This is a genomic window from Salinibacter sp. 10B (assembly GCF_002954405.1).
Lineage (GTDB): Bacteria > Bacteroidota > Rhodothermia > Rhodothermales > Salinibacteraceae > Salinibacter.
Window position 1 is genome coordinate 1195972 of the sequence record NZ_MQWC01000004.1, and the last position, 57671, is coordinate 1253642.

Annotated in this window: 49 protein-coding genes and 1 riboswitch (2 of these 50 only partly in view); of the genes, 21 read left to right on the plus strand and 28 right to left on the minus strand. The window is 61.2% G+C overall.

All coding sequences use genetic code 11. From position 1 onward, the window contains the following. From pfkA to aat, 3 genes are all read right to left on the minus strand, one after another. Positions 1-130 carry the 5' end (the start) of a 6-phosphofructokinase gene (pfkA, locus tag BSZ35_RS05245; RefSeq protein WP_181149406.1) on the minus strand. 845 nt of this gene lie to the left of the window's left edge, so only the first 130 of its 975 coding nucleotides appear in the window; its start codon is at positions 128-130; the stop codon falls past the left edge of the window. A gap of 322 nt (positions 131-452) precedes the next feature. Continuing rightward, the gene (locus BSZ35_RS05250; RefSeq protein WP_258096083.1) at positions 453-1373 is read right to left on the minus strand and encodes a DUF1460 domain-containing protein; all 921 of its coding nucleotides are present in this window, start codon (positions 1371-1373) and stop codon (positions 453-455) included. 60 nt (positions 1374-1433) lie between these two features. Beyond that, positions 1434-2117, minus strand: coding sequence for a leucyl/phenylalanyl-tRNA--protein transferase (aat, locus tag BSZ35_RS05255; protein WP_258096084.1), 684 nt, complete (start codon positions 2115-2117; stop codon positions 1434-1436). A 120-nt stretch (positions 2118-2237) separates the two neighbouring features. Between aat and BSZ35_RS05260 the strand changes: the two genes are divergently transcribed. The 7 genes from BSZ35_RS05260 to BSZ35_RS05290 all read left to right on the plus strand — a co-directional run bounded on the left by BSZ35_RS05260 (position 2238) and on the right by BSZ35_RS05290 (position 12707). Then, on the plus strand, positions 2238-2747 hold the full coding sequence (locus BSZ35_RS05260) for a biotin/lipoyl-containing protein (RefSeq protein ID WP_105011461.1): 510 nt from the start codon (positions 2238-2240) through the stop codon (positions 2745-2747). Between the two features lie 69 nt (positions 2748-2816). Beyond that, positions 2817-3821 (plus strand): SDR family oxidoreductase, encoded by a 1005-nt coding sequence (locus BSZ35_RS05265; RefSeq protein ID WP_105011462.1) that lies wholly within the window; start codon positions 2817-2819, stop codon positions 3819-3821. 262 nt (positions 3822-4083) lie between these two features. Next, positions 4084-4773 carry a TetR/AcrR family transcriptional regulator gene (locus BSZ35_RS05270; RefSeq protein WP_105011463.1) on the plus strand — a complete coding sequence of 230 codons (690 nt, stop codon included), beginning with the start codon at positions 4084-4086 and terminating at the stop codon, positions 4771-4773. 68 nt (positions 4774-4841) lie between these two features. Beyond that, entirely contained in the window at positions 4842-6503 is a 1662-nt protein-coding gene (locus tag BSZ35_RS05275) for a TolC family protein (protein ID WP_219846593.1), read from the plus strand. Between the two features lie 53 nt (positions 6504-6556). Continuing rightward, the gene (locus BSZ35_RS05280) at positions 6557-7741 is read left to right on the plus strand and encodes an efflux RND transporter periplasmic adaptor subunit (RefSeq protein WP_105013734.1); all 1185 of its coding nucleotides are present in this window, start codon (positions 6557-6559) and stop codon (positions 7739-7741) included. Positions 7742-7864: 123 nt separating this feature from the next. Continuing rightward, the gene (locus BSZ35_RS05285; protein WP_105011465.1) at positions 7865-11797 is read left to right on the plus strand and encodes an efflux RND transporter permease subunit; all 3933 of its coding nucleotides are present in this window, start codon (positions 7865-7867) and stop codon (positions 11795-11797) included. Positions 11798-11909: 112 nt separating this feature from the next. Beyond that, positions 11910-12707 carry an aspartyl/asparaginyl beta-hydroxylase domain-containing protein gene (locus BSZ35_RS05290; protein ID WP_219846594.1) on the plus strand — a complete coding sequence of 266 codons (798 nt, stop codon included), beginning with the start codon at positions 11910-11912 and terminating at the stop codon, positions 12705-12707. Between the two features lie 84 nt (positions 12708-12791). Here the strand turns inward: BSZ35_RS05290 and sucC are convergent, their stop codons facing one another. Next, a complete protein-coding gene (gene sucC, locus BSZ35_RS05295; protein WP_105011466.1) occupies positions 12792-13973 on the minus strand; it encodes an ADP-forming succinate--CoA ligase subunit beta in 1182 nt (393 codons plus the stop codon). A 290-nt stretch (positions 13974-14263) separates the two neighbouring features. Between sucC and BSZ35_RS05300 the strand changes: the two genes are divergently transcribed. Continuing rightward, positions 14264-15346 (plus strand): LptF/LptG family permease, encoded by a 1083-nt coding sequence (locus tag BSZ35_RS05300; RefSeq protein ID WP_105011467.1) that lies wholly within the window; start codon positions 14264-14266, stop codon positions 15344-15346. Positions 15347-15687: 341 nt separating this feature from the next. Here BSZ35_RS05300 and BSZ35_RS05305 read toward each other — a convergent pair whose 3' ends face one another. Then, entirely contained in the window at positions 15688-16284 is a 597-nt protein-coding gene (locus BSZ35_RS05305) for an EF-hand domain-containing protein (RefSeq protein WP_105011468.1), read from the minus strand. Between the two features lie 440 nt (positions 16285-16724). Between BSZ35_RS05305 and BSZ35_RS05310 the strand changes: the two genes are divergently transcribed. The 4 genes from BSZ35_RS05310 (at position 16725) to BSZ35_RS05325 (ending at position 21871) form a co-directional block, all read left to right on the plus strand. Beyond that, positions 16725-17117, plus strand: a complete 393-nt coding sequence (locus BSZ35_RS05310) for a DUF2294 domain-containing protein (RefSeq protein WP_105011469.1) — start codon at positions 16725-16727, stop codon at positions 17115-17117. Positions 17118-17486: 369 nt separating this feature from the next. Beyond that, positions 17487-18902: a proton-conducting transporter membrane subunit gene (locus BSZ35_RS05315; RefSeq protein WP_105013736.1), complete on the plus strand. Its 1416-nt coding sequence runs from the start codon at positions 17487-17489 to the stop codon at positions 18900-18902. Further along, positions 18892-21348: a DUF2309 domain-containing protein gene (locus tag BSZ35_RS05320; RefSeq protein ID WP_105011470.1), complete on the plus strand. Its 2457-nt coding sequence runs from the start codon at positions 18892-18894 to the stop codon at positions 21346-21348. Before BSZ35_RS05315 ends, BSZ35_RS05320 begins: the two co-directional genes overlap by 11 nt. 166 nt (positions 21349-21514) lie before the next feature. Continuing rightward, positions 21515-21871 (plus strand): P-II family nitrogen regulator, encoded by a 357-nt coding sequence (locus tag BSZ35_RS05325; protein WP_105011471.1) that lies wholly within the window; start codon positions 21515-21517, stop codon positions 21869-21871. Positions 21872-22021: 150 nt separating this feature from the next. Here BSZ35_RS05325 and BSZ35_RS05330 read toward each other — a convergent pair whose 3' ends face one another. From BSZ35_RS05330 to BSZ35_RS05370, 9 genes are all read right to left on the minus strand, one after another. Next, positions 22022-22516: a nuclear transport factor 2 family protein gene (locus tag BSZ35_RS05330; RefSeq protein ID WP_105011472.1), complete on the minus strand. Its 495-nt coding sequence runs from the start codon at positions 22514-22516 to the stop codon at positions 22022-22024. A 174-nt stretch (positions 22517-22690) separates the two neighbouring features. After that, positions 22691-23779: a M20/M25/M40 family metallo-hydrolase gene (locus BSZ35_RS05335; RefSeq protein ID WP_105011473.1), complete on the minus strand. Its 1089-nt coding sequence runs from the start codon at positions 23777-23779 to the stop codon at positions 22691-22693. A 79-nt stretch (positions 23780-23858) separates the two neighbouring features. After that, positions 23859-24656: an acetylglutamate kinase gene (gene argB / locus BSZ35_RS05340; protein ID WP_105011474.1), complete on the minus strand. Its 798-nt coding sequence runs from the start codon at positions 24654-24656 to the stop codon at positions 23859-23861. Positions 24657-24810: 154 nt separating this feature from the next. After that, entirely contained in the window at positions 24811-25833 is a 1023-nt protein-coding gene (locus BSZ35_RS05345; protein WP_105011475.1) for an N-acetylornithine carbamoyltransferase, read from the minus strand. A gap of 160 nt (positions 25834-25993) precedes the next feature. After that, positions 25994-27184: an aspartate aminotransferase family protein gene (locus BSZ35_RS05350; RefSeq protein WP_105011476.1), complete on the minus strand. Its 1191-nt coding sequence runs from the start codon at positions 27182-27184 to the stop codon at positions 25994-25996. Positions 27185-27251: 67 nt separating this feature from the next. Next, complete coding sequence (gene argC, locus BSZ35_RS05355) at positions 27252-28328, minus strand: N-acetyl-gamma-glutamyl-phosphate reductase (RefSeq protein ID WP_105011477.1); 1077 nt, start codon at positions 28326-28328, stop codon at positions 27252-27254. 274 nt (positions 28329-28602) lie between these two features. Beyond that, positions 28603-29757 carry a hypothetical protein gene (locus tag BSZ35_RS05360; protein ID WP_105011478.1) on the minus strand — a complete coding sequence of 385 codons (1155 nt, stop codon included), beginning with the start codon at positions 29755-29757 and terminating at the stop codon, positions 28603-28605. A gap of 47 nt (positions 29758-29804) precedes the next feature. Beyond that, the gene (locus BSZ35_RS05365) at positions 29805-31037 is read right to left on the minus strand and encodes an argininosuccinate synthase (protein WP_105011479.1); all 1233 of its coding nucleotides are present in this window, start codon (positions 31035-31037) and stop codon (positions 29805-29807) included. Positions 31038-31405: 368 nt separating this feature from the next. Beyond that, positions 31406-31918, minus strand: a complete 513-nt coding sequence (locus BSZ35_RS05370; protein WP_105011480.1) for a hypothetical protein — start codon at positions 31916-31918, stop codon at positions 31406-31408. Between the two features lie 134 nt (positions 31919-32052). On the opposite strand from BSZ35_RS05370, the gene BSZ35_RS05375 reads away from it, so the two are divergent. Further along, a complete protein-coding gene (locus BSZ35_RS05375) occupies positions 32053-32913 on the plus strand; it encodes a pseudouridine-5'-phosphate glycosidase (protein ID WP_105011481.1) in 861 nt (286 codons plus the stop codon). A gap of 3 nt (positions 32914-32916) precedes the next feature. Here the strand turns inward: BSZ35_RS05375 and BSZ35_RS05380 are convergent, their stop codons facing one another. From BSZ35_RS05380 to BSZ35_RS05395, 4 genes are all read right to left on the minus strand, one after another. Then, positions 32917-34272, minus strand: coding sequence for an NAD(P)/FAD-dependent oxidoreductase (locus BSZ35_RS05380; protein WP_105011482.1), 1356 nt, complete (start codon positions 34270-34272; stop codon positions 32917-32919). Positions 34273-34668: 396 nt separating this feature from the next. Further along, positions 34669-37389 (minus strand): serine/threonine-protein kinase, encoded by a 2721-nt coding sequence (locus BSZ35_RS05385; RefSeq protein WP_105011483.1) that lies wholly within the window; start codon positions 37387-37389, stop codon positions 34669-34671. A 117-nt stretch (positions 37390-37506) separates the two neighbouring features. Next, positions 37507-38112: a sigma-70 family RNA polymerase sigma factor gene (locus BSZ35_RS05390; RefSeq protein WP_105011484.1), complete on the minus strand. Its 606-nt coding sequence runs from the start codon at positions 38110-38112 to the stop codon at positions 37507-37509. Positions 38113-38607: 495 nt separating this feature from the next. Then, positions 38608-39972 carry an NAD-dependent succinate-semialdehyde dehydrogenase gene (locus BSZ35_RS05395; RefSeq protein WP_105011485.1) on the minus strand — a complete coding sequence of 455 codons (1365 nt, stop codon included), beginning with the start codon at positions 39970-39972 and terminating at the stop codon, positions 38608-38610. Positions 39973-40134: 162 nt separating this feature from the next. On the opposite strand from BSZ35_RS05395, the gene rnc reads away from it, so the two are divergent. From rnc to BSZ35_RS05415, 4 genes are all read left to right on the plus strand, one after another. Further along, positions 40135-40839 carry a ribonuclease III gene (gene rnc, locus BSZ35_RS05400; RefSeq protein WP_105011486.1) on the plus strand — a complete coding sequence of 235 codons (705 nt, stop codon included), beginning with the start codon at positions 40135-40137 and terminating at the stop codon, positions 40837-40839. 809 nt (positions 40840-41648) lie between these two features. Further along, complete coding sequence (locus tag BSZ35_RS05405) at positions 41649-42587, plus strand: sugar phosphate isomerase/epimerase family protein (RefSeq protein ID WP_258096085.1); 939 nt, start codon at positions 41649-41651, stop codon at positions 42585-42587. A 165-nt stretch (positions 42588-42752) separates the two neighbouring features. Beyond that, complete coding sequence (locus tag BSZ35_RS05410; RefSeq protein WP_105011487.1) at positions 42753-43571, plus strand: inositol monophosphatase family protein; 819 nt, start codon at positions 42753-42755, stop codon at positions 43569-43571. 444 nt (positions 43572-44015) lie between these two features. Next, positions 44016-44942 (plus strand): MBL fold metallo-hydrolase, encoded by a 927-nt coding sequence (locus tag BSZ35_RS05415; protein WP_105011488.1) that lies wholly within the window; start codon positions 44016-44018, stop codon positions 44940-44942. Between the two features lie 66 nt (positions 44943-45008). Here BSZ35_RS05415 and BSZ35_RS05420 read toward each other — a convergent pair whose 3' ends face one another. The 4 genes from BSZ35_RS05420 to BSZ35_RS05435 all read right to left on the minus strand — a co-directional run bounded on the left by BSZ35_RS05420 (position 45009) and on the right by BSZ35_RS05435 (position 47733). Then, the gene (locus tag BSZ35_RS05420; protein ID WP_105011489.1) at positions 45009-45326 is read right to left on the minus strand and encodes a YhbY family RNA-binding protein; all 318 of its coding nucleotides are present in this window, start codon (positions 45324-45326) and stop codon (positions 45009-45011) included. 99 nt (positions 45327-45425) lie between these two features. Further along, entirely contained in the window at positions 45426-46643 is a 1218-nt protein-coding gene (locus tag BSZ35_RS05425; RefSeq protein WP_181149187.1) for a damage-control phosphatase ARMT1 family protein, read from the minus strand. Positions 46644-46816: 173 nt separating this feature from the next. Beyond that, entirely contained in the window at positions 46817-47089 is a 273-nt protein-coding gene (locus tag BSZ35_RS05430; protein ID WP_105011491.1) for a hypothetical protein, read from the minus strand. 71 nt (positions 47090-47160) lie between these two features. Further along, positions 47161-47733 carry an EF-hand domain-containing protein gene (locus BSZ35_RS05435; RefSeq protein ID WP_105011492.1) on the minus strand — a complete coding sequence of 191 codons (573 nt, stop codon included), beginning with the start codon at positions 47731-47733 and terminating at the stop codon, positions 47161-47163. A gap of 300 nt (positions 47734-48033) precedes the next feature. On the opposite strand from BSZ35_RS05435, the gene BSZ35_RS19465 reads away from it, so the two are divergent. Beyond that, positions 48034-48204 carry a hypothetical protein gene (locus BSZ35_RS19465; RefSeq protein ID WP_181149188.1) on the plus strand — a complete coding sequence of 57 codons (171 nt, stop codon included), beginning with the start codon at positions 48034-48036 and terminating at the stop codon, positions 48202-48204. Beyond that, on the plus strand, positions 48201-48440 hold the full coding sequence (locus tag BSZ35_RS05440; protein WP_105011493.1) for a hypothetical protein: 240 nt from the start codon (positions 48201-48203) through the stop codon (positions 48438-48440). The genes BSZ35_RS19465 and BSZ35_RS05440 overlap by 4 nt, the downstream gene beginning before the upstream one ends. A 21-nt stretch (positions 48441-48461) precedes the next feature. On the opposite strand, the gene BSZ35_RS19470 is transcribed toward BSZ35_RS05440, so the two are convergent. Next, on the minus strand, positions 48462-48620 hold the full coding sequence (locus tag BSZ35_RS19470) for a hypothetical protein (RefSeq protein WP_181149189.1): 159 nt from the start codon (positions 48618-48620) through the stop codon (positions 48462-48464). Between the two features lie 260 nt (positions 48621-48880). Next, a riboswitch (SAM riboswitch) is annotated at positions 48881-49025 on the plus strand. A gap of 100 nt (positions 49026-49125) precedes the next feature. Between BSZ35_RS19470 and BSZ35_RS05445 the strand changes: the two genes are divergently transcribed. Then, positions 49126-50325 (plus strand): PLP-dependent aspartate aminotransferase family protein, encoded by a 1200-nt coding sequence (locus tag BSZ35_RS05445; RefSeq protein WP_105011494.1) that lies wholly within the window; start codon positions 49126-49128, stop codon positions 50323-50325. Between the two features lie 303 nt (positions 50326-50628). Here BSZ35_RS05445 and uvrB read toward each other — a convergent pair whose 3' ends face one another. Continuing rightward, positions 50629-52734, minus strand: a complete 2106-nt coding sequence (uvrB, locus tag BSZ35_RS05455) for an excinuclease ABC subunit UvrB (protein ID WP_105011496.1) — start codon at positions 52732-52734, stop codon at positions 50629-50631. Positions 52735-53005: 271 nt separating this feature from the next. Then, on the minus strand, positions 53006-53638 hold the full coding sequence (locus BSZ35_RS05460) for a hypothetical protein (RefSeq protein ID WP_105011497.1): 633 nt from the start codon (positions 53636-53638) through the stop codon (positions 53006-53008). Between the two features lie 427 nt (positions 53639-54065). Here BSZ35_RS05460 and BSZ35_RS05470 point away from each other — a divergent pair, with 427 nt between their 5' ends. Then, positions 54066-54455, plus strand: a complete 390-nt coding sequence (locus BSZ35_RS05470; protein WP_146110006.1) for a hypothetical protein — start codon at positions 54066-54068, stop codon at positions 54453-54455. Positions 54456-54459: 4 nt separating this feature from the next. Here BSZ35_RS05470 and BSZ35_RS05475 read toward each other — a convergent pair whose 3' ends face one another. The 3 genes from BSZ35_RS05475 to BSZ35_RS05485 all read right to left on the minus strand — a co-directional run. Beyond that, positions 54460-55533 carry a DR2241 family protein gene (locus BSZ35_RS05475; RefSeq protein ID WP_105013738.1) on the minus strand — a complete coding sequence of 358 codons (1074 nt, stop codon included), beginning with the start codon at positions 55531-55533 and terminating at the stop codon, positions 54460-54462. Between the two features lie 108 nt (positions 55534-55641). Then, entirely contained in the window at positions 55642-56496 is an 855-nt protein-coding gene (locus BSZ35_RS05480; RefSeq protein WP_105011500.1) for a CbiX/SirB N-terminal domain-containing protein, read from the minus strand. A gap of 144 nt (positions 56497-56640) precedes the next feature. Beyond that, positions 56641-57671 carry the 3' portion of a VCBS repeat-containing protein gene (locus tag BSZ35_RS05485; RefSeq protein WP_105011501.1) on the minus strand. It continues 781 nt past the right edge of the window, so 1031 of the gene's 1812 nt are visible here — the last part of the coding sequence; its start codon lies off the right edge, out of view — the gene reads right to left on this strand; its stop codon occupies positions 56641-56643.

The following is a 57671-nucleotide window of genomic DNA, read 5'->3' on the forward strand; positions in this document are numbered from 1 at the left end:
TGCCCTCGTAGCCGCGCCGGATGCCGGTCACGTCGAGGTCATTCGTGAGTGCGGTGCGCACGACGGCCCGGAGACATGCATTCATGCCGGGGGCGTCGCCCCCACTGGTGTACACGCCGAGGCGCTGTATGTCCTGCATAGGGGTAGAATATGACGAGTCGATGAGCGTCCAACGAAAGAGAGGGGCCAAAGCCCCTATGGGACCCTCTCCGCATTACGGCCCCGGAGGCGTCCCGCTTGGTTTGTCCGGAATGGGGGGTCCTTGCGGTCGGTGTGTAGCGCACTTCCGACAGAGCACAAAGCGGAGGAGAACCCGTAACTGAGCACGAATACGTCCCACAATGATCATGACGGGCTGTCCCTTCCTCAAGCGGCTATTTTCGTCCCGGTGGAAGTAGGTCCCGAAAGCGCATTGCACGAGCGTCCCTACCATCCCCTCCTGACGGCGAAGACTAGGGACGGGCTACTACAATACCGATCTGATGATCGATCTTCTGAACGTACCGTTGAAGATCGGGCGAAACTACGACGCCGTCGGAGAGGGAGGCATGCAACAGTCCGCGGCCGCCATCCTCATGGGCGTAGACGAGCCCGGTGTGGGTTACGTCAAGTCCCTGAATGGAGGTCGCGAGGGCGACGATGTCCCCTGCCCGTAACTGGTCGTAAACGGCCCGAATCGAGTCCTGCGGAACGAAGTGAACGGGCCGCTCCTGCTGCCGTGCTTGCACCTCCTGTTCCATCTTCTGCACGCAGGCATAGAGGCTGTCGTTGGTCGCAAACTTCTCATAGTCGGAGCGATGCGTGCTCATAAAGTCGAGCGTGTCGGTCATCCGGCGTCCGCCGAGATCGTCATCGATCCGCTCCACGATGCCCCGGTCTTCATTGTCGGCTAGCCACTCGGTAAAGTAGTGCAGACGACTGCAATACCCTTGCATGCGCCCGTTCCGATAGCGCTGCTCGGCCAGCCGGCGCGCAAAGCCAGCGTAGGTCGAATCGCCCGCCATCGCCCCGCGGGCCATTGCCAGTGCGGTCTCGACAAACGTCACGCAATCAAAGCCGTCGAGCCGTACGACGAGCGTTTCGGTTGCCGGCTCATCCAAGGTCCCGGCGATGTACGGACGACCTCGAAACTGGAGTCCAATCTCCTGCATCAGTGCTCCGACCGATTCGACCTCCGACCGATGGGCCATGGCGTGCTGCATGACGCTCGCAAACTGGGCAGCCGTGGCCGAATCCGGCGGCGTCAGCACACTGTCGGGAAGCGCTCCTACGGTTGAGGAATCGGGCGTAGCAGGATCAGCTGGATCCGCATCCGAAGCGGATTGACAGCCACTTCCCCCCACGAGAAGACCAATCGCAGCAATGAGGATCATGAAACGAGAGCAACGACGCATGGGACCAAAGGCGTGTGAGACGGCAATAGGGCGTGCATTTCACCCATTCGACCCGCCCTCGTTTCTCTTCGCCGGGCGAGACGCGTCGAATTCAGACACAGGTCGATCCAGAAGGGACGCCTCCTCGTCCGCGAGCGGCCACCACGTCGTTTCTCTCCGCAGGGCCTCATCGAGGCGTTGCAGATAGTCGCGTCGCGGGATCTCCACTACGCCAAACTGTTCTAGATGATCGGTGGAGTACTGCGTATCGAGGAGCGTGTACCCCCCCGCCCGAAGCTGGCGCACCAGATGAACGAGCGCTACCTTGGAGGCATTGCTAACCTCAAAAAACATCGATTCCCCGAAGAAGGCCCCACCGAGTGCGACCCCGTAGAGTCCCCCTGCGAGCGTGTCGTCCTGCCAGCATTCGACACTATGGGCCCGCCCTAGTTTGTGCAGGTCGGTGTAGGCCTCGATGATTCGGGGCGTAATCCACGTCCGGTGGCGGTCGGCACAAGCCCGAATCACACGCCCAAAGGCCCGATCACTCGTCACCGCAAACTCGCACTTCCGCACCCGCCGCCGCAAATTATGGGGCACGTGAAACGCGTCGAGCGGCAGATGAGCTCGCGGGTCGGGCGAAAACCACTGGACTGTGCCCGTGCGGTCATCCCCCATTGGAAAAATCCCACTGGCATAGGCACGAATGAGCACACGAGGCGTGAGGCGTATGTCGTCGGGCACGAGGGCGCGTGTGAAATGGGAAGGACACATTCTCGCTGAACCGTCAAACTATGCCGGGAAGCGAGAGTTTAGAAGACGAGTTTCGCTGCCCATTTCCACTCTTTTCCCTCCCCTTCTCCCATGGACACCCCCAGTTACCGCGCGATCGTCGGCGACCGCTCGTTCGACCTCTCGTTTGAGGAGGACCGCGTGCTCGTGGACGGTGAGGCCAAGCCCTACGCCTTTGAGGTCCTGCGAGACGGCTACGTCTCCCTCATCGTCGACGGAGTGAGCATGCCCGTATCGGTAGAACCGATGGGCGACGGCACCATGCGCGTCACAATTGCGGGGCAGCGGACGGAGGTGCAGGTCAAGGATGAGCGGGATCTGCTGGTGGACGAATTCGGCCTAGGGGCCGATGCCGCTGCCGGAGGCGAAGTGCGCGCCCCAATGCCCGGCCTTGTCATCGACATTCTCGTGGACGAGGGCGAGACGGTGGAAGCCGATCAGGGCCTACTCGTACTGGAGGCAATGAAAATGGAAAACGAACTCAAAGCTCCCTCCGGCGGTGTCGTGGGCACAATTCATGTGGCGAGTGACGATGCGGTGGACAAGGACGACCTGCTGGTGGAAATCGAACCGGCGGAGTAATCTCAGACCTAGGGGAAAGAGCCCCACAAACGCCGCACACTGCTTTTTCGCACAAGAGATCGGGATTTTATGGCCGACGGGACGGTTCTCGTGACGGGCGCTACCGGATTCATTGGCTCGGTACTTACCCGTCAACTCGTAGCCGATGACGCCAACGTACGCATCCTTCGCCGGGAGACCTCTTCGCTGGACTTGCTGGGGGCCGTCGCCAACGAGGTAGAGCACGCGGTGGGCGATGTCACCTATGCCCCCAGCTTGTACGACGCAATGCGGGACGTGGACCGCGTCTTTCACGTGGCAGCCAAGGTGAGCTTTTCTCCTGGCGATCGGGCCTCTCTCCGGCGCGTGAACGTGAAGGGCACCGCGAATGTCGTAAACGCGGCGCTCGAAGCCGACGTGGATCGCCTAGTGCACACCTCCAGCATTGCGGCCCTGGGCCGTCCCCGTACGCCCAACTCGACGATCGACGAAGACACGTCCTGGCAGGACGCTCCGCATCGCACTGCCTACGCCCGCTCGAAGCGGCAGGCCGAAATGGAAGTGCATCGCGGCATCGCCGAAGGGCTGGAGGCTGTCTTCGTCAATCCATCGCTGGTCTTCGGCGTCGGCAATGCCCACACCAATACACGGCGCATTGTCGATGCCGTACGCAGCGGCTGGATGGTCGCCGTTCCTCCCGGGGGCACAAACGTCGTGGACGTGCGCGACGTGGCCGCTGGGCATCGTGCCGCCATGGCGAACGGCAAACCGGGCCGACGCTACATCCTCGGGGGCGACAACCGGTCCTGGATGGACATTGCCACGACGCTTGCGGAGGCCTTCGACGTGCCTCGCCCCCACTACACAATTCCCGTTCCGCTCCTTCGTGCCAGCTCGGCCGTGGCCGAGGCCGTCGCCACACTCACCCGATCTCAACCCCTCCTCTCCCGCGAAACAGCTCGCACCGCCTGCCACACCTACCGCTTCGACAATACACGGGCTCGGACCGAACTGGACTGCACCTTTCGTCCGTTTTCCGAGACGGCCGATCGACTCGCACAAGTCCTAAGCACGTCAAGAGCCGCCTCGGCCTAGCCGGACGCCGTCCGGCCGATTCGGCCGGGGCGTTCTGATTTCAATCGATCTTGGTTACCGTCCTCGAACTTCGAACGGATGGCAGTACGTTTGGAAGCCCCCATTTTGACTGACCAGTCAGTCAATACCCATTGAACTGACTTTTCTCGTTGATTCGTCCTGTCTTCGAATTTCACCCTGAACTTTCCGTCAGAATATGACTATATCGTCATTGGCTGACTGGATAGTCACATACTGACGCTTCGTCCACCCTCCCTCTTCTATGTCCTCTTCTTCCGATTCCCTTTCTCGCCGCGAGCGGGAGCGACAGATGCGCCGCGAGGCGATGCTCGATGCTGCCCGCTCCGTCTTTGCGGAAAAGGGGTACGCCGACGCCACCCTTGACGAAATCGCCGATCGTGCCGAGTTCGGCAAGGGGACGCTCTACAACTACTTCGAGGGTGGGAAAGAAGAGTTGCTCTTTGCAGTGTTCGAGGACATCATCGGCGAGATGGAGACGCTCATCCACACGGTGTTTCAGGATAGCCTCGAGGGCCAGAAGCCCCTCCGCGACGCCTTTCACACGTTCGTCGAGCGCCACTTTGAGCTGGTCCGTGACCAGCAGGATCTTTTCCTCATTCTGGTTCGCGAAGCCCACCTGATGGCCTTCAGCGACGACCCGGACCGAACGCAGTTCTTTCGTGAACAGCATGAGCGTCTGCTGAACGCCCTCATGCCGGTGCTGGAGGAAGCTGTGGATCGGGGCGAGATGAAATCGCTCCCGCCCTCGTCCGTTGCCAACCTTCTCCTTGCAAATGTTCGGGGGATGGGGACGCACTGCACCCTTGAGCAGAAGCATTGTCCGTGTGAAGAGCAGGAGTTTCTCAACCATCCGGAAAAGGCAGCGGATCTTCTGACGACCCTGCTCTTCGACGGTCTGGAGACGAATGACGTCCCCTCGTCCGCACCGTAACATTCGCTCTCTTTGCCTCGTCCTTCTGAGAAATCGCACGACCCGTGATTGGACCTGTTATGCGCCGCATGCGCTCCTTCGTCTCCCCTGTCTCGGCCCTTCTACTTTGCTTCGGGCTGTTCGGACTTGCCCCCTCCGCCTCGGTGTGGGCCCAGGAGGTGTCTGAGGACCCTGCCGTCTCCGCCTCGCCGGACGATCCCGTCGTTCTCACCCTTCGGGCAGCTGTGGGCATGGCCTTGAAACAGAACCTCAACCTGAAGGCTGCACAGCTCGATGTGCGCGAGGCCGACGCTCAGGTCCGCGAGGCGTGGGGCAACCTTTACCCGTCGCTCGACCTAACGGGTAGCTATACCCGTAACGTCGTGACTGCCAACCCCTTCGCTGGAAGTGACGTCACGAGCTTTTTTGGCGGCGGCGGAGAAACCGAGTGGCTGGCCTTCAATGAGCGTCGTCGCCTGGACATGGACCCGTCCACGGACCCCATTTCCTACCGCGCCTTCACGCAGCGGCAGCGGGACAGCATCGCTGCGGCTGGGATCTCCCTCGGGGGGGGAGGAGACAACCCCTTCGGCGTCGACAATCAGTTCAACGGGGGACTCCAGCTTACGCAGACGCTCTATAGTAAACAGGCCTTTGCCTCCGTGCGAGGATCCGAGCAGTTCAAGGAGGTGAGCCGACATGCCCGCGATCGGGAGGTACAGAGAACGACCAACGAGGTGGTGACCTCCTTTTACCAGGCCCTGCTGGCCCAAGAGCGTGCCAGCGTTCGCAAACAGCGGGTGAAACGAGCCCAGAAAACCCTCCAGGAAGTGTCGATGCAGGTACAGCGAGGCGTCACTCCGAAGGCCCAGCGGCTTGGTGCCGAAGTGGAATTGTCGAATGCCCGCACACAGATGATCGAAGCCCGCAATGCGGCCGATCTCGCCCAGGACAACCTCAAGCGTACCATCGGGCTCTCTCCGCAGACGCCTATCCGGCTAAAAGGCGATCTGGAAAATCAGCAGGAGGATGGACTACAGCAGGTGTCCCTGGAAACCATTTCGATGTCGAAAGCAGTCGACCAGGCGATCGAAAACCGGCCCGACCTACAGCGCGCCCGCCTCAACGTGGAACTGCGCTCAATCCAAAAGGAAGCCTCTCGCGCCGAGTTTTTTCCCCGCGTCGAGGCGATAGCCAATTTCAACTACTCGGGCCGCGTCCCCGATAACCGCTCCCAGGTGCTCACCACCGATCCCCAGGACCCGACCAACCCGTTCTACTATCGCGAGCGGAGCCGCGGCTTTTTCAGCGACGACTTCTGGAATCCCTCCTTTAGTGTGGGCCTCCAGTTCAGCTGGAATATCTTCAACGGCTTTCAGAGCTCCTCCCGCCTCCAGCAGGCCGAAATTCAGCGACAGCGGGCGCAGACGCAGCTGGAACAGCTGCGGCAGGCCGTGCAGGTGGAGGTCCGCCGGGCCATCCGCAACCTCGAAAATGCCCGTGAGCGCATTCAGGCCCAGGAGGCCAACGTTCGCCGTGCGGAACTGAACTACGACCACATGTCGGAACGGGTTGACGAGGGCGTGGCGCGCCCCATCGAGTTGCGAGAAGCGTCCGACCAGCTCGACCAAAGCCGCCTCAACTACCTCCAAGCCGTGTACGACTACCTCGTGGCCCGCAGCGACCTCGAAACGGCACTCGGCCAACCCCTCACCCCGACATCTGAATCCTACCTGATGACGAGTCGATGACGCCCCTCGTCTCCCTCCGTCGACGCACGCTCTCCGACGATCGCAACGATTTCATGACCGTACCTCGATTGCTCTTTTCCACTCCTTCCTCTTCCGACGTGACGTTTCGCACGCTCGCTACGTTCGTTCTGACGCCCCTCCTCGCCGGTCTGCTCCTCTTCACGAGCGGCTGTAGCGACGGGCAGGCCTCGAAATCGTCATCCACGCAGGCGCGCTCCCAGCCCAAGACCCGGGTGGAGACCCTCCTCTTAGAGCCGACCTCCTTTACCGACGTGATTGAGGTAACCGGAACCGTAGAGGCCATCGACGACGCCACGCTCTCGGCCCAAACCGACGGTCCTGTCACGATGCTACTGGAACTCGGCACGCGGGTCGACAAGGGAACGCCCGTCGCCAAGATCGACGCTGAAGAGGCAGAGTCCGCCGTGGAGCAGGCAAAGGCCCAGTACGAGCTCGCACAGGACCGCTTTGAACGCCAGCAACCGCTCTACCGAGACTCGGTCATCAGCGCTCTCGAATTTGAACAGGTTCGGTCGGAACGCAATCAGGCACGGGCCGCCCTCAACCAGGCGCAGACCCGTCTGGCCGACGCGATCCTTGAGGCCCCGTTCGCCGGCACGATCGAGGACCGCTTTCTCGAGGTCGGGGAGCAAGCGGCCCCTGGCACACGGCTCGCACGCCTCGTCAATACACGGCGGGTGAAGATTACGGCGGGCATTCCCGAGCGCTACGCAAACGACATTGAAATCGGCACCCCGGTCCAGCTCGACTTTCGTCGCTACGGCGCGGGCGTGCGCACCGCTGACGTGACGTTCGTGGGCAATACCATTGATCCGCAGAGCCGCACCTTCACCGTAGAAATTACAGTGTCGAATGAAAACCGCACGCTGAAGCCCGAAATGGGAGTCAATCTCCGGGTCACGCGTGCCGTGCTCGACAGTGCCCTCGTTCTGCCCCGCACTGCCGTACTGCGCGACGAAACTGGGACGCACGTCTACGTGGTCGATCGTTCGGATACGACAGCCGTGGCTCGAAATCGGGAGATCACGCTCGGACCTGAAACCGGCGGAAGTGTCGTAGCCGACTCGGGCCTCGCCGCCGGGGAGGAGGTCATCATCGTGGGACAAAACAATGTATCCCCCGGCGCCCCGCTGGAGGTCACCGACCAGTTCAACCGAACGTCCGCGGCGGGCACTCCCTACGAGGAGAATTCCCTCCCTACCCCCCCAACCGAATAACGGGAACCGTGTCCCTGACGGGATCGTCCCCCGGCCGAGACGTGCGGCCCCCTCTCCCTGCACGTCCGACGCTCCTCTTTACCCGGCTGCCGCTCTGCCTCCTACGAACCGACGATTGTTGCGATGAAGATTACCAACCTTTCGATCAAGTACCGCACTGCGATCGCCGTCTTCACTCTGATCCTGGCGGTCGGCGGACTGACGAGCTACCTCACGATTCCGAAGGAATCTCAGCCCTCTATTGAGTTTCCACAGATCGTGGTGACCTCCATCTACGCGGGGGCCAGCCCAAGCGACGTCGAGTCAACGGTCACGCAGGTCGTCGAGCAGGAAATTAGCTCGATCAACGGCATCGATGAGATGCGCTCCACCTCCTCGGAGGGCGTGTCAACGATCGTCGTCGAATTTACCCCGGACGTGGATACGGACAAGGCCTACCAGGAAGTGAACCGGGCCGTAGACCGGGCCCAGCCCGACCTGCCCGAGGCTGTGGAGGAGCCGATGGTCGACGAGATCAACACGGACGAGTTTCCGATCATGACCGTCAACCTGTCGGGGTCCTACTCTCTGGCCCGCCTCAAAGAGGTGGCCGAAGACCTACAGGATGAGGTCGAAGGCATCTCCAGTGTGCTGGAGGCGAACCTCATCGGCGGCCTTACCCGAGAGGTGCAAATCAATGTCGACCTTTCCGCGCTGAAAAGCCACGGGGTGTCGTTCAACGATCTCGTGAGCACCATTCAGCAGGAAAACACGAACATTCCGGGCGGCTCGATCGACATCGATCGGCTAAACTACCTCGTGCGGGTGAATGGCCAGTTCGACAACCCCTCGCAGCAGATCGAAAATTTGGTCGTTAAGTCGACGCCAAACGGTCGCAACGTCTACGTTCGGGACGTAGCAGACGTGATCTTCGGGTTCAAGGACCGCTCTTCCTACTCCCGCCTGCGTATCTTGAAGCGTGAAAACGACGCCGGCCAAACAGTGTCGGTCCCGGAATCGGAACGGCGAACCGCTCAGGTCATCTCGCTGAACGTGACGAAGCGCCCCGGTGCCAACATTTTGGAAACCTCCGCCGAGGTGAAGTCGACCCTTGAGACCTTTGACTTTCCAAGCGGGACGGAGGTGCTCGTTACGGGAGACCAGAGCGAAAACGTACAGACGCTGGTAACGGATCTGGAGAACAACATTATCAGCGGCCTCATCTTCGTGATTGCCGTGCTGCTCTTCTTCCTAGGGGTGCGCAACGCCACGCTGGTGGGCATTGCCATTCCGCTGTCCATGTTTACCAGCTTCCTCGTCTTCCAGGCCCTCGGACAGACCCTCAACTTCATCATCCTGTTCTCCCTGATCATCGCGCTGGGGATGCTGGTCGACAACGCGGTGGTGGTCATCGAAAACATCTATCGGTTCCGGGAGGAAGGGTATTCGCGCTGGGAATCCGCACGGCTGGGGACGGCCGAAGTCGGCCCGGCTGTCGTCGCTTCGACCGCCACGACCGTATCGGCCTTTGCCCCTATGCTCTTCTGGCCAGGGATTATCGGGGAGTTTATGGGCTATATGCCGCTCACGCTCATCATTACGCTGACGAGTTCGCTGTTTGTGGCCCTCGTCATCAACCCCGTCATCACGGGCTTTTTCGTGCAGGTGAAGGGGAACGAGAACGGACACGCAGACGCGTCCCAGGAATGGCCCGCCATTGCCCGCTACGGAGGAGTGGCCCTCATTCTACTGCTGGGCGTCACGCTCGGCATTGCAAACTGGAAGACGCTGGTGGTCGTCGCGACGGGCATCCCAGTGCTCTACCTCCTTCACGTCTATATCATGTCGCCGATTGGCGACCGCTTCGTAGAGTCGGGACTGCCGAAACTCGTGGCGTGGTACCGGGGCTTTCTGCGACGAATGCTGGACCGCGACTACTCGGTGCCGTACGCCTACCTCCGCAACACCGGCGCGCTCGTCGCCCTCTCAGCCGGAGTGGTCCTGGCAATCGGCGGCGGCCTCATTTCCGCGCTCGCCGGGCAGACGGCCGGAATGCTTCTGCTTGTGCCGGGCGGCGTGCTCGCCGGCCTCGGCGCTCTCGGTGTGGTCGTGCATACGCTCGAAAGTGTGTACCTGGGCGGCTGGACGAGTGCAAAGGTGGGCGGCGGTATTCTCGCCGTCATGTTCGCCGTGCTCGGGCTCAACTACCTGGCCGGCGGCATTGAACCCAACACAATGCTGCGGCTCGCAGCAGTGCCCACGCTCCTCGTCCTCGTCGGCGTCCTGGGCGGACTCTTCAACTCGCGCGATCGCCTCCTGCTCACCGACACCCGGGCGGCCCTCCTAAACGGATCTCTCGGCGGGCTCGTCCTGATCGTGGGGCTCTTCCTCATCGCCCCGACCGGGCAGGCCTTCTTCCCGGACACCGATCCGGGCCGGGTCCAGATCAACGCCGAGGCCCCGCTGGGCACCAACATCGAGGCCTCCAACAGCGTCGCGCAGACGGTGGAGGATCGCATCCTGCAGCTTCTCGATCAGAATCCAAAATCGGAGGGCAACATCGAAAACCTGCTCGTGAACGTGGGTGTGGGGGGCGACGCGATGTTCGGCGGCGGGGCCCAGCAACCCGAGCGCTCGCGCGTCTCGCTCAACATGGTGGACTACGCCGACCGCCTCGAACCGTCCACCAAAACCCTCGAAAAGCTGCGGGCCCAACTGCAAGGCATCCCCGGCACTGAGATTGAATTCACGAAGCAGCAGCAAGGCCCCCCAACCGGGCCGCCGGTCAACATCGAGATCTCAGGCCCCGAGTTTGAGCGGATCGTCCAGATCTCGAAGGAAGTCAAACGCCGACTCAATGACGCGGCCCTGAGTGGAACGCTTCCCGGCCTCGTGGACGTCGCCGACAACCTGAACACTGGACGGCCCGAGGTGCAGGTGGACGTGGACCGCGAACAGGCAGCCAAGTACGGCCTTTCGACGAGCCGCATCGCACAAACGGTCCGCTCGGCCATCCAGGGCATCGAGGCCGATACGTACCGAAGCGGCGAGGATGAGTACGATATCACTGTCCGCCTCCAAAAGGAGGACCGACAGAGCATCGAAAGCCTCGAAAGCCTGACCGTGACCAACCTGCGGGGCCAGCAAATTCCCCTCACGTCCGTCGCGGATATCGTGGAAGGAACGGGCTTCGGTTCCATCACCCGGATCGACCAGAACCGAGTCGTGACCGTGTCCGGCGATGCGGCCCCCGGCTTCAACGGCCCCGACGTGCTTACGCGCGTGCAGAATGAGCTTTCGGAGTACCGGGAGAACCTTCCCTCTGGCTACACGATGGAGTATACCGGCGGCAACGAGGAACAGCAGGAATCCTTCAGCTTCTTGACCACGGCCCTCCTCGTCGGGGCCTCCTTGATTCTACTCATCCTGATTGTCGAGTTCAATTCAATCAGTGCCCCCTTCATCATCATGGTAGCCGTTGGCTTGAGCATGATTGGTGTTCTGCTGGGCCTCATCCTCACGCGCACGCCGTTCAATCTCTTCACCTTCATCGGCATCATTGCGCTGGCCGGCATTGTCGTCAACAATAACATTGTGCTGGTCGACTACATCATGCAGCTGCGCGGGCGGGGCCAAAACAAGCAGGATGCGATTATTGAAGGCGGCGCCACCCGCCTGCGTCCGGTGCTACTGACAGCCCTCACGACCGTGCTCGGCCTCGTGCCGCTCACCTTCGGCATCAACGTGGACTTCGTAGGCCTGCTGGCAGACTTCGCGCCGAACTTCCAAATCGGCAGTGAGAACACCCAGTTCTGGGGCCCGATGGGCACCGCCATCATTTCTGGCCTCACCTTCGCGACGTTCCTCACGTTGGTCATCGTGCCGGTGATGTACTCCACGTTCGACTCGGTGAGCCTCCGCGTAACACAGGCCTTCGGGGGAAGCGTCGAAAATGCGTCGATTGTGAGCGACGCTGTCACGACCGACAGCCTCCTCGACGAGGACGAGGTCGCGGGCAATGGCGCACCGAAGGGGTCTGATCAACCGACCCCGGAGACATCTTCTCCTGAAGCGTAGAGAACATGATCTTATGACGCCCCCGAGATGAACTGGAAACAACAGTTTAGTCCTGTCTTGTTTTTACCTTGAATGATCGCATGTATCTACGATCGTTCTGAAAGCAAGACTTATGCGTAATACTCCCGCTCAAGAACCGTCTGTTCAGGAGCAGTCTTTCCAGGACCGCGACGACTCGGTTCTCAAAACGCTCGGGCACTTGGGCATGCACGCTTTGGATGACGTATACGGGGCCTTTTCGACGGTAGGCGACCGTCCGATCCACGACCCCCGTCGTTTTGAGTGGACCTCGGTGCTGGAAAACAACTGGACCGTGATGCGGGAGGAGCTCGACGAGATCCTCGAATACCGGGAAGCCCTTCCCAGCTTTCACGACATTGCCGAGGACGCCTCCACGATCTCACAGGACGACGACTGGAAGACGTTTTTCCTCTACGGCTACGGCGTAAAGGCAGAAGAGAATTGTGGACGCTGCCCCCGCACCACGGAACTGATCGAACAGGTGCCGGGCATGACGACTGCCTTCTTTTCGATTCTCTCTCCCGGCAAGCACATTCCACCGCATCGCGGTCCCTATAAGGGTGTGCTACGCTACCATCTGGGTCTCAAAGTGCCCGCGCCCGCAGAGAAGTGCCGCATCCGCGTGGCCGACGAGGTCGCCCACTGGGAAGAGGGGGAGAGCATGGTGTTCGACGACACCTACAACCACGAAGTGTGGAACGAAACCAACGAAGAGCGGGCCATCCTCTTTCTGGACGTCAAGCGTCCGATGCGACAGCCCATGGCCGCCGTCAACGATCTACTGCTCGGCCTGCTTCGCTACACGCCAGTCGTGCAAAACGCCCGGGAGAACCAGAGACAGTGGTCCAAACGACTGGAACAGGCCGAAATGACGACGCAGCCTGCATAACGACGACGGACAGACATAGAGACGTGGAGGCATGGATGCGGATTGCCACGCGTCCATGCCTCCGCCCTCTCCATGCGTCAACCGCTAAGCTTCAACGCCCAGCGCCTGCGTTACCTTATCGGCCGCCTCCTTCAATAGAACGGCGGACTTGACCGTAACGTCGCTCTCGTCCAGCAGCTGCTTGCCCTCCTCGGCGTTGGTGCCCTGCAGGCGTACGATGAGCGGCACGTCAATGTCTACGCTCTTGGCCGCCTCGATCACCCCCTGCGCCACGCGGTCGCAGCGCACGATGCCGCCGAAGATGTTCACCAGAATGGCCTCCACGTTCGGATCCTTCAGGATGATGCGGAAGCCGGCCTCCACGGTTTCGGCACTTGCCGAGCCCCCGACATCAAGGAAGTTCGCAGGCTCTCCGCCGGCCAGCTTGATAATGTCCATGGTGGCCATCGCCAGTCCGGCCCCGTTCACCATACAGCCCACGTTGCCGTCGAGCTTAATGTAGCTGAGCCCGTGCTCGCCGGCCTCCACCTCGGTCGGGTCCTCTTCATGGAGGTCACGCATCTCCTCGAGGTCCGGGTGCCGATAGAGGGCATTATCGTCGAGGTTGATCTTGGCGTCGACGGCCTCAATGGTTCCTTGCTCAGTGCGGACGAGCGGGTTGATCTCCGCCAGCGTGCTGTCCGTCTCCTCGAACGCCTCGTAAAGGCCGGTGATGGCGTTGACGGCCTGCTTGAAGGCATCGCCCTCCAGGTCCATCGCAAATGCAAGCTGACGGGCGTGAAACGGACGCAGGCCCAGCGACGGATCAACCCAGACCTTGTGAATCTGATCGGGGGACTCCTCCGCGACCGTCTCAATGTCGACGCCGCCCTCCGTCGACACCATGATCACGTTCATGCTCTTCTCGCGGTCGAGCGTGACGCCGAGGTAATACTCCTGCGCAATGTCGACACCGGCGGTCACGAGAATCTTTCGCACCTTCTGCCCCTCCTCTCCCGTCTGGTGGGTCACCAGATTCATTCCGAGGATGTCGTCGGCGTATTCTCGCACCTCATCAATCGACTCGGCAAGTTTGACCCCACCGCCTTTGCCGCGCCCCCCCGCGTGAATCTGTGCCTTCACAACGAAGAGACTCGCGTCCTCTTCTTCCTGAAGACGCTCGGCGGCCGCGACGGCGTCGTCGACCGTCTCCGCCACGATGCCCTGCGGCACCGGTACGTCGTAGTCTCGAAGAATGCCTTTTGCTTGATATTCGTGGAGCTTCATGAACGTCGGGCGGATTGGGTGAACGGACAGTTCGCGGGTAAGTAAATAATCGAGCGTGAGAAGGTCTAACCGAAATCCCGATTTTGCGGCTTGTTCGAGGGCTGCGACGGCCGCACCACAACCGTGCCGAGCCGTAGCACAATCGGAGACGACCATTTTTGCCTGTTTGGGCGGATGAGGACCCTTCCCCGGAACGGCAGGTCGCCCTCTCTCGCTCCGCACCCCTCCGTAGCCCCGGGTGCCCGCATCGGGTCTCTCGTCAACGCCGCAGCTCGTCCGACGCCTCGTCCATGACGCTCTTTGAACGACACGTTGCGAAGCGCCTCCTCAAGGGATTCGTCCTCTTCATCGGGTCCCTGATCATTTTCTTCATTGTACTGCACTGGGTCGAGTACAGCGACGACTTTCTGGATGGGGGCGCGACGGTCGCGGAAGTCTTCACGGTCTTCTACCCCAGCTACATCCCGGAAATTATCCGGCTCACCTCGCCGCTCGCCCTCTTTCTTTCGTGCATCTACGTTACGGGGACGCTCGCCCAAGAGCTGCAGCTCATCGCCCTGCAGACCTCCGGGGTGTCGTTGTATCGCCTCATGCGTCCCTATGTCCTTGTCGGCACTGCCGTTACAATCTTCATGTTCGGCTTCAACGGATGGGTGGTTCCTCGGACCAACGAGGTGGTGGTGCGATACGAAAACGAGTATCTGCCCCACGGGAATGAATCAACAGACGTGAGCGAGATGCATCGGCAAAACGATCCGCGCACCATTCTTTCCGTTGGGTACTACGACCGGGACCGGAAGCGCGCACACGATGTATCCCTTCAGCGCTTCAATGAACACTCCCACCTCGTGTCTCGCCTCGACGCCGAACGCATGGAATGGATCGATTCCCTGAAGACGTGGCGCATGGAAACCGTGGTGCGCCGCTCATTTCACGATTCTAGGATGACGGAAGAGCCAATCTCCTCCGTCGACACGACGCTGCAAATCTATCCGCGCGACCTGGCTCGCTCTCAGAACGACGTGGCGGCCATGACGATCCCGGTGGCCCGCAACTACCTGGCCGCCCTTCGCCGAGCCGGAGTGGGCAACCTCGAACGTCCCCTCGTGGCGTACTACAACAAATTTGCCTATCCGTTTGCCAATCTCATCCTCATTCTCATCGGCGTGCCGCTTGCCGCCGTTCGGCGTCGGGGAGGACAAGCCATCCGATTTGCTATTGGCCTCCTCACGGCGTTCGTCTATCTCGCCGTGCAGAAGCTCACTGAGCCGTTTGGATACGCCGGAGCCCTTCCCCCCTCCCTTACCGCTTGGCTCCCCCACGTTGCCTTTGCCGTAGTGGCCATCATCATTCTTTGGCGAACGCGGAAGTAATACCATCTCCGAAGGATCGATGAGCATCTGCCCCCCAGTCGAAACGGATGTCCATCCTGAGGCGGGCCTCGCGCCTCTTTCATTCCGAAACGCGTCCAGCAACATGCATAACGATCCTCGGCATCTGGTATAAGAACCTGTTTTAATTTACGCCCGTCTCCACATCCAATGCCGATATTTTCGTAGACCAAAAGCACATCGGAGCGTATACGCCTGCATCCCCGGCGGGGAGGAACGGGTCCGCAGTCGTAGCGTCCTGCGGAACTCACAGCGTGTGAAATTAAAACAGCTTCTAAGGCCGTCGTCTCCACCGCTGGGAACGCGCTCCCCCCGACGGCCCGCTAGTGCTCTCTCCCTGGGCCCTCGGCCTCCCCATCGGGAGACTCATCCGGCAACGGTCCATACAACGCATTCCCCGGCGCCGCCGGATCATCGGACAGATAAAATTCCTGCACGGCCACAACCAGATCCTCCTCGGTCAGAAATCCTTTTCCGCCCCGATCGAGGCTCCGAAAGGCTTGTGCACTTCCCTCGGCCCCCCACGCCTCAAGCCAGTCGGCGTACTCGTCTTCCGTGACCCTCCCCGACCCGGTGCAGTCAATGGCATCGAGCGTGCCCCGAGCCGCCCGCTGCAGTGTACGCAGCGTCCGCGTTTCCCCCTGCGTCACTCCGCGCTGGATCGACCGCCAGTACGCCTTCCATTCCGGCAGCGTCACGCGCGCATCCCCGTCGAAGTCGGCAATCGTGCAGATGTGCTCCCACCACGCGACAACCTGATGGCGAAGGGTCTCTCGCACGCCGTCGTCGGTGACGTTCTGAACGGTGGCCAGCCGCTGTGCTCGGAGTGCAAAGTCACTTGCCTCGACGATCCCGTTGCCGTCCTCATCAATAAGGTCAAAGTAGTAGGTAGCCTTCCGCTCGTGAAGATCGCTCAGCATGACGGACGCAGAATGGTGAGGAGAACCGTTTGAGTGTTCGGGTGGGATGGGCCCGTCTGCCGCTTTCCACAGCTGTCCCCATCCCGGTCGTGCCGACGCAATGTATACGCCCCCCAAATTGACATCCCTACGCAACTGGACGGAAAAATCTGACGGGGGTCTCTGGTTTCTCTACACCGACTCGGCCCCCGAAGGATTCAGGCCGTCAGGACTGTTCCGCCTCAACCCGGCGGTGCTCTTACTCGTCCCCTCTGCAACAACCCTCCTATTCAATACACGGGAAAGGCCTCAATGTCATTTGGAGAGGAGCAACTCCTGTAGTATCTTTTTTTACAGAAGCCCCCCAAAATACAGGACAGAAATACGGTCATCGAATTACTGCCCACGGACCGACCGACTCTGGGGAATCGTCGACTTGTTTCGCATCGAACACTGCCAACATGCCCACGTCTTCCGTTCCGTCCAACAAAACGAAAGGCCAAATTGAGGCTGCGGTCACCAAGGCCATCACGCAACTTGAGCGCGACTATCTCGGACGAGGCCCCAAGGAAGCCAAATCCTTCATCGTCGAAAATCTGGTCGTCGTAAAGCTCCAGGGCATTTTGAGCCCCGCCGAACAACAGCTGAGCCACGAGAACGGGGGCGTCGAGCTGATCAAAAAGATGCGGACCCGTTTGATTGAAAGCTCTAGCACGGATCTCTGTGGACTCGTGGCCGAAGAAACCGGCGTTCAGGTCGTAAGTATGCATACGGACATTAGCGCTCGGACCGGGGAGCGCGTGTTCGTCTTCAGCCTCGAAGACGACCTTGAGACAATATTGGAAGAGCAATAGAATGGGGCGTGAACTTTCGGTAAGAGAAGCGCTTCGGGACTTGCGACCCCCTCCGCCCATTTCTATGTTCGTCTGCGGTTGAGGAAACGGAGCGCCCCTGGCGAGCCGGTTCTTCAACTGTCTACATACAGCTCCGGCACGCAAGCTGCGTACACGCTCTTTCCCCCGTACCCCGCACCACTGCACGCGGTGCGCAGGGGGAAAACCGAGCACTGCTCGGTACGAGCGGGTACAACGATTGAGGCCGACATTCAGCGTCACCTCGGCGCTGCGTGTCGGCCTTTTTTCGTGAACAGCGCTTTTGCTGCGGCGCTTTCGGAAACGACGTTTTGTTCTCTCATCTTACTTGCCGACCGACTCTCTCCCCGCATGCCGCTCCTGCTTACCCGCCTGACGTGGTTGCTCTTCATTCTGAGTCTCGGTGCTCTTGTGTGGTCCCCCGATCCAGAGTGGGCACACGGGACCCTTCTCCACGTGGACGGGCTCACCCGTCTCATGGCCGTCGTGACCACCTTCTTCAGCGGCATCATTCAAAGCTTCTCGCGTCGGTACATGGCAGGCGCCAAGCGCCTGTCCTCCTTCTATGGGCGCCTCTTCTCCCTCACGCTCATCGTGGTGGTGCTTACGGCGGCCAACCATCTCGTTCTGTTCGTCGGTGCCTGGACGGCAATGGGCTGGTTGCTCGCGGACCTGATCGGACACGTGCGGGGCTGGCCCCAAGCACAAGCGGCGTCCCGATTTGCCCGTGGCCATTTTTTGGCGAGCAGCGCACTCGTGGCCGGGGCCCTTGGCCTCTTGGGCGTACAGGCCCACACCGTCACGATCAACGGTGTGCTGGCGGCCGTGCCGTCCCTCCCGACGTCCACGGTTGCGCTTTCTGCCCTCCTCCTCTTGGGAGGCGCCATGATTCAATCTGCCCTCGTACCGTTTCACCGATGGCTACTGTCGTCGATGACGGCCCCGACACCGGTGTCGGGCTTCATGCATGCTGGACTCGTGAATGCGGGCGGCATTCTTCTGGCCCGGTTCGCCCCTGTCGCCTTCGAGCTCTCTTGGGTCATGCTGGGAATTGTGATTGCGGGCGGCGTCAGTGCCCTGCTCGGGCAGGCCTGGATCCTGGTCCAGACCGACGTGAAGCGACAGCTCGGGGCCTCGACGGTAGCTCAAATGGGATTTATGGTGCTGCAGTGCGGCTTGGGGCTCATTCCGGCTGCGATCACTCACCTCCTGTTGCACGGCTTCTACAAGGCCTACCTGTTCCTTGCCACCGGCTCCGCCGTACAGCACACCACTCCGTCCGGAACGTCCCCTGCTCCCTCCTCCATCGCCGGTAGCCTCGTGGCGCTCGCCTCCGCCCTCCTGGGTGGATTCCTGTTTGCGTTCCTCACAGGGAAGTCGCTCACGGCCCTCGGGAGCGGAACCCTACTGACCCTGTTTGTGGTCTTGGCCGTGCTACATGCCACGCGGACGATGGTGCGCCGCTCCGCCCTTCCCGGCACTGCCCGCCTCTGGGCGGTCCCCACGGTTCTGCTGTCGTCGATCGGCCTGTATGCGCTCGTCTACAACGGCGTGTCGGCCCTTCTGGCCCCGCTCCCGATGGCAACGTTCCATGCTCCCCTTACTCCTGTGCATTGGACGCTCGCCGTCCTCTTCATTGCGGCCTACGTGGCCACGGACCGCGGCTGGCACCGCACCAGCACGCGGCTCTACGTGGCCCTCTTGAACACCTCCCAGCCGGCTTCGACCACCCTGCTGCACAATCGCGATCAGTACAATGCCTATTGAACGTTCCGTTCTGCGTGCTCGGATCGAGAATGCGGCCGAGTACATCGGTCCTCTTTGGCCGTTGCAAACCTTTAACGCTGCCAATCCCCTGGTGGGGTTTGAGGACCAGTCCTTCGATCAGGCGGTCCAGCAGGCCCGCCAACTGCTCGGGGGACGCGGATACCCCCACCCTTCGGTGTTTCGCCAGGCCTGGGAAAATGATGAGATCGACCCCGAGATTCTGACGCGGCACCTCGCAGATCACGGCATCACACAGCGGCCGGAGGTGCTCCTCGACCGAATGGAATCCGATGACCGCAGTGAGCCTGCCCCTCCGTCAGACGAGCCCCTCGACCGGGTCACCGTAAAGTGGCTGTCGGCATTCCTCGACCAGGGACAGGCCGCCTGGCCGATGCCGAAGCGATCGGACGGATTTTACGCCGCCTGGCGCGCCGTGGCTCCGTACGACAACGCCGTCCCCTCCATCACACGGACGGCGGACCTCCCCGATACGCTGCTGGAAGCCTTCGAGGAGGTATTGGCCAGCTATCCCGAGAAGCGCTGGGAAAGCATCTTCGTCCACCACCTCGCGGCCCTGCCGGGCTGGACCGGCTTCATCAAGTGGCGGGCCCGGCGCGGGAATACAGAATGGCAAGAGGCCTATCCCATTACTCTAGCCGACTACCTTGCCGTGCGCCTGATCTTGGCCACGCACTTGGACGCCGCGGTGACGCCGGACCGGGCCCAAGATCTTCCCGCCAACGGCACCGATCGTCCCTTCCTTCCCCAGATCTGGCTCCGGGCATGGGAAAAAAGCTACCGGGACCGGCTGCTCGACACCTTAGCACAGGCCAACAAGGACCCACAGGCCAGCAGGGACCGAAGCCCCAACAGTGCCCGTCCCGATGCGCAGTTCGCCTTTTGTATTGACGTACGGTCGGAGATCATCCGACGTCACATTGAGGACCAGGGGGCCTACGAGACGCACGGATACGCCGGCTTCTTCGGCGTCCCGATGCAGCACCAGCCGTACGGAGCCGAAACAACGGTCAAGTCCTGTCCGCCGATTGTAGACCCCAAACACCGCATTATCGATCGCCCGGCAGACAATACAGCGGAGGCAGTCGATACCTACGGCTGGTGGACCGCCCTGGAAACGGGGCGCCGGCATCTCGTCAAAACCTTAAAGAGCAACGTCGCTGCGGCATTCGGTTTCGTGGAGGGAAGCGGCGGCTTCTTTGGCGGCGCCATGGCCGCCCGAACGCTTCTCCCATCGGCCCTCTTCCGGCTGGGTACGCGCCTGACCGACTGGATTCCTCAGCCCACTGCCTTTACCGAACCCACGGTGGATCGTCCCTCGGCCGACGATGCGGACTGGGAGAACGGCCTGCCGGTGGGACTCTCTCACGAGGCAAAGGTCTTGTACGCCGAAGCCGCGTTCCGGCTCATGGGCTGGACTGATCGCTTTGCCCCACTTGTGATCTTCACCGGCCACGGCACCCAGACGCCGAACAATCCCTACAAGTCGAGTCTCGACTGCGGGGCATGCTCCGGCAATCCGGGCGGGCCGAACGCACGGGTCCTGGCCGCAATTTGCAATGAGGACGCAGTACAGAACGAATTGCGCGAGCGGGAGATCGACATCCCCGACGACACGGTCTTCCTCGCTGGCCAGCACAACACCACGACGGACGAGATCACCCTCTTCGTCGACGACCGCACCCCCACGGTCCCGTCCGACGCTCTCGCCCAAGTAAAGGACGACCTGAAGGCCGCTCAGGCTCAGGCCACAACCGAGCGGGTTCGAACCATGAATGCAACGGTCGACTCGGGGCAGCCGCGGGCGGCCGTACGCGAGACGGAACGGCGGGCGGCCGACTGGGCTGAAACGCGTCCGGAGTGGGGACTGGCCGGCAACGCCTCTTTCATTATCGGCCCGCGTCGCCTCACCGAAACCGTGGACCTGGACGGGCGGGCGTTCCTGCACTCCTACGACTGGGCGACGGACGAGGACGGCACGGCCTTAGAAAACATCATGACCGGCCCGCTGGTCGTCGGGGAGTGGATTAACACCCAGTACTACTTTTCAACGGTCGATAACGCCGCGTACGGGAGCGGCTCAAAAGTGACGCAGAACGTCGTCGGTAAGGTCGGTATTGTTCAAGGAAATGGGGGAGATCTCATGACGGGGCTGCCCCTGCAGTCGCTACAGATCGATGACGAGCACCCCTTCCACCGCCCGCTGCGACTCCTCACCATCATTCACGCCCCGACCGAACGGGTCGACGCTGTTCTTGATCGGCATGCCTCTCTCGTCCAACTCCTCGACCACGAGTGGATCCATCTCACGATCATGGATCCGACCCAGAACAACCGCTTCTTCCACTATGAGGCTGGGAAATGGACCGCCCATACGGATGCCAGTCATGCCTCCGCCGAGCCAGCGCTCGCAGCCCGGACATCATGATGCCGCGCGCCGTAATGCTTCCCCCTTTCGAAAGGGTCGGAGGATCGACGAACGACTGCCCTCTTCTATTCGTCCACTAAACGTTCTGACGTGAAAACGTTGAATGTTATGACGTTAGGGGAATGCCCTCTCATCCCAAACGCACACCGAGCCCAACCCGATTCCCATGAGTGATCCGTCTACCAGTGAACAAACTGAGCATACCCTCCACCCACTCAAGAAAATCGAAATTATCGTGCGCGGGGAAAAAGAGCCGTTCGTCCGCGACCTGCTCGATGAGTCGAATATCAGCGGCTACACGATTCATCACAACGTGACGGGGCGTGGGGAGCACGGCTTCCACGAAGGACGCCTGCTCTTCAACGACCGCGACAGTCTCGTGATGTTCTTTGCAGTGGGCCAGGAAGAATCGATCCAAACCATCGTGGACGGCCTCACGCCCCTCTTCGAACAAAGCTCCGGCGTGATGTTCGTCTCCGATACAAGCGTGGTGCGGCTCGATAAATTCCTGAAGGAGGACTAACCGTGGGGTGAGCACGTTTGCAAGTTTGGGTGCATGGAAGCGTCCCTCGTCCTCCCCCATGTACGCTCATCTCCGCATCCGACTGCCCGATTGGGAAGAACCGGCTGAGCGTCTGGGGTAATTCCCCGTGCCCCCCCTACGACGACCATTCTATTTCTGAACCTCTGCCGGCACTGCACACTTCTGCCGTCGCGTATCGGTGAGTTGGAGAATTCTCCAGCCCCCTCGATGCCGCACCAGCTGGAGGGCGTTCACGCCACAATGCGAGCGCTCCTCACCAAGATAAAACACGTAGGGCACCCAGGCACTGGCGAGCGGACCATCGATCCGAATTTCCACGTCCCAGACCCGCTCATCCCACACCTCCTCGTGTGGCCGACCGACAGCAGAGGCAAACGCCTCGACCTGCGTCGCCTGTACGCTGCTCGTATCAGCTCCTAGCGCGGTATGCAACCGGGCGTTCGGATGAAAAACACCACGCACCGCCGCACTGTCGCCCGCCCGCATGGCGTCGAAGAGCGCATCAATGGTCGCTCGAACCTCTTGTGCAGAGGACCGGGCGGTCGACGGAGACGCGCCGGACTGGGCACGCGAAGCTGGTACCAACGACAGAAGTATCGTAAAGAGAAGCAGAAGCCGAGCCATTATCACGGAAAGAGTTTACGGAACGGTCAAAACGCATCCTCCACGACGATCACTTGTCGAACGCCTGTACTGAGGACAGCAGGAACGCCCGAAAGAAAGCCTGCCGTCTTCTCGTGTTTCGCTCCCCCTCATTCCCCCCTCAGCAGTCGTCCCGCCTCGACCAGCGACTGTGCCTCACGCACGGGGGGCAAAATAGGCCCTGATGAGGTCGCGATACACGTCTACGGCCCGATGAACCTCCGCCGTCTCGATGTGCTCCTCGGCCGTATGGGACCGCTCGCTCAGTCCCGGTCCCAATTTCACCGCCGGGACATCGTGGAGGAATACCCAATCGGAGCAGGTAGGCGAGCCAAAGGGCTCGGTGTCGGGAAGGGCCGTCTGGGCGGCCGTCGCGATGCGAGTGTCGTCCGGAGTAGCACACGGAACCAAGCGCTTGCTATACACCTCTACCTCCGCGTCCACGTGCTCCCGGAAGACCTGAATCAACTCGTCGTGCGTGTAGGCCGGCGTCGTGCGCACATCTACCGTAAAGACGCTATGTTCGGGAACGACATTGTTGGCAGCCCCCCCCTCAATCATCGTCACGGTCACGTTCGGTGATCCGAGGTAGGGGTCCTCGCGATCCAACGACAGTCCCTCGACCTGCCGAATGGCCTCCGCAGCCTTCGAGATGGCATTTTCGCCCAGATGCGAGCGGCCCGCGTGGGCGGATTTGCCATGGGTGTGAACCTTCAAGATGAGGAGCCCCTTCTGCGCGACGCAGGGCTGAAGCGACGTGGGCTCGCCAATGACCGCCGCATTGAGATCCGGCAGGTGCGGCCGCACGTCCTGGAGGCCGTTCTCCTTCCCGCCCGATTCCTCGTTCGTCGTGAGCGCCACCATGACCCGACCGTCGTCCGGGGTCCAGTCCTCCTCGGCCAGCGATAGCAGGGCCGTCGTCATCGCCGCCCCACTCGCCTTGGCGTCCACGCTGCCTCGCCCATACAGCTGCCCTTCCACCTGCACCGGATCGAAGGGATCGTATGGGTGGTCGCTGGAGGGCGGCACCACGTCGAGGTGGGTGTTGAGGAGAAGTGTGTCGTCGCCGCCGCCGATCGAGAAGACGACGTTGTCGTCCAGTCGCTCCACAGTCACCCCGTCGCGCTGAACATACTCTGCTACGAAACTAGCAATGTCAGACTCCTCTCCGCTGAGGGAGGGAAATCGAACCATCTCTTTCAGCAGTGCAACGGCGTCGGTGGTTTCAATCTGGGACGTGGACATGGGAACGGGAGAACGATGTGAGAAACTCGGATTCAGCGGCACTGCTGCGCTCTACAATTCACGCATGCCGAAATACACATTACGCAATAACCTCGGTGGCCTGGGACCGCGCGACCAGATCATCGGGGGCACAGACAAAGGCCTGGCTGACGCCATTTCGGAGCGCATCCAAGGCTGTTTTCATTTTGACCCGCATGCCCCCCTCAATCCAGCCCTCCGCCACCCCTACGTCGAACGTCTCGGCATCGCAGGTGGAAAGGTGCGACTCCGGATCGTCGGCGTTGCGGCGCACCCCGCCGGTCCCGGTCACAAACAGCAATTCTCTCGCCTGAAGTGCCCCTGCAAGGGCACTGGCCACCGTGTCGGCATTCACATTGTAAAGCTGTCCCTCCTCGTCGATGCCGAGCGGCGCAACGATGGGCATGATGCCCTGCGCCAGCAGGCTTTCCAAGAGCGACGAATCGATCGCCTCGATGTCGCCGACCCAGCCGAAGTCCACGCGTTCGCCGTTGATGTCCCAGGGCGGTCGCTTCGAAACCTGTACTTGACAGGAATCGGCCCCAGAAAGCCCGACGGCGGTGAGGTCGTGCGCGGCGGCCTGGGCCACGAGCTGCGTGTTGAGCGCTCCGCTCATGGTCCACTTTGCGATCTCCAAATCGAGGTCGGTCGTCACGCGACGGCCCTGTACGCGGCGCGGCGTGTGGTCGAGACGGTCGGCCATGTCGCTCATCTGTGTGCCGCCGCCGTGCACAATTGTGACCGGCGCCTGCGCGCGGAGCGACTGGAGGGCGGACCAGAGCGCATCCATTCCGTCTGCCGTTTCCATCAAGGACCCGCCGATCTTTACGACGATGGGGCTGCTGTTCTCGTTGCTCATTGCCGGCATTCGTAGCTGAGTGCTCAATTCAAACGGTGTGTAAGTTTGGATGTGTGTACGCATGTACGTTGCGAGATGAACCTACACACATACAAACCCCCAAACTCCCCCAGTGTCATACAGCAACTTGTAGCGACTGAAAACCGAAATGCCGTCAGCCGAGGTCCCAGACGTAGTCAAGCAACGCCTTCTGCGCGTGGAGGCGGTACTCGGCCTGGTCGAGGTGGACGGCGTGCGATCCGTCCATCACTGCATCGTCCACCACCACGTTGCGGCGGACGGGCAGACAGTGCATGAATGCACCGTCGGTCGTCCGGGCCATTCGGTCGGCGGTGACCCGCCAGTCTCGACTGCTCGTCCGAATCTCTGCTTCTTTTTCCGGATCGGTGTACACGAGCGGCCCGCCCCAGGACTTGGCGTAGACCACGTCGGCGTCCTTCACCGCCGCGTCCAGATCGTCTGTTGCTGATACCGTAGCGCCGTGCGGATCGGCAAGGGACTGCGCGGCCTCCATCACACCGTCGTCCAATGCATGCGACTCGGGCCGGGCCACCGTCACGTTCATGCCACAGCGCGCGGCCATCTTGACCGTCGAGTTTGGCACGGCCATCGGGAGCGCCTTCGGGTGGTAGGTCCACGTCAGCACGAAGTCCTTGCCGCTGGGATCGCCGTCAAACCGGTCGGTGAGCAACGAGGCGTCAGACACCGCCTGACACGGATGGGCCCAGGCGGATTCCAGATTGATGACCGGTACGGTCGCGACCTCGGCCACGCGACGGATGAGCTCGTCGCTCTTGTCCGCTTCGTAGTCGGTGCCAGAAGCAAAGACGCGGACGCCCAGGGCATCGTGGTAGCGCGAGAGGACGCCGATCGCCTCCCGCACGTGCTCGGCGGCGTCCCCATCCATCACAGCCCCGTCCTCCCAGGCCAGATTCCAGGTGCCCTCCCCCGGCGTGAGCGTCGTGCTGTCGGCGCCAAGGTGGGCGGCAGCCACCTCCATGGACGTTCGGGTGCGGAGCGACGGATTGAAGAAGAGAAGCCCGATCGTCTTGCCATCCGCCGAATTGGTGCGGGTATCGTTCTCCTTATAACTGACGGCCGAATCAAGCACCGAGCGCCAGACGGAATCGTCCAGTTCGGAAGCGTGGAGAACGTGCCGAAGGTCGGAAGAGGACATAAGCGTCGTTGCAGTTGTGTCGATCTGAAAAAACCTGTGTTTCGAGGTTCGCCCCTGTCTGCCTTGATGGAAACGATCGACGGCAGACGGCCGACCGCGGCCTGACGGCAGCTGCTCTCAGACCGAGGTGGCCAATTTTACCAACCCCAATCGTGGAGGGTTAAGCTGCCTCCGCCGGCGCGGGGGTTTCGTCCAGAGCCGTGTGCAATGCATCAGCGAACGTTTTCACGTCCTCATCGCTCACCACGAGCGGGGGCATCAGCCGCATCACGTGCGGGTCCGACGAGCCGCCGACCAGCACGCCCTGCTCGCGCAGCGCATCTTTGACCGGCCCCACTGGACGATCGAGCTTGAGGCCCATGAGACAACCACGTCCCCGCACCTCCTCCACGACCGGTCCCACATGCTTGCGCACCTGCTCGTGAATGGCCGTCGCCCGTGCCATCAGGTTCTTCTCCACCAGCGTCTCCAGTGTGGCCTTCACCGCCGCCATCGCCAGCATGCCGCCGCCGTAAGTGGATCCCTGATCGCCAGACTCTACGGTCATAGCCACCTTGTCGGTCACGAGCACAGAGCTGACCGGCACGCCGGCCCCGAGGCTCTTCGCCAGCGAGATGAGGTCTGGCGTGGTCCCAAGATGGTCGGCCATCGAAAAAGCCCCCGTGCGCCCGACGCCCGTCTGCACCTCATCGAACGCAAGGAGCGTCCCGTACGTGTCACAGAGGTCGCGAAGCCCCTGCACGAAGTCGGCGGGAATCTCCTTCATTCCCGCAATGCTCTGGATCGGCTCCAGAAGCACCGCCGCCACGTCCTCTCCCGCCAGCGCCTCTTCCGCCGCGTCGAGGTCGCCCACCGGAATCCAGGTCGTCTCCGGCAACACGTCGAGGTAGGGCGTGCGATACTTCTCGTCGTGCGTGGTGGCGAGGCTGCCGAGCGTACGTCCGTGCCACCCATCTTCCAGCGCCACAACGCCGGAACGCCCGGTGTACTTCCGCGCCAGCTTGAGCGACGTTTCGTTTGCTTCCGAGCCCGAGTTCGCGAAGAAGACCTGCCAGTCTCGCTCCTCGGGCGCGAGCGACGTGAGCCGCTCGGCGGCCTGTGCCCGAACCGGGCTGTGGGCCACGTTCGAGTAGAAGAGTAGCTTTTCGGCCTGCTCCTTAATCGCCTCCACGACCGGCGCCGGGCTGTGTCCAAGCAACGACACGCAGTGCCCGCCATAAAAGTCGAGGTATCGATTCCCCTCGGCGTCCCACACGTAGGCGCCGTCCCCCTCCACGAGCGCCATCGGCATCTTGCTGTAAGTAGGGATTTCGAGCTTGTTTTCGAGATTAACGATCTCGTCGGTAGTCATAGAGTCAGCTCAATTCGATCGATAGAAAGCAGAAACACAGACGCCGGTCGGCCGACGGCCGGTATTCTCACTCAGTCGTAGCAACTGTCCGTTCGGGCAAAAGCCCAGCGGTTTCCGAAAATCCGAGCGCCCGGTTCAGATTCTGGACGGCCTGGCTGGCGGCGCCCTTCAGAAGATTGTCGAGGGCAAAGCCGACGACGAGCGTGTCCTCGTCTCGCTGCCAGCCCACGTCGCAAAACGGTGTGCCCACGGCGGGCTGGAGCGACGGAAGCTCGCCCGGCGAATATCGGACGAACGGGGCGTCCGCGTAGGCGTCGTCAAACCAGTCATTCACCGCATCGGGAGAAAGCGGGGACGGCCAGTCGACCTGGGCGGTGCCCCAGATGCCACGCGTCCAGGGACCGGAGGCGGGCACGAAGTTGAGATTAACGTGCGGGCCTACGGTTTGCAGAATTTCGGGCCCGTGTTGGTGGGCCAGCACCTTGTAGGGCCGTACGTTGCCGTCACGGGTGGGAAAGTGGGTGGCGGAGGAGGGCTTCGCGCCCGAGCCAGACGCGCCGGTGAGGGCTGTCACGTGGACCGAGAAGGGCGTCTCTTGCACGGCCAGCGGGGCAAGCGCCAGTGTGATGCCGGTGGCAAAACAGCCCGGATTGGCAGTAATTTGGCCGGACGGTGCGCCGTCGCGCCATTCCGGCAGACCGTAGGTCGCTGTGTCGAGAAGGTCAGGCGCCGGGTGCTCCACGTCGAACCACTCCGGATAAATGTCAGCGTCTCGGAAGCGGAAGTCTGCACTCAGGTCCACGATCGGCCCCTCAAAGCCTGCCTCTAGAAGCTCCGGCACGAGGTGCATGCTCTGCCCGTGCTCCCCCGCCACCAGGACGGCGTCGAGACCATCAAGATCTACCTTATCCGGCGCAACAAACGATTGCTTCACCTGTCCGCGGAGCGAGGCGTGCGGCTCGGCGAGCGACTGCCCTGCAAACGTACGACTGGTGACGGCGGCCAGCGTGGCACTCGGATGGTTGGCCAGAATTCGAATCAGCTCACCGCCCACGTAACTGGCGCCGTGCAATACGCCAACACGTGCCGAGCCGGTCGTAGATTCGGGAGGAGCGGACGGAGAGGTCGTGGTGGACAGTGTCATATTGGAAATCCTGCTGTACGGATGTTGAGGCGATTCCCGCAGCGCTATTGGAGTGTAGGATTGTGAGATTATCCGCCGGGCGTGATGAATGCCCTGCGTAGCGTCGTTGAATTCCAACGATGCTACACAACGGATATTGACCTCTGTGGAGAAAAACCTGTGCCCTGCTGTGTCGCTCCTGTAGTTAATCTCGCAATGTCATAGCCCAACGGCGCTCCATACGGAACTCGCGGATTGAGCGAGGAAGAGACACAATGAATCGATGGACGCTGCACTACGATGCGACGGCCACTTCTTCTTCCGAGGCCGACTCGTCCGCCGGCGTCCCGTCTTTCGTGGTCGACAGGCGTTCCGGGCCGCCGTTGTCCGGAAAGGCTGAAGCCGGCAACGTCTGCACGACTTCATCCACAAGCTCCGTGCTTTGCTGGAGGGCGTTGAGGGCGGTGATGCCGAGCCGCTGCTTGATGTACCGCCGCCCCACGTCGTTGTCGGTTACCGGTCCCGTGACGGCCGTGATGTCCGTGTTATAGCGCTGGGTAAAGAGCTCTTCCGCAGCCCAGGCCCCGGACAGGTCCGCGGCGGCCACCACGTGCGTCTCGATAAAGGACTGCAGCTCCATGTCGGTCAGCAGATCGTCGACGCCGTAATAGCCGACGAAGCCATCGCCCATCTCCGCGACAATCACGTCCAGGTCCTCGGTCTCGTTGAGGTGTTGAATGATGCCCTTTGCGATGGGTGTAATCGCATCTTCCACCGTGCAGGCAATGCCCGCGTCGGTGAATGTCGAAACGGCCGTTGCCCCGTGCTCCCGCATCCGGCGCACATCCCGCATCAGCGACGCTCCCGTGAGCTTGGCGGCCCCCACCTTCAGCCCCATCTCCGACAGTCCCTCGACGATGATGCTCGCAGCCTTCGTCTTGCCGGTATCCATCGCCGTTCCGCTTACATTGATGATGGGTACCGACGATTCAAGCCGGTGCACCATCTCCAGCGCGTCCTCCTGGATGCGGGCGTGGACCCACTGCCCGTTCCGCTGCACCATCACCGCCCCAATCACCTCCACCGGCAGTGCGGGGCCCAGGTTGGGATGGCCGGAGGTGCACTCGCCCACGAGCCCGCCCAGATTGAGAATGTTGAGTGTGTCCCCCGCGGAGATGTGCCGGGGCACGCGCCCGCTATATCCCTTCAGGGCCTGCCGGCCCCCAAGCGTACACGCCAACAAGTCGCCTTTCTTAATGTGACGAAAGACACCGTCCTGACACTCCACTTCGTCGTACTGATCCTTCTCGTCGAGGGCTCGCACCGCTACGACATAGCCGTGCTGGGCTACGACGTACGGCGAGACCGTGACCGGAGACTCAATGTTACAGTGCGCTGTACTCGAAGCGATTTTGTCGACAGCACCCGTCGAAAATGCGTCGTCAGTCATGGTGAGGAACGTATCAGGTGGATCGAAAACGAACGAGATCCGGCAGACTACGTCGTGGCGAGATCCCGAGACGAATCTTCCTTCTGTGTGCCCGACCGGGCCTGTTTTGCGAGAAGCGACGGTACGGCGGCAAGGGTGGTGAACCCCTCGGCGTCTCGTCCGTCCCAGAGGGCATTCTCTTCCCCGTACGTGGCCATACTGGCATCAAACATGGAGTGCGGACTGCTCACGCCCTGCACCTGCAGATTGCCCTTGTAGAGCTTCACCGTGACGGTGCCGGACACAACGTCCTGGCTGTTGTCGAGAAATGCCTCTACGTCCCGCATTACGGGGTCGAAGTACTGACCCTCGTGCAGCAACCGTCCATAGAAGGCGCCCATTTCGTCCTTCTGTACCTGCTGCCACTTCGAGAGCACCACCTTTTCGAGCTCACGGTGGGCCGTAATCAGAATTTTTGCCGCCGGCGCCTCGAATCCGATGCGCCCCTTGATGCCGAGAATGGTATCCCCAACGTGAATGTCGCGTCCCACACCGTGCTGCCCCCCTGTATCGTTCAGCGTTTCAACCAGCTCGACCCCTCCCATCGACTCGCCGTCCAACGCCACCGGTAGGCCATCTTCAAAGGTAATTGTGAGCTCCATCGGATCGTCCGGCGCCTCCACGGGCGGTACCGTATCCGGATAGGCGTCTTCCGGCAGCGGCTGCTCGCTGGTGAGCGTTTCCTTGCCGCCGATGGTGGTGCCCCACAGACCGCGATTGATGGAGTAATCGGTCGTGTCGGCTGGCACCGAGAAACCGCGCTCCTCCAAGTAGGCCGTAGAGTCCTTGCGGCTCAGGCCGTGACTGCGAATCGGCGCGATGACGTCCAGGTCGTCGCCCACCAACTGCAACGCCACGTCAAACCGCACCTGATCGTTGCCCGCTCCAGTAGAGCCGTGCGCAATCGTCGACGCCCCGACCGTTTTCGCCACCTCGGCTACGCCCCGCGCCTGCACGATGCGCTCCGGTCCCACGCAGAGGGGATAGACGCCCCCGCGCAGCACGTTGCCTTTGATGAGATGGCTCAGGTGATCGTCATAGAGGGCCTGACGTCCGTCCACGACGTGATGCTCTGTGGCTCCGAGCTCCGTCGCTCGCGCCGCAATGGCCGATCGGTCCGCCTCCGTCATTCCTCCGGTATCGACCGTCACGGTGTGCACGGACGTGTCGTAGGTTTCTTGGAGGTACGGGACGCAAAACGAGGTATCGAGGCCACCACTGAAGGCAAGAACAAGGGCCATGGAACGTGAGAGAGATTGAAAAAAAGCGTTGAGACAAATAGAAAAGGCGCTGGCTCGGAGGAACCAGCGCCGTCAACGGCAGCGTCAAATGTCGGTAGCTATCCGATCATTGCTCGTCTAAAGCGCCGGGTCCACAGATCTGCACGTACGACGGTCGGAGCCGTCGTGCGAAGAATCGTCGTCGGGACGTACGGGCGCTATGGATCGGGTTGCGTTTCATGGTGACACTACGGTACGGGTACGAAGAGAGTTTGTCAACGGCGATTGCCCCCATTTTGATGACGAAACGATGAAGGGAAGCGCTTTCGAGGCCGCGCACCAAAGAACAATTGTAAATGTATCGACAAATGTCTCCGCAGATGTGTCGATTACTGCGGAGGAGCGTTGAGCGCACCCGTTACTTCAACCGAGACGTCGTCGCTGGGGCTTTCCACACGCGTCCCCTCCATCTGAAAGGTAAACGTGGCCCCCACCTGCTCCTCGTTGATGTAGGTTAAATTGAGAGATCCGTGGGTAGACTCGAAGTGCATATCGCGGAGCGCAAGAAACGCAATCACCCCCGGCGGGCTTCCCGAACGGTCGAGCCCGAAGAGCTCCGCCTCCACAACCTCATAGGTGCGCAAGTCGAGCGGCTTCGGCTCCAGTTCAATGGAGAGGCCCGGCCCCTCCTTCGCCCCCATCTCCAGTCCCACGATCGCCCCGTCGTCCATGCGGTAGTGGGCGGCTCCCGACAGCGTGTCGGACACAGTGCCGTCCACATAGGCCGTAAAGCGACCGGACGCAACATCAGGCGGATTCCCCTGCCCCTCACATCCAGTGAGAACGAGTCCACTCACGAGAAGGAGCAGTCCGTAACGTACCGTGCGACAATCGAAGGGCATGCTGAAGACGTACTGATTCTGAGCAGATCGGCATTGCGGATTGCCGCCCGTCCGAGGGAACCCGCACACCGCTGTACAGGGTACGGATCACGCTCCTGCGTTACAATTACTCGTTCCGATTCTGCCCGATTCTCATGCCCGCCCCCGTCGCCCTGGAATCCAGTGTCATTGCTCACGGCCTTCCCCACCCGGCCAATGTCGAAACGGCACTGCAGCTGGAAACCATCGTTCGGGCGGAGGGCGGCGTTCCCCAAACGGCGGGATGTGTCGACGGACATCTACGAGTCGGCCTCTCTGAGGCGCAGATCCGCCACCTCGCAACGGCCGACGACGTGCAAAAAGTCAGCCTCCGCGATCTACCGGTCGTTGCGGCGGAAAATGCCGATGGGGGCACCACAGTTGCCGCTACGATGCACCTGGCCTATCGTTCAGGAATTGAGGTGATGGCCACCGGTGGAATTGGGGGCGTCCATCGCACAACGCCTCCTGAGCCGGCGTGGGACGTAAGCGCAGACCTAGAGGCCCTTCGCCGCACGCCAATGACCGTTTTCTGCTCAGGCCCAAAGATCATTCTCGACCTTCCGGCCACCCGCGAGGTTCTGGAATCGTACGGCGTGACGGTCGTAGGCTACCAGACCGATACGATGCCTGCCTTCTACAGTCCCTCTAGCGATTGCCCCGTGGACGTACGCTGCGACGCCCCATCGGATATCGCCACCCTCATCCGGAACCGCGATCGTTTCGGTCTCGATGCCGCCCTCCTCATCACAGTCCCTCCGCCGAAAGACGCCGCCATTCCACGCCCCCTTCTTGAACCGGTCCTCGAACGTGCCGTTGCCGATGCCGCCGACCGTGACCTCCGAGCGGAAGCAGTCACCCCCTTCCTGCTGGAGCGCCTGCGCCAGATCAAAGGGGAGCGCATTGTGGAAACCAATCGCGCGCTGCTGCACCGAAACACCAGACTCGCAACCCAGGTGGCCCACATTCTCGCCTGAGCCTCACACTTCTGCCTTCACCTCTTCGAGCCGCGCCTTCACCTCTCGGTCCACCTCTTCTACCTCCATCGGGATGTCGTCCGAGATGGGAACCATATCGAGAATGAGCCGCGCGCTTCGGCTGTACGTAAAGTAGTTGTAGGCCCAGTTCACAAATGCACTGAGCCGATTTCGGAAGCCTACGAGCTTCGCGATGTGGATTACAACCCAGATCAACCACGCAAACACTCCCTTGAACGTAATTCCGCCCGCAAACTCAGCGACCGCAGCGTTTCGCCCAATCGTCGCCATTTGGCCGTAGTCACGGTACGAAAAGGCCTCCGTCTCCGCCCCATCGAGCCGACGTCGAATCTGCGATGCAGCATGACGCCCACTCTGAAGCGCCACCTGGGCCAACTGCGGCTCGAACCCATCGGCTCCCTCAATGGCCGCCATGTCGCCAATCGCATAGACCGAGGGGCATCCCGGCACGCTCAGATCCGGCTCAACGACCACCCGACCGTCGCGGGCCTGCTCGGTGTTGAGCATGTCGGCCACCGGACTTGCCTTGACCCCTGCCGCCCAGATGAGCGTCTGGGAGGGAATCGTGGAGCCGTCGTTGAGATGAACCGCCTCCGCGTCCACTTGCTCAACCGCCGTATTCGTGAGCACCTCCACGCCCCGCTCCTCCAACACACGCTGCGTGTACGTCTGCAACGACTGCTGGTATGGCGGGAGCAGGCCATCCTGCATCTCCAGTAATATACAGCGCGCCTGCTCCCGAATGTCGAAATCGGCAAAGTCGTCATTGAGCGTATCGAACAGCTCAACGAGCGCCCCCGCCATCTCGACTCCCGTGGGGCCGCCGCCCACGACAACAAAGGTGAGTGCCCCAGACTGCCCCTCTCCGCCCCGGCGATCATAGCGCTCAAACTGGCGGAGAATGTGATTGCGCAGGTTGACGGCGTCGGGCACGTTCTTGAGCGGGTACCCATGCTCGCGCACACCCGGAATGCCGAAGTCATTGCTTACCGCCCCGGCCGCAAGAATCAGAAAATCGTACCCGAGCGGATCGCCCCCCTTCAAGTGCACCCGCCGAGCGTTCGTGTCGATCCCGACGACGGTACCGAGTCGAAAGTGCACGGTGTCGTTTCCCTGAAAAATGTTGCGCACATTGTGCGCGATGTCGTCCGGCTCCAACCCTGCCATTGCCACTTCGTAAAGGAGCGGCTGAAACTTGTGGTAGTTATTTCGATCGACCAGTGTAACGCGAACGGGGGCGTCACGGAGCGCTTTCGCCGCTTCAAGCCCACCAAACCCCGCCCCAACAATGACGACGTGCGGACGCGTCGCAGAGGACGCAGGAGTATCAACCGGCATAGAAGTACCGTCTTTTTATGAGGAGACCAAACGTAGAGATGATAACCTGATGGACTGGTCTGAACGCCTCTCCCCCGCAAAGTATTCCTGCAAACAGGAAACGATTCAGGTTTATTACGGTCCACCAGATGGATTCCAGGCGACCCTGAGTGGAAATCTGTTCAGGATGCGGACATAGAGGGGCACCGTCTCGTGTCCCTGCCTCTCCAGCTCGGTGTAGAGATGTCGACGGGACGACCCGAGCCCCTTCCGCCGTCACCTCCCGAACGGCTTGTGCCCAGGCCGAAACCTGTCCCTATCCACTGAACGTGTCGGCAGTTGAGATCTTCCTCCGGGGGCCCCAACGCCCCCTCCTCGACTCGCTGTGACAGAACTGCGCTGGCAACAGACGGGCACCTACCACGTCATCAGCGAGTCGCGATAGGCCGCGGCCTGCTCCGACTGCCCCAGCGCCGTATACACTTGCGCGAGTTCACGAAGGGCCCGCTGGCTAAGCGGCGCTCGGAGCCCCACCTGCTCCCGACGAAGCCGGTAGCCTCGATCAAGCAGCGATTCTGCTCGGCGCCACTCCCCACGCTTAGCGTACAGCTCCCCCTTCCCTACATACGTAATAGCCTTCATTCGCGTAAGGTTCACCGTTGTGGAGTCCGACGGGGTTTGCCGCAGCGCCCGGGTGCCCGCTTGCAACATCCGCTGAGCCTCCTCGAGCCGCCCCCGCTCGACGAGACACAAGGCGTATCGGACACGCGTGTTATGTGTCCAGATATGATCCGGGCCGTGTGCATCAGCCCGGTAGTGAACCGCCTTTCGCAAAAGCGGTTGTGCCTCCGCCGACTGTCCCATATTGTCCAGGAGATGTCCCATCCGTTGATATGCGGTAGTTACGGACAGGTGGGGAGGGGCATGCCGGTTCGTCACGACGTTCAGATTCGTCTGGGCCACCGACAGGGCTTGTTCGTACCGTCCCCGGTGGATGAGCGTCTTGTAGAGGTTATCTCGGGCTCGTCGCGCGCGCGGATGAGCCCGCCCCATTTCCTTCGAAGCGATTGAGAGTGCTTTTCGGTAGTAGGTAGCCGCCGCTACATTTTCCCCTTTGATGCGGAGAAGGTCTCCAAAATTATTGTACGCCGTGACCTCCTCCGTTGAGGTGTACCCCGTCTCCTCTTGCATCTTCCGAAGCCCCGCCCGGTAAAGGGCCTCGGCCTCGTCGTGCTGTCCTTGTCGCTGCACGATGCGGGCCAGATCCATCTGGTCGAGGGACAATCCGTGGTAGTGTCCCCCCTCTCGGCGGCGCCGCAGATCGATCGCCTTTCGCATAAGCACCTCTGCGGAGTCGGGACGCCCCTGCATCGAAATGGTCTGCGCAAGACCTTCCAGAATATCGGCTCGGTACGCATCCGAGCGGAGATGACGACTCATCGAGAGGGCTTCCTCGTACAACGGACGGGCCTCCCAGAACCGCTGCCCGCTCCGTCGCGTGTCGGCCACATGCACCAGACTCGCGGCCAGGTCGGGATGGGGAGGCGAGAGGTGTCGTCGCCGAAGAGCAAGCGAGTGTTGCAACAGCGAATCGGCCTGACTCCACTCGCCAATGCCTCGCGCGGCTTGCCCCAACGCATCCAGCATTTCGGCCTGCACGAGGGGCCGATTTTCCAGCCGCTCCACACGAGCCAACCCGCGCCGCACGAGGGTGCGGGCCGTTACAGTGTCGGGGGCTCCATCCGGCGTGCCCGCACTAAACAGATTCACGAGGTACGACGACACGATCTCAGCCTTCTGTGCTTCGCGCCGGGCCCGTTCACGCTGCTGAACGAGGAGCGCCCCGAACGTGATGACCAGTCCCAAAAAGGCAAGCGCAATTCCGACTCCCCACCGATTGCGCTGCACAAACTTTCCCATTCGGTAGCCAAGGGAGGCCGACCGGGCCTCGATGGGCTGACCGTTACGGTAGTGCTCCAGATCTCCGAGCAACGCCTCAACCGAGGCGTAACGACGGTCTTCTTCTTTCCGCATCGCCGTCTGCACAATCGTATTCAGATCCCCTTCCAGCACGTGCCGAAGCTGTCGGGTCGTGGTGCTCCGCGCCGCACTAATAGCCTCGGGCGTCGCAGGACAGTCGGCCTCGTCCGCATTTTCGCGCGCCTGGGACACGACCGTTGAGGGACGACACGGGGTTGTGTCGAGAATAGCACGCTCCATATTCCGCCGATCCGATGCCTCGAAGGGACGATGGCCGGTCAGCATTTCGTAGGCAAGCACGCCCAACTGGTACACGTCGGTGGCGGTGCTGACCGCCTCGCCCCGTATCTGCTCGGGGGCGGCGTAGGCCGGGGTCATGGGACGCACGCCGGTGCGCGTGTCGGGGAGTGTGATGGCGGCGCTGTCATCCAGTAGCTTGGCAATGCCAAAATCCAAAAGCTTTACCGTCCCCTCGTCCGTCACCAGCACGTTGGAGGGCTTCAGATCGCGATGGACAATCAAATTCCGATGCGCGTGCTGAAGGGCCATCCCCACGTCCTGCAACAGTGAAAGGCGCTCCGGAATGGAAAGGGTGTGCTCGTCAGAGAAGGACGTGATCGGCTGTCCGTCCACGTACTCCATGACGAGATACGGCACATCATCCTCCGTCAACCCACCATCAAGCAGCGCGGCTATGTGGGGATGCTGAAGTTTTGCAAGCACCTGCTGCTCCAACCGAAAGCGGCGCCGGGCCGCCTCCGTGTCGAGCCCAATCCGAAGTAGCTTTACCGCCACCGTGTGCTCAAACCCGCCGTCCGTTCGCTCCGCGCGGAAAACACGACTCATGCCCCCGCGTCCAATCTCCTCCTCCAGCCGGTACGGCCCTACTTGATGGGAGGGAGCCGCCAGCGGATCATCGGCAATGCTTTCCCCCTCCTCCGGCTCGTAGGCCGGGGCCGCAAAGGCGACCGCCTCCTGGTTGAGAAAGTCAGGTGCCTCGGCCTCGGCCGCCAGCAGCGATTCGAGTTCAGCCCGGAGCGCGGGTTGGCCTTCGCACGCCTCCGCCACGAATGCCTTTCGTTCCTCCGGTGTGCGATCAAGCGCCGCGTCGAAGAGGCGATCCAGCTCCTCCCAGTCTGTATCAGAGAGTTCTGTCATCACTCAGGAATTCGATGATCGTGCCCCGTGATCCTCGCCCATCAGTGCCGAGCGTCCCTCATCCGCGGTGCACTGTGCTCGTCGCGTCCCGCCCGTCGTGGCTGCCCCTTCTCGCTGCTAGGACGAGGCTCCTTCCCCTCCACTGCTCTCCCGCTCAATGCCATACCCCGAGAGCTCACGGGCCAGCCACGCCTGAGCCTTCCGCCATTCGCGCCGCACCGTGCGTGTGGACACGTCCAACACGTCGGCAATGGCGCGCTGCGTCATTCCTCCGAAGAACTGATACATCACAATTTGAGCCTTCCGCGGATCGCGGTCCGAGAGACGAGTGAGCGCCTCATCCAGTGCCAACAGGGTCTCGCCCCGCTGATCGACCGGAATCTTCCCTTCTTCCAGCGACACCATTGGCGCGTCGCCGCCCCGCTTCTCGGCCGTTTGCTTGCGAAAATAGTCAATTAGAATCTGCCGCATGACACGGGCCGAAAGCGCCTGAAAATGTGCCCGGTCCGACCACTCCACGCGCGACTGGTCGATCAGCTTCAGGTAGGCCTCGTGTACCAGAGCCGTCGTGGTCAGCATGTGCCCCGCGGGACGCTTCTGAAGGAGTCGATGCGCGATTTCCCGGAGCTCATCGTGTACCTTTGGCACCAGTTCATCTAGGGCCTCTTTGTGGCCCCGTCGACTCTCGACGAGAAGCTGCGTAGTATCGGACGACTCGGCCATTGCGAGAGGTGCACTTGGCGAAAGGAAAACTCAATGTCGCTGCGAACGGCGGAAAGACATGATGGAATTAAGATCCGGCGAAGCAGCGCACTCATCATAGCCAAACCCCGGCGGCACGTTCCGTGCGTGTCCGGATGTCGGTCTGTTCTTCGTACTGGAGGGTGAGGAGGCAAAACCAGGGCTTCATCCGCTACTCGCCTCCTCTCTTTCATAATCGTTTCGGTTCTCCGACTTCAGTGGGGCCCTCTGTCGCCAGCAGAGGTGAAGTTGCGGAGAGCCGAACAGGGACGGCGGACCGTGGCGATCTCGTCTTGTCTTTGCCACGGCTTCTCACTTCTCTCTTCCGCCGTCCCTCCCCTTTTTGGGGATCGTCCGCCCTCCCGTCGTGAAGGCCTGTCGATGTGATACTGCCAATGCGTATCGGTAGGATGTGGGGCACGAAAAGCAACACGTGATGGCAACCGGCTCCGCACATTCCGATTCAAAGATCTCCTTTTACTCCACCCACACGGTTTTCGCGTTCACGAATTCTCGAATGCCGTGGTGCGACAACTCGCGGCCATAGCCGCTGTCTTTGATGCCGCCGAATGGGAGACGGGGATCGCTCTTCGTCATTTCGTTGACGAACGCACAGCCCACCTCCAGATCGCGGGCCATCCGCTCTCCTTTTTCCTGATCCTCGGTAAAGATGCTGCCGCCAAGCCCGAAGCGTGTATCGTTGGCGAGGGCAACAGCGTGATCAGTGTCCTCCGCCACCACCACGGATGCAACCGGTCCAAAGATTTCCTCTTCGAACGCCACGGTACCCGGCTCCACCTCCGTCAGGACCGTCGGTGCGTAGTAGATTCCCTCCCGGTCGATTGTATGCCCTCCTGTGGCGGCGACAGCCCCCTGTCCGATGGCACGCTCCACCTGGTCGTGAATGCCCTCCCGCAGATCCTTTCGAGCCAGCGGCCCGATGTCCGTCGAGGCCGCCATCGGATCTCCAACTGTTAGCGCCTCCACCTCGTCGATCAGCCGCTCCGTGAATGCATCGGCCACTGCAGCCTCCACAATGAACCGCTTGGCTGCAATGCAGCTTTGTCCGTTGTTCTGCATGCGCGCCGTGCAGCCCACCGAAGCAGCCTCCTCCAGGTCCGCATCCGCGCACACGACGAACGGATCGGAGCCGCCGAGCTCCAGCACCGTCGGCTTTACGTGAGCCGCAGCCTGCTGCGCGACGGCTTTGCCCGCCCCAACGCTACCGGTCAGTGTGGCTGCCCGCACGCGCCGGTCGCCCAGCACCTCGCCCACGGTTTCCTCATCAATAAGGAGCGTCTGCAACTCGTGCTCCGTAAAGCCGGCATCCTGCAGAACGTCCTCGATCGCAAGGGCGCATCCGGTAACGTTGGGGGCATGCTTCAACAAAATCGAGTTGCCGGCCATGAGGGCAGGGGCCCCAAACCGAAGGACCTGCCAAAACGGAAAATTCCACGGCATGACGGCCAGGACGGGGCCGAGCGGCTCGTAAGCGACATAGCTCTTCTGTGCATCGGTCTCGACGGGCTCGTCGGCCAAAAACTCGGCGCCGTTTTCAGCATAGTAGCGACACACCCAGGCACACTTCTCCGCCTCTGCGACGGCCTGCGACAGCGGCTTGCCCATCTCTCGGGTCATGAGTTTTCCGTACTCTTCGGCCCGCTCCTCGAGCAGATCAGCCGCGCGATTCAGGCGCTGTGCCCGCTCCTCGAACGACCGCCACCGATTGGCCTCAACGGCCGACTGGGCCTGATCGAGCCGGGTGTCCAGTTGGTCGGCTGTATGTGCCGAGTAGCGACTGACCTCATCGGTGGTAGCAGGATTGACGGAGACAAATTCCATGGCGGACGAGACTTTGGAACGCAGAGGTGAACGGCGATTGCACGACCGCCCCCCAATCCGTGATCCAAGACCGCACCCGAGCGCCCTCCGAAGTGAACGGCTCTCCGGATGATTCGTAGGGAAAGAGATCGTGGCTCCATTTCTGATTCCCGTCCTTCTGTCATGTCGTTCTCTCCGCCCCAGGATGTCTCACGGGCCCAGATTGAAGACCTCATCGGCCAGTCGGTCGAGGATCTTTCATTCTATCGGCGTGCCCTCACACACCGCTCTGTTCTTCGGGATCCTTCTGACCGCTCCCTGCGGTCCAACGAGCGTCTCGAATTTCTCGGGGATGCGCTCATTGACCTCGTGGTAAGCGAGGCCCTGTACCAGCAATTCCCCGAAAAGAACGAAGGGGAACTCACGCGACTGCGCGCCAAGCTTGTAAGTGGGTCGGCTCTCGCCCAGTACGCTCGCCGGATGGAATTGGGCCTGCATGTGCTGATGAGCGAGAACGCAGCCCAAACCGAGGGACGCGACAATCCAAACATTCTTGCGGACGCGTTCGAGGCAATTGCCGGGGCCCTCTACCTGGATCAGGACTACGCTGCTGCCGCGCAGTTTGTCCACGAGCGTGCGCTAGAGCCCTTCGACTTGGAAGACGTGGCTGCCCAGGACGAAAACTACAAGAGCCAATTGCTTGAACAGATGCAGGCCGAAGGACGTCCGCAACCGACCTACCGGGTAGTCCATGAAGAAGGCCCAAGCCACAACAAAACCTTTACCGTCGAGACCGTCGTGGGCGATACGACCTACAAACAGGGCACTGCCGGAAGCAAGCAGCAGGCCGAGCAGGAGGCTGCCCGCCGAACGCTCGAGTACCTGTAGCTCGTCGCCTCAGCACCTCCCCCTTCTCCTGCTCGTTCTGGACAGAACCGGAGCATGAAAGGCAAATGAGCATCCGTCGCCCATTAGCCACGGCCGGTGCGATTGAATCGGCTTGGAAGAGCTCCCAAAATGCTAGACACGATCCCCCTCGTTGCTCTGAATTGGATTCAGAGTCCATCCGACGATCGTTCTGACCTCCTCATTCGGCGAGAGGGACTCTGGCAATCTAGATGACCGAGATCAAGTCTGGACACCTCAGTTGCTGGGAATCTCTGTAGGATTACGAAATTAACCGCAGTACGATACTGCTTTCTTTGCATGTCTCCGTTCCTTCTCGTGAGGATGTGCATTTTTGGCCGGATCCAAAAATGCACGAAAAAGATCGCGGCTGTGAAGAAAATGCCTGACCTCTACTTCGGTCACGCGGAAATTCTTCGAAACTCGCTCCTGGCAATCTGAAATTGCCTCGCTCAGACAGCGAAGAATTTCCAGGGCGCGCTTCCTCCGAGAGGTCCGGGCGGCATTTTATTTAATGAGTCGCTACGCTCGTCTCTTCAAGGCCGGAAGAGTCTTTCTTTCCCTGGTGTCCCGCAAGAAGACTGCATCCGGCGTTTAATCTCATAAAGTCACACAGATTCCCTGGAGCGACGAAGGTGCAGTTTTCTGACGTATGGGAGGTGTTCAATAGCACCACCCGTATTAGCACTCCAACCTGCAATTGCCTGGCCCCTCCTTGCTTTATTGATTTTCAATATGGGGCTTCCTAATGTACACGTCCTCCATCCTCCACCACCCACTCTCTTCGAGTTATGAGTTCGTCAATGGATCGTCGCGACTTCGCAAAAATCTCCGCCACGGCCTTCGCGGGACTCAGCCTTGCCCCTACGTTGGGCTTCAGCACGGGCCCAGCCGCCGAACACGCTCCCCTCTACAAAATCTCGCTGGCGCAATGGTCTCTGCATCGGCATTTGTTCGACGGGGACCTGGACAACCTGGATTTTGCGCAAACGGCCCGGGAGGAGTTCGACATCGGCGCAGTCGAGTATGTTAACCAGTTCTTCATGGACAAGGCCACCGACCAGGGCTACCTGAAGAAGATGAAGAAGCGCGCTGCCGATGCGGGGGTCACGAACGTGCTCATTATGTGCGACGGGGAAGGAGCCCTTGGAGACGCCGATCCCGAAAAGCGGGCACAGGCCGTCGAGAATCATCACAAGTGGGTCGACGCCGCCAAATTCCTGGGATGCCACTCGATTCGCGTGAACGCTCGCAGCAGTGGAAGTTGGGAAGAGCAGAAAAAGCGCGCGGCTGAAGGGCTTCGACAGCTTACCGAGTACGCCGCCCCGAAAGACATCAGCGTGATTGTCGAAAATCATGGGGGCCTCTCTTCCAACGGGGAATGGCTAGCTGAGGTAATGGAGACGGTGGATCACGAGCACTGCGGGACACTTCCGGACTTCGGCAACTTTACGATCCGGGAGGGTGAGACGTACGACCGATACAAGGGCGTTCGCCAGCTCATGCCGTACGCGAAAGGCGTGAGTGCCAAAACCCACGAGTTCGACGACAGTGGGAACGAGGTGCACACCGACTACGAGAAGATCATGAGCATCGTGCTCGACGCCGACTATCACGGGTACGTAGGCATCGAGTACGAGGGCGATCAGCTTGGGGAGTATGAGGGCATCCGGGCCACGAAAAAGCTCCTGACGCAAACCCGGAAACAGCTTCAAGCAAAATACGGATGACCTCGGATCCGTCCCCCCGAGTGTACATGTGGAATAGTCTGAAGCGTCGTTGGACTCCAACGGCGCTTCGGTATTTCCTGGGGACGTCCGCGTTGGCGTACGTCTCCCCACAGCGGATATGCCTACCGTCTTCTCTTTCTTTATCCACCCACTGTCCCTGCCTCAATGTCCTCCCTTTCTTCTGAACTCGACCTTGCTCTCAGGCTGGCCCGTACCGCTGAGGACGAGATCCTTCCCCGCTTTCGTACGGTCACCTCCACCCGCAAGCCGGACGGCACCGAGGTAACAGAAGCGGACCGGGAAGCGGAACGCTCCATGCGCGAGCACCTGGCCGAGGCCCGACCCAATCACGCCGTACTTGGGGAGGAATTCGGCGACACCGGGCCGGACGACGCCCGATTCCAGTGGGTACTGGACCCCGTCGACGGCACGGCGGGCTTTACAATTGGAGTCCCCCTCTTCGGTACGCTCGTCGCGCTACTCGAACGGGGAACGCCGGTGGTCGGGGTCATTCACTTTCCGGCGATCAATGAAACGGTCTACGCCGCGCGAGATGAAGGCTGCTGGTTCCGTACCGAGGATGAGGAGATACAAGTGCAGGTGGACCCCGTCGATACAATTGGCGATGCCACCATCACCACCACGGCTCTCCATAGCTCGGACGTCACGGCAACCGAGGACCAGACGCCCTATCGGGTCACCGCTCTCGTGCGGGAGGCAGGCAAATTCCGCTTCGTGACGGATTGCCTCCAACATGCACTCGTGGCGCGTGGACGCACCCACGCAGCCGTCGACACGATCATGCATCCCTGGGATGTTGCCGCCCTCGTTCCGTGCGTTCGGGAAGCCGGCGGGGTGGCTGAGCCACTCGACGACTCGGCGGACGATGTGGTGTTCGGCGGCAGCCTCATCACGGCGGGAAGTAAGGCCCTGCTGGACGACGTCCGCACTCTCCTCCAACCGACAGGCCCCGAATCAACCTGATGTCGGGACGTGGAACCTTATGCCAATTCTCGTGGATCAGAATACCCTCTGCCAGGAACTCTGAATTGATTTCGAGTGCCCACTTCAACCGGTGGAGATTCTGCCTCGGAGTGCGGGATGACGTCGTTCGCAACGATGGCGGTCTCTGTACGAACCGGAGTTCGGAAATGTACTGTCATCGTCAGTAGACGATACTATTTCGTCCTCCTCGGCCCCCGTCTACACTTCGCCCGCCGTGTACCGGACGACGCGGCGCCTGTCCTTCTCGCCATGGAAAATCGTTCAGCACGCGGGGCTGGACACGTTCCTTGGGAATCCCTGGACCGGATGATCGCTCCTTGATGGCCCTGTGGCTACAGCATCCCTCCCCACTCTCTTGATTCCGCCCCGTCGCCCCATCATCTTCATGCCCACCCATGTCCCTGCACATTTCCCCGATTGATCATGCACCATCGCCTCGCAACGCTGGACTTGCACTTCCAAGATCGGGCCCACACCATCGCATCGTACCTTCTGCCCCACGATGACGGCGCGGCATTGGTCGAGACCGGCCCCGCCTCTACTGCTCCCATGTTGCAGGCCCAGTTGGCCGACCACGGCCTCACTCCGAACGACATCTCGGAGGTTCTTCTCACACACATCCACCTCGACCACGCGGGGGCTGCCGGCTGGCTGGCCGCCGAGCACGGCGCCACGATCTACGCACATCCGAAGGGTGCCCCCCACCTTGCCAATCCCGAACGACTGCTCCGCAGTGCGAGGCGAATCTATGGGGATGACATGGATCGCCTATGGGGCAAGACCCGACCGGTACCGGAGGAGCAACTTGCCGTGCTGGAAAACGGCGACACGCTGTCGATTGGAGGCGTAGACGTGACGGCACTCGAAACGCCGGGCCACGCCTCCCACCACCATACCTATGCGGTGGGAGACGTGCTTTTCACCGGCGACGTGGGCGGCGTGCGGCTTCCCGGGAAGACGTACGTGGAGTTGCCGCTCGCCCCACCGGAGGTGCGTCTCGACCTCTGGCGAGAAAGCCTTCTCCGCATCCGGACAGCGGTTCAGCATCACGACATCACCCACCTCGCCCCCACGCACTTCGGCGTCTTTGACGACGTGACATCCCACCTCGATCGACTGTCGGCGGCTCTCGAGGCAGCCGATGCGTGGGTGGACCGAACCCTTCCGGAGGTCACGGACAATACCGACGCCTTGCAGGACGCCGTCTCTGCGTGGATGCGTGAGCAGGCCACAGCCAATGGAATTGACGACGAGACGTGGGAGCTGTACGAGCTAGCGAACCCGAGCTGGATGGCGGCCCTTGGGCTACGGCGATACTGGAAGAAACACAAGGCCCCCTCTTCTTCCTGATTCCGGACGTCGACGCCCGAAAACGACTCCTCCGCACCAGAGAACGCTCCGGCCCATCTGCTCGATTTATTCTCCCCCCGCCTCCGGAAGCGAAATCTCAGGCTCGTCCGGGTGCGGACGATAGAGCAGGGCCGTACCGCCAATGGTACGCACCACGAGCACATCATCGAGCGCACCGGCGACGGCTTCGGCCAGGTCTCGCACGTCGCGCGGGGCATTGTCAAGCACACGAATGGTCACAAGCTCTCTCGTGTTGAAAGCCTCGGCAATGGCCTGCTCCACTGCCTCGGTCAACCCCTCTTTTCCAATGTGAATAAGAGGGTCCTGCCCATGCGCAAGAGAACGGAGGTGAGCACGTTGACGGGAGGTGAGTCGGTCGGGCATGGCAGTTGGTGCAATTGCGCAGAAGAACGGACGGCCTCAACGGGTCGCTGCGGCGTACGTGCCGCGTTCGCGGGAAGATGCGAGGGCTCCAACACAATTTCACGTGTCCGCAAATTGAATGACGCCCCACCGCCCGTTGATTAACCAATCAGGGTCTTCGGCGTTGAGACGATCGACCTGCGCCTGGTTCAACCCGGAAGCGACTTCGGCTTTGAGGGTGCGAAGGGCCAGCAGCGGCGCCGGAAAATAGGACACGACCTCCTCGAATGGCGTCGTATAGCTCCAGTGCCGGTCTCCCATCAGCCGCCGGTAGTTGGCGTCCCCCTTACTGATGAGGAGATCCGTGCGCGCAAGTTCGGCGTGCACGTTCGTCGGAAAGTCGCGGGCCGGAAGGGGCGAGGTCCAGGCATAGGCGTCGTGGAGTCGAAGGTGCCCCTCTCGAAGGGCAGTCCGTAGCCGACCGGCAAGGGCCTGGGTGGCCGGGTGGTCCTCCCTCCCAAGTCGGGTGAGGGTTGCGTGCACGTCCCGAATTGTCGCATCGGATACGAACGTGGGGTGAGCCTTGAGGTGAAGCACGAGTGGATGGGCGAGGCCGGCGGACAGAAGCCCGTCGATCATAGCAAGATCGGTGACCAGCTCAAACCCTGCATTGTCCGCCCACACGTCGATGCGCGCCGGGCGGTCGAAGGTCTCCAGATGATCGAGGGCCGCGGCTGTATCGTCGGCCAACGTGTGCTCCCTCTCCTGCCCTGTCCCTATATGATCCGGGCCCTCTGCATCGGCCGCCCACATGCTGAGATCCGCCTGATTCCCCCAGAGGGCCGTCCGCACAAGGCGGACGAGTTCCTCACGACCCGTCCCTGCCGACAGCGCCTCGGCTCGCCCCTGGGCTAGTGTGCGAATGGCATCGAGAGACGCCGTGTAGCCCTGCTCCTTCTGTCGCGTGAACGGATCGGACCATCTCCCGGGACCAGACTGAAAGTACCCAGTGGCTTCCATGATGCGGCGGTAGAAGTACGTTTCGCCAAAGAACCACGGGACCTCCAGCCACGACTGTCCCTCGTAGGGCGCAATTCGCTCGTTCCAGAGCGTCTCATCGGGGGCTCCTGGATCGTCCAGCCGCCGGATGGGGCCCTCTGGAATCTCGTCGATCAGGGCCTGGATCCGGTCGGTGATGCTGGCCGGAGCGTCATTTTCATCAATGACCCGACGCGCGATGCGCGGCCATCGGACAGTAATGGTATGATGAGCAAAAGAGTCTGCGTCCGTGCCTCGAAGGGGCGGGGGACGATCGTTATCAGTCGACAGGCGATTCACGAGCACGGAACGATCTGAGAAAAAGCATCGGGACGGCTCCCGTAACGCTCCTGTGCGCTTGGGCGTTCATGTTCAAAGTCAAAGATTGCAGTTGTTTCCACCGCGTGTGCAACCAAACAGGTCGTTGGGGGGCGTCTCCGACCGGATCTGGGCGACGTGGCTCCCCAAATGCTCTACGGCGTTGCCCCGGGCTGATGTGCCTCTTCTTTCGCCTTCTGCTCCTCCTGTTCAATCCTCACGATGTGATCCAATCGAATAGTCGTTCCCCCATCGAGGCGAATATACTCAGCCGTGCCTTCCGTGTATAGATCGCTAATCCGCCCGGCCTGCTCAACGCACTCATCGCCCGTCTCGACAATCAGCCGACAGGGCGTGCCCCGCATCATGCGAAGCCCCAGTTCGTCGTAGAACCGGCACTCAACTGGTTGATAAGCCGCATCGGACATCACAGAGACGGTCTCTATCCTTTGGGACCCGATCGGAGACTCGGCCCCTCCAGCCTCCCAGAAGCATCACCTCAGAGCTGCTCCACCTCCTCCGGCAACTCGCCATACAGCACATTGCCGGGCGCCGATGGATCATTTGAGAGGTAAAACTCGGTAGTGGCTTCCGCCAAATCCGCCTCCGTGAGGTACCCATCGTCGTCCCGATCGAGACGGCGAAACACCGCTTCGTCCGCCTCCACATCCCAGGCCGCAAGCCAGTTCAGAAACTCCTCCTCGGTGATGCGCCCGGATCCCGTTCGGTCGATGGCTCGGAAGGTGTACCGGGCCGCTTTCTGCAAGTTTGAAATCGACTGGCGATCGCTCCCCATGCTCACCGCGACCTTAAAGCGGGCCCAATACATCCGCCACTCCTCCCGCGTGATCTGCCCATCATCGTTTTCGTCCGCAAGGGTCGAGAGATGCTGCCACCACTGCATCACGCGCCGACGCAGTTGTGCCCGTTCCTCGCCGTCGGACACGTCGAGGCTCTCTGCCAGCCGATCGGCTCGCTCTCGAAAGTCCGCAGCCTCAATGACCCCGTTGTCGTCTTCGTCAATGAGATCGAAGTAGTAGGCCGCCTTTCGTCGCTGTAGATCGCCAAGCATGAATAGGGTCCGATGTGCGTGAGAACCGACGAAATTGAGAATTGGACTACCGGAAAATGGACAGAAAAGAAGATGTAGGGCGAAAAACGGAGTTCTGAGCCGCGGAGTTTCTTTTTCAATTCTGAGAGGACGTTCGCCCCCGCTGTCCCATACTGCAACTCGATCCGCAAATGTGCGACTGCTGCAACAATTCGCGTCCCACCGGATCGGCAGCGGAACCGGTTTCGTAACGTGAGCACGAATTGTCAAAGGGCTCGACTGGCTCTCTCCATTGTCTCACCGACGAACCGCTCCCGTTTCATGTCGAACAGCAAAGGGTGGATTTTTGCCGCCGGCGTATTGGCGCTTGCCCTCTCTCTTTATCTTTGGTTCAGCGGCAGCAAGCAGGCCGGCATTTTTGTAGGACTCTGGGTACCGTCGCTATGGATCCTCGCTGATCTCGTTGAGAAAACCGAGGTTATGTCCGAATGAATGTTCTCGTCGAGTACTTTGGGCTCCTCATTTTTGCGTTTGTCGTACTCGTCGGCGGCCTCGTAGCCCTCCCTGAGATGACGGCTGCCCCCCAAACGTCCGTTCGTGAAATTCTGGGGCTTGGCCTGGCCTTTATCGTCATCGCGGGAGGCTTTTCGTGGTACTACTTTGCCACCACTCCCCAAGATGTCGCCGGAGGCGAGCCGCCCTCCTCTCGACAGGCGCCTCGCCAGTAGCCTCCGTCTTTTCTGCCACACTCAGGTCTCGCTGTACAGGTCGTCGACAAACGCCTTAAACCAAGGCGGACGCATCACAAGAACGTATGCCACTAGGAATGGCACGATGGGCACCATAAACAGCAGGAGATCGAGCGCAACGATTCCGAGCGCGAGCACCCAGATGGTTTGTTCTGACATGGGAGGGATTTCGCTAGTTTGATGTAGAAGCAGGTGCCGGTCTCCCCCGACTCTTCTGACTCCCTGAAGGCCCTGAAGGTCAACATTGCCACGTGCCCTCAGATGTCTCTATTGTAAAATCGCCCCTGCAGGATTCCGTTGGAACGGAAGAGGTGCCCCTTTCCACTTCAGACTGTCCACCGGCGCTCCCCGCCTTCCTGCAGTTTGAGGATTCCGTGAGACAACTTGACACTTTCGGGTTCCTTCCTTCCTATAAAGGCGTCTCATCAAGAACGACCGAGGGAACAGGCCCGATGACGTCGTGGCAACCGGGTTCGCCCCCGCACAAATGAAGGCGAGCCGTCTTGGTGCCAACTCCTGCTCCGACTCCTCAGTTCTGCTGTGGTTTTCGGAGAAAGATGAGAGGAACGCGTCGCCCGCAGTCGTGCTGCGGTTCCGGGGCTATCCTCTGTCGTCTTGGTGAGACCGATTCCTCTTCTTCGCTCACCAAGACGCGGCTGCTTCCATGGACTTCGACCCGGAGACCACGCTGTCCCGTGCCGGCCAGACTCTCGATTCTGCCCCCCGCGGCGACGGTACGTCCAGCCATTCCCCCGCCTCTCACTCGATTGAGCCGGCAGGACGAACGAACGGGACGTCTTCGCCCCGTCCTTCTTCGTCTCCCCGAACCACACTCGAACAGACGCTTGCCGATCTTGACGGCGGCGCAGGGGCTGTGGCCTGTTCAACTGGACGCTCGGCCATGGCGGCCATCACGCATCTCCTTGACGCGGATGCCCACCTTATCTGTGGGCGCGAGTGTTCTGCGGATACAGCGCAGTTCTTTTCCCACCTCGACGAACGGGGCACGCTCTCGGTCTCCTACTGCGACCCGTCCAACCTTCAGGCGCTGACGACGGCCCTCCGCCCAACCACCGCGGCGCTCTGGGTGGAAACGCCGTCCGATCTGCATCTCCGCATTGCCGATCTGGACGCCCTCTCCGAGTTCGCCGACGCAAACGACCTGCTACTCATCGTCGACAATACGGTACTGTCGCCGGTTGCGCAGCGTCCCCTCGATCTGGGCGCCGATCTCGTTGTCTACTCATCCATCCAGCGCCTGAACGGCCACTCGGACGTGACGGGGGGCGCGGTCGTGGCCCAATCGACCGCACGGGCCGAAGCGCTTGATAGCATCGCAGACGCGTACGGACTCTACGCGTCTCCCGCCGACAGCAAACTCATCCTTCGCGGCACGAAGACCCTTTCCGTGCGCGTCCAGCAGCACGAAAAGAATGCCCGCTCGGTCGTCTACGAACTCGACGCGCACCCGGCGGTGAACCGCGTCTTCTACCCCGGACTGCGCACCCATCCAGGCCACAAGGCCGCGCGCCGTCAGCAGGACGGCTACGGCAGCCTCGTCTCGATAGCGGTCGACGAAACCGTGAACATCAACGCACTTTTTCGGGCGTTTAATGTATTTTCGGTTGGGCAAGCGCGAGGCAGCGTGGAATCGACCATCGAGCATCCGGCGTCCATGAGTCGTGCCTCGAGTCCGCACGCGCCCCACGAAGGGGCTACCATTCCTCCAAATCTCGTCCGCCTCTCCGTCGGAATCGAGTCGACCGACGATCTGCTCCACGATCTGGAGCAGGCCTTCGACACCGCACGCGCTCCTGAAACTGAACCGGCTCGCCCCCCGCAACCGGTACAGACAAGAACATGAGGTCGCCGGGCGGATCGAACGATCATTCGGCTACTCTTCTCTCCGCTCACCCTTCGTATTCACGGCCGTTCGATCAATTGGGCCTCGGACATATTGCCAAAACACGCGGAGGGCCCACGTGAGTCCCATCATCAGGCTCAGGATCGCTCCGAACGGGGAGAGGCCAATGAAATCGAACCCTGCATCCGCTGAATGCAGAAGACATCTGGCCCGGATGTAGGCCTTGTTGCTAAAATCCACATCCAGAAGACAAAAACTCGAGGGGCGGTTTCCGTCCACCTCCTACTGACGATCCTTGAGTCCCTACCCATCGTCCTCCAGTTGCTCCTCCAATTCCTCGATGCTGTCCCGCAACTCAGCGGCACGCTCGAATTCCAGATTCTCGGCCGCCTCTTCCATTTCTTCCTCCATCTGATCGATGAGGTCCCGCTTCTGGTCGTCGCTCAGGTACTCAACCACCGGATCGGCCACCTCGGATGAGAGTTGATCCGGACTGCCATAGTGGTGCCGTTCGCTACTTCCCTCCCCGTCGGATTTCTCGTCGGCAATGGCCGTCCCCATCTTGATCTCGTCGGGCGACTTCGTAATCGGCTCAGGCGTCACGTCATGTTTCTCGTTATACTCGAGCTGACGCTCCCGTCGGCGCTCCGTCTCGGCCATCATTTTCTCCATCGCCTCTGTAATTTCGTCGGCGTAGAGGATGACCGTGCCATTCACGTTGCGGGCCGCGCGCCCGGCCGTCTGGATGAGCGAGGTTTCCGAGCGCAGAAAGCCTCGCTGGTCGGCGTCGAGAATGGCGACGAGCGACACCTCGGGGAGATCCAGCCCCTCGCGCAGCAGGTTGACCCCCACCAGTACATCGTACTCGCCCAGTCGTAGACCGCGGATGATGTCCACCCGTTCCAACGCGTCGATGTCGGAGTGCATCCAGCGCACATCCACGCCGTAGCTGTCGAGATAGTCGGCCAAATCCTCCGTCATCCGCTTCGTGAGCGTCGTCACGAGCACCCGTTCCCCCTTCTCGGCCCGTTTGCGGATCTCTTCCATCAGGTCGTCCACCTGATTGCCCGTGGGACGCACGTCGATCTCCGGATCGGGAATGCCCGTGGGCCGCACTACCTGCTCCACGAACACCCCTCCGCTCTGCTCCAGCTCGTAGTCAGCGGGGGTGGCACTCATGAAAATGGTCTGCGGGGTCAGCTCCTCGAATTCCTCGAACGTGAGTGGGCGGTTGTCGAGGGCCGACGGGAGGCGAAAGCCGTGCTCCACCAACTTCAGCTTGCGCTGCCGGTCGCCGTTGTACATGGCGCGCACCTGTGGGACGGTAACGTGACTCTCATCGACCACCAGCAGAAAATCATCGGGGAAATAGTCGAGCAAACAATACGGGCGCTCGCCCGGCTCTCGTCCCGTAAGGTGGCGACTGTAGTTTTCGATGCCGGAGCAATAGCCCACTTCCTGCATCATTTCGAGGTCGAACATGGTGCGCTGCTCCAGGCGCTGGGCCTCCACCATCTTGCCCTCCTCGCGCAATACCGCCAGCCGCCAGCGCAACTCTTCCTTGATGTCATCGATGGCCGTCTTGAGCCGGTCTTCGGGCGTTACAAAGATCTGCGCCGGATACAACGTAAAGGTGTCGAGCTCCTCCAATTCCCGCCCGCTCTCCGGATCGATCAGGGCAAGACGGTCGATCTCATCCCCCCAGAACTCGATACGCAGGGCCTGTTCTTCACGATAGGCCGGAAAGATATCAACCACATCCCCACGCACACGGAAGACCCCGGGCTCGAATTCAATGTCGTTGCGCTCATAGAAGAGGTCAATGAAGCGGCGAAGCAGATCGTTACGCTCCACCTCCTGTCCCCGCTCAATGGGCACGATCTCTTTCCGAAACTCTGCCGGTGAGCCAAGGCCGTAGATGCAGGAGACGCTGGCCACCACGATCACGTCGTCACGTCCGCTCACAAGTTCGGAGGTCGCCCGCAGCCGAAGGCGCTCAATGCGGTCATTGATCGCCACGTCCTTCTCGATGTAGGTGTCGCTGGGGACGATATACGACTCCGGCTGGTAATAGTCGTAGTACGAGATGAAGTACTCGACGGCATTATGGGGAAAGAACTGCTTGAGCTCGCCGTAGAGCTGCGCCGCCAGCGTCTTGTTATGACTCATCACGAGGGTGGGCTTGTTCACCTCCTCGATGACGTTTGCCACCGTGAAGGTCTTGCCCGTCCCCGTCGCCCCCAGTAGCGTCTGATACTCGTCCCCTCGCTCGATGCCGTCGACAAGCTCGCCGATGGCACCCGGCTGGTCGCCCATCGGCTCGAAGTCAGAGATCAGGTCGAATTGCCCCCCGGTCTCGGACGGTCGGGGGGCGTCTTCGGGAACGTCCGGGACTTCGCTCAACTCCATGAAGGGACGGGAGACTTGATGCTGTGGAAATTATGTGTGCCCGAGAATCGTAAAACCGATGCGAGATTGGCAGGTTGCGCATTCGCACGGCCCAACGGGAGGACGACACTCGAGATTTACAGGGATCCATTATTTGCTCTCGTCCCGCCCTCGCGAAGAGGTGCGTACAAGAGTCGCCCCAGACCTCATTCGGCAAAAGAGCAGCGCCTTGTCGGCGAGCGCGAATGCGTCCCACCGGCTTAACAGAACCAAACGGACGCAGGCGGAGGACTCAGGTAAAGTAGAATTCCCAATCGATCCGGACAATCCGTCCATTCCGAAACTGCACCACCATGGATGTGGGCGTGGGTTCCGTTTCCTGATAGATCAGCTCGCCTTTTGACGGATTACGGCGGGTTGGGGGGCCGAGCTCATCAAGCACGTGCTGCTTGCTCAGTCCCACTCGCAACCCTTCCGGCGTGGCGTACTGCGTGCTCGACAAGGAGAGACGGACGAGAAACGTCTTCGCCTCATTGGTGACGTCGTATACCAAGGCTTCGATACCCGGGTACACGAGAGTGCGAAGGGTATCGACCTTCCCCCGCACATACTGATTGCGCACCGGCTCGATCTCGATAGTCTGCGGCGTCCCCAGACGTCTGACAAGGGTCTTGTACGATACGCTCCCATCGGACTGCAGGGCCTTCTGAATGAGACGGGCAACCACATCCGAGGGAGGGCCGGTTTCTGCTCTCGGCTCGGACCGCTCTACCACCGTAGCCCCACCTGGAGGCACCGCTCCATCATCGCCCTCCGACCTGGACCGGGTCGACTCTGCGCTCGAGCAAGCACTGAGTCCCAGGCTCACCCCCAGAAGTCCGATTAGTACGTACACAAGCTTTCGCAACATGACGTCACCACTCATGGGACGCAAAGACTCTGTAAAGTATACCTCAAACGGAAAAGCGTGATTCGCGAATATGTCCCTGGTTCACGAAACCAACGAACGATCTACGCTCCTCGGCCTCTTGCTCTTCGCCCCTGGTCGTCCCCTTTGGCGACGGGTCCCACTTCCGCTCGTACCGCAAAATACGGGTCTCACGTTACACTGTCACACTCGTTTCCTCCGACTACCTTACCGAGCAGCCCCTCCGACTCAGAACGCAACGTGTTTTCCAAAACGTTCTTCCGACGTTTGTCGCAGAGAATTAACTGACTCCTGAAAAATTTGAGGGCCTCCGTGCGTTTATGGAACCGGTCCCAAATTCTGGTGCTCCTCCGTGACTGCTCGGCGAACCTCGTCCTAAACATTCTCTTCAGCCATGACCGCTTCTGATACGTCCGCCTCATCTATGACCTCTTCCCGCAGCGGCTCGAAGCACTTCTCGGCAGTCCGCATGCCCATCGAAGAGCCGATTGGGGACCTGGATGATGCCGTCCAAAAACTAAAGCAATGCTCCTCCACGGAGCTTCACCGTGCCCGGCAGCATCATCGGCGCGCCCTCGAATCCCTTGAAAACGGAGGGTATACTGCCCTTTCCGACTCAACGCGCGCCCACCTGATCGACCATCTCCGCGACAATCTGGAAGCCCTGAATTTGGCGCTGGAGCCCGATGACGCTCCTTCTTCTAGCGCCCCCTCGGGAACTGAAGAGGCCACGCCGTCCACCGATGCGGACGCGTCTTTTGCCACCCGGGTCAAGCGATTCGTTCAACGTCTCTGGTCTTCCGAACAATCGTAACGACTCATTCCTGATCTTCCGGGGTCTTGAGGAATTCCTTCTTGGCGCGTTTGGCTCGTAGGTAACGGGCCCGATAGCGGTTGGCCCCGGTTCGTACGTCGGCCTCCCGAACGTCCCCCGCCGTTCCGTCCGCCACCGCGTCAAGCAGTGTCTCCAGTTGCTCTTTTTCAGACGGGGTGAGCTGTACGGTGTAGGTCTGCTCCTCTTCGCGCTCCAGCTTCGCCCACGTGCGGGCCGCCGCAATGACCAACGAACATGGTTCTCGACATGGGAATGCCCCTTGGCCCCGGGGAACGGAAAGCTCCCGACTGGGGGTTTCGTCCCATTCCCGTCGCTTCAAACATTGCGAATCGACACAACACGCCTCCGCTACCCAGTCGACGGCCGCCCCTTCCAGTTCTTCGGTAATGGCGTAAATCCCGGTCTGGCGTCTGGTGGCCTCGGCCCAGTGCGTAACGTCTAGCTCTCCCACGCGCTCGCGGTACCAGTTCGCAATCGAGGCCGGATAAATAAAATCGACGGTGCGAACAGCTGCCGCGGCGTCAAGCTCTGGAAAGATCCACCCGGACTGCAGCGTGGGCGCCGTGGAAAGCGGCCGATAATCTCCGTCTTCGTCGTATTTTGCAAGAAAACGAGCCTCCCGCGGGCGGTTCTGCACATCGAGTCGGTCGATCGTACAGTCCGCGTCCTCCACGTGCCGAATCTCGTAGGCCCGCCGTCCCTCATCGTTTAGTTGAACAGTTAGTAGCAATTGGCCCCATTGCTGCTGGACGCCCTCGGCAAGCACCGCCCGTCGATCAGAGGGTGAGACGTCTGCATTCAGGTCTTCAAGCCTCCGGAGAAAGGCCCGTCGCGCCGAATGCTGCGGGGCCCGCCGGTGCCAGAACGCCCATTCTCGAACAGCCGCCGGATGCTCTGCAAGTCTCCCGCGAAGCTCTGCCTCTGACAACTTGGTATAGATCTCCTCCTCTACGGCAAGGTGGTATTGACCGTTCGCGTGCGTAAGGGTGAGCACCTCTGTGTTGATGCCGTGCTCTGCAGCATGGGCACGCAGGCGATCGAGGGTTGGAAAGCACATAGGAGCCGTCACCGTATGTCGAACGTGTTCCGAGTCGTGCCCTCCTGTGCCCATTCTCACCAGGAATGCGTCTGCGATCGTCCCGTGCAAACAGCAAACAGGCCCCAGTTACGACGCCGCCCTCGCATCAGCAAAATGGGACGTTGGGACCGACGCCCCGGCATCTCGGGCCCGTTCAAGAATTACGTCGGCCACGAGCGGATCCGTTCCCACAGCGCCCGTATACCAGACCCGGTGTCCGTCAACCACAGTAGGCACATCATACCCGTCCCGATAGTCGGCAGTCAGCCCGATGTCTTCCGGAATGTCTTCCTGCGTGTGGTAGCCGTCGGCAACGAACAGCGGCACCACTGCAATGTCCTCACAATCGAAATGGGCCGTGAGCTCCGACACCTTCGGCGTCTCGTCCATGAAAAGCGCCTGCACCTCCTCAAAACGGCCGTAAGCACGGAGACGCTCGGCATGGTACCGGATTGCCTTCGCCGAGTTCTCGTTGCGTTCGGTGCCGTGCCCCACCACAGCCAGGCCGACGCGGGCGCCGGCACGCTCGTCCAGCACCGTATCCGCACGATGAGCAAGAACAGCACTCATGGCGTCGTGTGTGCCCACCGGACCACAGTAGTGCACCTGCAGCTCCACGTCGCGGGGCCGAAAGGAGACCGCGGTGTCACTCTCCCCGTCGGACGCCCAGGCCTCGGGGGTCCATCCATCGAGACGCAGTTCACGGGGGAGAACCTGCTCGGTAAAGTAGCCCTCGCTGATGAACAGTGGCACGACGTACGCCTCGTCGCCATCGAGGGTGCGCAACACCTCCCGAAACGACGGCTCTTCTTTCCAGAAAGCCTCCCGAACCTCTGAGAATGCACCGGTCTCCCGAACCCGATCAGCGTGGTTGAAGGCGGGCGTGCTGGAATCCGGATTGAGGTGCGAGCCGTGTGCGGCGATCACGAGCGTCTGAGCCATGGGGCGAAGCCAGCGTGCGTGTCTAAAAACGACGTAACGGCCCTCGTCTTCAGTGTTACTTTACTCCCGCTCCTCTCTGGCGGTCCCCTCCACGATGAAATCGACCGCCCAAAAACGACTGCCCCCGATCATATGCGTCCGCTGTTACCGTTTCGGCTGGAACAAAACCACTCCCCCCCGCTCGCTTCCCGACACGAGATCGAAGCGACCGTCGCCATCGAGATCGCCCACGGCAGGCGTCGCCAGGCGCGGCACGCCCTCCCACGAGAGTGCCGTTGGGGACGAGCCAAACGACGGCTCCGTCGCCGAGCCCGTATTGCGGAGAACAAAGAGTCCTTCCTCCGCTCCGATTAACAAATCAAGGGTCCCATCCCCATTCACGTCGTGAAGAGTGGGGGCACTTCGAGATCGGGCATCACTGGCCGGGAGGATTTTCGACCGTGCCCCGAACGAGGGCTCCTCCGCCGATCCCGTGTTGCGATACAAATAGACCGCGCCGTCGGCTGCCCCGACCACAAGGTCCAGCGTCCCGTCGCCCGTGAGATCACCGAGGGCGGGCGTGGCGTGACGTCCATCCATCGCAACCGCGTCCTCGTCGAGAACCGAAAACGACCCATCGCCCGTGCCGCGATGCACCGCAATGCGCCCCTTCCACGTCCCGAGCACGAGATCGTCAACGCCGTCGCCGGTAAGATCGCCGAGCGCGGGCGCATAGTGATACGCGGACGGCAGATCGAGCGCTCCGCTCCGCCGGTAGGTCGAGTCGGTGCGGAGGAGCCGATAGAGGCGGGAGGTGGCGCCCTGCTTGGGGTCAATCTTGTTGGCGACAAGCAAGTCGGGCGTATCGTTGCCATCGAGATCCCCAACCGCCACGGCGCTCTCACTCCCAATGTCGAGCCCGCCCACGAATTGGCGGCTGCGGAGACGATAGCCATCCTGTTGGCGCTCGTAGAAGTAGAAATTCTCGGCGAGACTGGCGTTGGCGTCGTCGGCCCCACCCAGCACCCCGACAAACAGATCCAACCGTCCGTTGTCCGTCCAATCAGTTAGGGCAGGTGCGTTGTACCCGCTCGTCTTGAGGGGATTAGACGGCGGAAAGGGCTCCGGTTCCCCACTCAGAACAGGATTGCCGCACGCCCCCGTATTCTCGATCAGGAGAAGTCCCGGCTCAAAGA

Coding starts and splice junctions, on each gene's coding strand:
- BSZ35_RS05250 (WP_258096083.1), bottom strand. CDS start 1,373: ATGATCCTCATTGCTGCGATTGGTCTTCTCGTGGGGGGAAGTGGCTGT.
- BSZ35_RS05260 (WP_105011461.1), top strand. CDS start 2,238: ATGGACACCCCCAGTTACCGCGCGATCGTCGGCGACCGCTCGTTCGAC.
- BSZ35_RS05265 (WP_105011462.1), top strand. CDS start 2,817: ATGGCCGACGGGACGGTTCTCGTGACGGGCGCTACCGGATTCATTGGC.
- BSZ35_RS05270 (WP_105011463.1), top strand. CDS start 4,084: ATGTCCTCTTCTTCCGATTCCCTTTCTCGCCGCGAGCGGGAGCGACAG.
- BSZ35_RS05275 (WP_219846593.1), top strand. CDS start 4,842: ATGCGCTCCTTCGTCTCCCCTGTCTCGGCCCTTCTACTTTGCTTCGGG.
- BSZ35_RS05280 (WP_105013734.1), top strand. CDS start 6,557: ATGACCGTACCTCGATTGCTCTTTTCCACTCCTTCCTCTTCCGACGTG.
- BSZ35_RS05285 (WP_105011465.1), top strand. CDS start 7,865: ATGAAGATTACCAACCTTTCGATCAAGTACCGCACTGCGATCGCCGTC.
- BSZ35_RS05290 (WP_219846594.1), top strand. CDS start 11,910: ATGCGTAATACTCCCGCTCAAGAACCGTCTGTTCAGGAGCAGTCTTTC.
- sucC (WP_105011466.1), bottom strand. CDS start 13,973: ATGAAGCTCCACGAATATCAAGCAAAAGGCATTCTTCGAGACTACGAC.
- BSZ35_RS05300 (WP_105011467.1), top strand. CDS start 14,264: ATGACGCTCTTTGAACGACACGTTGCGAAGCGCCTCCTCAAGGGATTC.
- BSZ35_RS05305 (WP_105011468.1), bottom strand. CDS start 16,284: ATGCTGAGCGATCTTCACGAGCGGAAGGCTACCTACTACTTTGACCTT.
- BSZ35_RS05310 (WP_105011469.1), top strand. CDS start 16,725: ATGCCCACGTCTTCCGTTCCGTCCAACAAAACGAAAGGCCAAATTGAG.
- BSZ35_RS05315 (WP_105013736.1), top strand. CDS start 17,487: ATGCCGCTCCTGCTTACCCGCCTGACGTGGTTGCTCTTCATTCTGAGT.
- BSZ35_RS05320 (WP_105011470.1), top strand. CDS start 18,892: ATGCCTATTGAACGTTCCGTTCTGCGTGCTCGGATCGAGAATGCGGCC.
- BSZ35_RS05325 (WP_105011471.1), top strand. CDS start 21,515: ATGAGTGATCCGTCTACCAGTGAACAAACTGAGCATACCCTCCACCCA.
- BSZ35_RS05330 (WP_105011472.1), bottom strand. CDS start 22,516: ATGGCTCGGCTTCTGCTTCTCTTTACGATACTTCTGTCGTTGGTACCA.
- BSZ35_RS05335 (WP_105011473.1), bottom strand. CDS start 23,779: ATGTCCACGTCCCAGATTGAAACCACCGACGCCGTTGCACTGCTGAAA.
- argB (WP_105011474.1), bottom strand. CDS start 24,656: ATGAGCAACGAGAACAGCAGCCCCATCGTCGTAAAGATCGGCGGGTCC.
- BSZ35_RS05345 (WP_105011475.1), bottom strand. CDS start 25,833: ATGTCCTCTTCCGACCTTCGGCACGTTCTCCACGCTTCCGAACTGGAC.
- BSZ35_RS05350 (WP_105011476.1), bottom strand. CDS start 27,184: ATGACTACCGACGAGATCGTTAATCTCGAAAACAAGCTCGAAATCCCT.
- argC (WP_105011477.1), bottom strand. CDS start 28,328: ATGACACTGTCCACCACGACCTCTCCGTCCGCTCCTCCCGAATCTACG.
- BSZ35_RS05360 (WP_105011478.1), bottom strand. CDS start 29,757: ATGACTGACGACGCATTTTCGACGGGTGCTGTCGACAAAATCGCTTCG.
- BSZ35_RS05365 (WP_105011479.1), bottom strand. CDS start 31,037: ATGGCCCTTGTTCTTGCCTTCAGTGGTGGCCTCGATACCTCGTTTTGC.
- BSZ35_RS05370 (WP_105011480.1), bottom strand. CDS start 31,918: ATGCCCTTCGATTGTCGCACGGTACGTTACGGACTGCTCCTTCTCGTG.
- BSZ35_RS05375 (WP_105011481.1), top strand. CDS start 32,053: ATGCCCGCCCCCGTCGCCCTGGAATCCAGTGTCATTGCTCACGGCCTT.
- BSZ35_RS05380 (WP_105011482.1), bottom strand. CDS start 34,272: ATGCCGGTTGATACTCCTGCGTCCTCTGCGACGCGTCCGCACGTCGTC.
- BSZ35_RS05385 (WP_105011483.1), bottom strand. CDS start 37,389: ATGACAGAACTCTCTGATACAGACTGGGAGGAGCTGGATCGCCTCTTC.
- BSZ35_RS05390 (WP_105011484.1), bottom strand. CDS start 38,112: ATGGCCGAGTCGTCCGATACTACGCAGCTTCTCGTCGAGAGTCGACGG.
- BSZ35_RS05395 (WP_105011485.1), bottom strand. CDS start 39,972: ATGGAATTTGTCTCCGTCAATCCTGCTACCACCGATGAGGTCAGTCGC.
- rnc (WP_105011486.1), top strand. CDS start 40,135: ATGTCGTTCTCTCCGCCCCAGGATGTCTCACGGGCCCAGATTGAAGAC.
- BSZ35_RS05405 (WP_258096085.1), top strand. CDS start 41,649: ATGAGTTCGTCAATGGATCGTCGCGACTTCGCAAAAATCTCCGCCACG.
- BSZ35_RS05410 (WP_105011487.1), top strand. CDS start 42,753: ATGTCCTCCCTTTCTTCTGAACTCGACCTTGCTCTCAGGCTGGCCCGT.
- BSZ35_RS05415 (WP_105011488.1), top strand. CDS start 44,016: ATGCACCATCGCCTCGCAACGCTGGACTTGCACTTCCAAGATCGGGCC.
- BSZ35_RS05420 (WP_105011489.1), bottom strand. CDS start 45,326: ATGCCCGACCGACTCACCTCCCGTCAACGTGCTCACCTCCGTTCTCTT.
- BSZ35_RS05430 (WP_105011491.1), bottom strand. CDS start 47,089: ATGTCCGATGCGGCTTATCAACCAGTTGAGTGCCGGTTCTACGACGAA.
- BSZ35_RS05435 (WP_105011492.1), bottom strand. CDS start 47,733: ATGCTTGGCGATCTACAGCGACGAAAGGCGGCCTACTACTTCGATCTC.
- BSZ35_RS19465 (WP_181149188.1), top strand. CDS start 48,034: ATGTCGAACAGCAAAGGGTGGATTTTTGCCGCCGGCGTATTGGCGCTT.
- BSZ35_RS05440 (WP_105011493.1), top strand. CDS start 48,201: ATGAATGTTCTCGTCGAGTACTTTGGGCTCCTCATTTTTGCGTTTGTC.
- BSZ35_RS19470 (WP_181149189.1), bottom strand. CDS start 48,620: ATGTCAGAACAAACCATCTGGGTGCTCGCGCTCGGAATCGTTGCGCTC.
- BSZ35_RS05445 (WP_105011494.1), top strand. CDS start 49,126: ATGGACTTCGACCCGGAGACCACGCTGTCCCGTGCCGGCCAGACTCTC.
- uvrB (WP_105011496.1), bottom strand. CDS start 52,734: ATGGAGTTGAGCGAAGTCCCGGACGTTCCCGAAGACGCCCCCCGACCG.
- BSZ35_RS05460 (WP_105011497.1), bottom strand. CDS start 53,638: ATGAGTGGTGACGTCATGTTGCGAAAGCTTGTGTACGTACTAATCGGA.
- BSZ35_RS05470 (WP_146110006.1), top strand. CDS start 54,066: ATGACCTCTTCCCGCAGCGGCTCGAAGCACTTCTCGGCAGTCCGCATG.
- BSZ35_RS05475 (WP_105013738.1), bottom strand. CDS start 55,533: ATGTGCTTTCCAACCCTCGATCGCCTGCGTGCCCATGCTGCAGAGCAC.
- BSZ35_RS05480 (WP_105011500.1), bottom strand. CDS start 56,496: ATGGCTCAGACGCTCGTGATCGCCGCACACGGCTCGCACCTCAATCCG.